At 41.9% G+C, this 45,989-nt stretch carries 42 protein-coding genes (1 of these 42 cut by a window edge); 14 read left to right on the forward strand and 28 right to left on the reverse strand.

Annotation, left to right across the window (positions count from 1 at the left end):
- The 9 genes from MHH68_RS18545 to MHH68_RS18585 all read left to right on the forward strand — a co-directional run.
- A protein-coding gene (locus MHH68_RS18545) for a (2,3-dihydroxybenzoyl)adenylate synthase (protein WP_339164635.1) crosses the window boundary here: on the forward strand, nt 1-1,247 show its 3' portion. Its footprint begins 373 nt before the window's first position; the window shows 1,247 of its 1,620 coding nt (coding positions 374-1,620); the start codon falls outside the window, past its left edge; it ends in the stop codon at nt 1,245-1,247.
- A 19-nt stretch (nt 1,248-1,266) separates the two neighbouring features.
- On the forward strand, nt 1,267-2,172 hold the full coding sequence (locus MHH68_RS18550; RefSeq protein WP_339164636.1) for an isochorismatase family protein: 906 nt from the start codon (nt 1,267-1,269) through the stop codon (nt 2,170-2,172).
- Between the two features lie 15 nt (nt 2,173-2,187).
- Complete coding sequence (locus MHH68_RS18555; protein ID WP_339164638.1) at nt 2,188-9,336, forward strand: amino acid adenylation domain-containing protein; 7,149 nt, start codon at nt 2,188-2,190, stop codon at nt 9,334-9,336.
- Between the two features lie 20 nt (nt 9,337-9,356).
- Entirely contained in the window at nt 9,357-9,584 is a 228-nt protein-coding gene (locus MHH68_RS18560) for an MbtH family protein (protein ID WP_061410170.1), read from the forward strand.
- 124 nt (nt 9,585-9,708) lie between these two features.
- On the forward strand, nt 9,709-11,331 hold the full coding sequence (locus MHH68_RS18565; RefSeq protein ID WP_339164640.1) for a helix-turn-helix domain-containing protein: 1,623 nt from the start codon (nt 9,709-9,711) through the stop codon (nt 11,329-11,331).
- Nucleotides 11,332-11,429: 98 nt separating this feature from the next.
- Nucleotides 11,430-12,395 (forward strand): ABC transporter substrate-binding protein, encoded by a 966-nt coding sequence (locus MHH68_RS18570; RefSeq protein ID WP_061410174.1) that lies wholly within the window; start codon nt 11,430-11,432, stop codon nt 12,393-12,395.
- 78 nt (nt 12,396-12,473) lie between these two features.
- Nucleotides 12,474-13,208: an alpha/beta hydrolase-fold protein gene (locus MHH68_RS18575; RefSeq protein ID WP_268497260.1), complete on the forward strand. Its 735-nt coding sequence runs from the start codon at nt 12,474-12,476 to the stop codon at nt 13,206-13,208.
- Nucleotides 13,209-13,280: 72 nt separating this feature from the next.
- Nucleotides 13,281-13,427 carry a YycC family protein gene (locus MHH68_RS18580; RefSeq protein ID WP_003214589.1) on the forward strand — a complete coding sequence of 49 codons (147 nt, stop codon included), beginning with the start codon at nt 13,281-13,283 and terminating at the stop codon, nt 13,425-13,427.
- Nucleotides 13,428-13,449: 22 nt separating this feature from the next.
- Nucleotides 13,450-14,664, forward strand: coding sequence for an MFS transporter (locus MHH68_RS18585; protein ID WP_058013201.1), 1,215 nt, complete (start codon nt 13,450-13,452; stop codon nt 14,662-14,664).
- 39 nt (nt 14,665-14,703) lie between these two features.
- On the opposite strand, the gene rplI is transcribed toward MHH68_RS18585, so the two are convergent.
- The 3 genes from rplI to MHH68_RS18600 are packed head-to-tail and all read right to left on the reverse strand — an operon-like array spanning nt 14,704 to nt 18,098.
- On the reverse strand, nt 14,704-15,153 hold the full coding sequence (gene rplI / locus MHH68_RS18590) for a 50S ribosomal protein L9 (RefSeq protein WP_044139055.1): 450 nt from the start codon (nt 15,151-15,153) through the stop codon (nt 14,704-14,706).
- The gene (locus MHH68_RS18595) at nt 15,150-17,129 is read right to left on the reverse strand and encodes a DHH family phosphoesterase (RefSeq protein WP_058013200.1); all 1,980 of its coding nucleotides are present in this window, start codon (nt 17,127-17,129) and stop codon (nt 15,150-15,152) included. Before MHH68_RS18595 ends, rplI begins: the two co-directional genes overlap by 4 nt.
- Before the next feature lie 30 nt (nt 17,130-17,159).
- Nucleotides 17,160-18,098, reverse strand: coding sequence for a YybS family protein (locus tag MHH68_RS18600; protein WP_339164643.1), 939 nt, complete (start codon nt 18,096-18,098; stop codon nt 17,160-17,162).
- 302 nt (nt 18,099-18,400) lie between these two features.
- Here MHH68_RS18600 and MHH68_RS18605 point away from each other — a divergent pair, with 302 nt between their 5' ends.
- On the forward strand, nt 18,401-19,330 hold the full coding sequence (locus tag MHH68_RS18605; protein ID WP_339164645.1) for a manganese-dependent inorganic pyrophosphatase: 930 nt from the start codon (nt 18,401-18,403) through the stop codon (nt 19,328-19,330).
- Nucleotides 19,331-19,374: 44 nt separating this feature from the next.
- Here the strand turns inward: MHH68_RS18605 and MHH68_RS18610 are convergent, their stop codons facing one another.
- The 3 genes from MHH68_RS18610 to MHH68_RS18620 form a co-directional block, all read right to left on the reverse strand.
- Nucleotides 19,375-20,232 (reverse strand): DUF3298 and DUF4163 domain-containing protein, encoded by an 858-nt coding sequence (locus tag MHH68_RS18610; RefSeq protein WP_169056112.1) that lies wholly within the window; start codon nt 20,230-20,232, stop codon nt 19,375-19,377.
- Nucleotides 20,233-20,727: an RNA polymerase sigma factor gene (locus MHH68_RS18615; protein ID WP_058013197.1), complete on the reverse strand. Its 495-nt coding sequence runs from the start codon at nt 20,725-20,727 to the stop codon at nt 20,233-20,235.
- A 149-nt stretch (nt 20,728-20,876) separates the two neighbouring features.
- Nucleotides 20,877-21,533, reverse strand: a complete 657-nt coding sequence (locus tag MHH68_RS18620) for a hypothetical protein (protein WP_339164648.1) — start codon at nt 21,531-21,533, stop codon at nt 20,877-20,879.
- Nucleotides 21,534-21,638: 105 nt separating this feature from the next.
- Here MHH68_RS18620 and katX point away from each other — a divergent pair, with 105 nt between their 5' ends.
- Nucleotides 21,639-23,228, forward strand: a complete 1,590-nt coding sequence (katX, locus tag MHH68_RS18625) for a catalase KatX (protein ID WP_339164650.1) — start codon at nt 21,639-21,641, stop codon at nt 23,226-23,228.
- Between the two features lie 48 nt (nt 23,229-23,276).
- Here the strand turns inward: katX and wrbA are convergent, their stop codons facing one another.
- From wrbA to MHH68_RS18675, 10 genes are all read right to left on the reverse strand, one after another.
- Nucleotides 23,277-23,945: an NAD(P)H:quinone oxidoreductase gene (gene wrbA, locus MHH68_RS18630; protein ID WP_058013194.1), complete on the reverse strand. Its 669-nt coding sequence runs from the start codon at nt 23,943-23,945 to the stop codon at nt 23,277-23,279.
- A gap of 18 nt (nt 23,946-23,963) precedes the next feature.
- Nucleotides 23,964-24,572 (reverse strand): alpha/beta hydrolase, encoded by a 609-nt coding sequence (locus MHH68_RS18635; protein WP_180309748.1) that lies wholly within the window; start codon nt 24,570-24,572, stop codon nt 23,964-23,966.
- Nucleotides 24,569-25,540 (reverse strand): ring-cleaving dioxygenase, encoded by a 972-nt coding sequence (locus tag MHH68_RS18640; protein WP_339164654.1) that lies wholly within the window; start codon nt 25,538-25,540, stop codon nt 24,569-24,571. Before MHH68_RS18640 ends, MHH68_RS18635 begins: the two co-directional genes overlap by 4 nt.
- Before the next feature lie 191 nt (nt 25,541-25,731).
- Entirely contained in the window at nt 25,732-27,249 is a 1,518-nt protein-coding gene (locus MHH68_RS18645) for an ABC transporter permease/substrate-binding protein (RefSeq protein ID WP_061410193.1), read from the reverse strand.
- Nucleotides 27,242-28,207, reverse strand: coding sequence for an ABC transporter ATP-binding protein (locus MHH68_RS18650; RefSeq protein WP_144461406.1), 966 nt, complete (start codon nt 28,205-28,207; stop codon nt 27,242-27,244). The genes MHH68_RS18645 and MHH68_RS18650 overlap by 8 nt, the downstream gene beginning before the upstream one ends.
- Before the next feature lie 209 nt (nt 28,208-28,416).
- Nucleotides 28,417-28,656, reverse strand: coding sequence for a 30S ribosomal protein S18 (gene rpsR / locus MHH68_RS18655; protein WP_008347556.1), 240 nt, complete (start codon nt 28,654-28,656; stop codon nt 28,417-28,419).
- Between the two features lie 44 nt (nt 28,657-28,700).
- Nucleotides 28,701-29,246: a single-stranded DNA-binding protein SsbA gene (ssbA, locus tag MHH68_RS18660; protein WP_003215157.1), complete on the reverse strand. Its 546-nt coding sequence runs from the start codon at nt 29,244-29,246 to the stop codon at nt 28,701-28,703.
- Between the two features lie 36 nt (nt 29,247-29,282).
- Nucleotides 29,283-29,570 carry a 30S ribosomal protein S6 gene (rpsF, locus tag MHH68_RS18665; protein WP_003215073.1) on the reverse strand — a complete coding sequence of 96 codons (288 nt, stop codon included), beginning with the start codon at nt 29,568-29,570 and terminating at the stop codon, nt 29,283-29,285.
- Nucleotides 29,571-29,678: 108 nt separating this feature from the next.
- Nucleotides 29,679-30,779: a redox-regulated ATPase YchF gene (gene ychF, locus MHH68_RS18670; RefSeq protein ID WP_061410195.1), complete on the reverse strand. Its 1,101-nt coding sequence runs from the start codon at nt 30,777-30,779 to the stop codon at nt 29,679-29,681.
- Between the two features lie 216 nt (nt 30,780-30,995).
- The gene (locus tag MHH68_RS18675) at nt 30,996-31,202 is read right to left on the reverse strand and encodes a DUF951 domain-containing protein (RefSeq protein ID WP_012011910.1); all 207 of its coding nucleotides are present in this window, start codon (nt 31,200-31,202) and stop codon (nt 30,996-30,998) included.
- A gap of 294 nt (nt 31,203-31,496) precedes the next feature.
- Between MHH68_RS18675 and MHH68_RS18680 the strand changes: the two genes are divergently transcribed.
- Together MHH68_RS18680 and MHH68_RS18685 are read left to right on the forward strand one after the other, a co-directional pair.
- Nucleotides 31,497-32,816, forward strand: coding sequence for a hydrolase (locus MHH68_RS18680; protein ID WP_339164657.1), 1,320 nt, complete (start codon nt 31,497-31,499; stop codon nt 32,814-32,816).
- A 15-nt stretch (nt 32,817-32,831) separates the two neighbouring features.
- Nucleotides 32,832-33,242, forward strand: coding sequence for a hypothetical protein (locus MHH68_RS18685; RefSeq protein WP_339164659.1), 411 nt, complete (start codon nt 32,832-32,834; stop codon nt 33,240-33,242).
- Nucleotides 33,243-33,267: 25 nt separating this feature from the next.
- On the opposite strand, the gene MHH68_RS18690 is transcribed toward MHH68_RS18685, so the two are convergent.
- Nucleotides 33,268-34,323, reverse strand: a complete 1,056-nt coding sequence (locus MHH68_RS18690) for a hypothetical protein (protein ID WP_081042246.1) — start codon at nt 34,321-34,323, stop codon at nt 33,268-33,270.
- 72 nt (nt 34,324-34,395) lie between these two features.
- Between MHH68_RS18690 and yyaC the strand changes: the two genes are divergently transcribed.
- Complete coding sequence (gene yyaC / locus MHH68_RS18695) at nt 34,396-35,022, forward strand: spore protease YyaC (protein WP_058013185.1); 627 nt, start codon at nt 34,396-34,398, stop codon at nt 35,020-35,022.
- Nucleotides 35,023-35,047: 25 nt separating this feature from the next.
- Here yyaC and MHH68_RS18700 read toward each other — a convergent pair whose 3' ends face one another.
- From MHH68_RS18700 to rpmH, 11 genes are all read right to left on the reverse strand, one after another.
- Complete coding sequence (locus tag MHH68_RS18700; protein ID WP_180309741.1) at nt 35,048-35,902, reverse strand: ParB/RepB/Spo0J family partition protein; 855 nt, start codon at nt 35,900-35,902, stop codon at nt 35,048-35,050.
- Complete coding sequence (soj, locus tag MHH68_RS18705) at nt 35,895-36,656, reverse strand: sporulation initiation inhibitor protein Soj (protein WP_034620351.1); 762 nt, start codon at nt 36,654-36,656, stop codon at nt 35,895-35,897. The genes MHH68_RS18700 and soj overlap by 8 nt, the downstream gene beginning before the upstream one ends.
- 235 nt (nt 36,657-36,891) lie before the next feature.
- Nucleotides 36,892-37,716 carry an orthopoxovirus pf05708 family protein gene (locus MHH68_RS18710; protein WP_339164662.1) on the reverse strand — a complete coding sequence of 275 codons (825 nt, stop codon included), beginning with the start codon at nt 37,714-37,716 and terminating at the stop codon, nt 36,892-36,894.
- Nucleotides 37,717-37,834: 118 nt separating this feature from the next.
- The gene (noc, locus tag MHH68_RS18715; protein WP_003214896.1) at nt 37,835-38,710 is read right to left on the reverse strand and encodes a nucleoid occlusion protein; all 876 of its coding nucleotides are present in this window, start codon (nt 38,708-38,710) and stop codon (nt 37,835-37,837) included.
- 105 nt (nt 38,711-38,815) lie between these two features.
- Nucleotides 38,816-39,535, reverse strand: a complete 720-nt coding sequence (gene rsmG, locus MHH68_RS18720) for a 16S rRNA (guanine(527)-N(7))-methyltransferase RsmG (RefSeq protein WP_003215161.1) — start codon at nt 39,533-39,535, stop codon at nt 38,816-38,818.
- A 13-nt stretch (nt 39,536-39,548) separates the two neighbouring features.
- Nucleotides 39,549-41,435 carry a tRNA uridine-5-carboxymethylaminomethyl(34) synthesis enzyme MnmG gene (mnmG, locus tag MHH68_RS18725; RefSeq protein WP_058013181.1) on the reverse strand — a complete coding sequence of 629 codons (1,887 nt, stop codon included), beginning with the start codon at nt 41,433-41,435 and terminating at the stop codon, nt 39,549-39,551.
- Nucleotides 41,436-41,452: 17 nt separating this feature from the next.
- Entirely contained in the window at nt 41,453-42,832 is a 1,380-nt protein-coding gene (gene mnmE, locus MHH68_RS18730) for a tRNA uridine-5-carboxymethylaminomethyl(34) synthesis GTPase MnmE (protein ID WP_044139031.1), read from the reverse strand.
- 403 nt (nt 42,833-43,235) lie between these two features.
- The gene (gene jag / locus MHH68_RS18735; RefSeq protein WP_339164664.1) at nt 43,236-43,859 is read right to left on the reverse strand and encodes an RNA-binding cell elongation regulator Jag/EloR; all 624 of its coding nucleotides are present in this window, start codon (nt 43,857-43,859) and stop codon (nt 43,236-43,238) included.
- Nucleotides 43,856-44,638: a YidC family membrane integrase SpoIIIJ gene (spoIIIJ, locus tag MHH68_RS18740; protein ID WP_095117972.1), complete on the reverse strand. Its 783-nt coding sequence runs from the start codon at nt 44,636-44,638 to the stop codon at nt 43,856-43,858. The genes jag and spoIIIJ overlap by 4 nt, the downstream gene beginning before the upstream one ends.
- A gap of 158 nt (nt 44,639-44,796) precedes the next feature.
- Complete coding sequence (gene rnpA, locus MHH68_RS18745) at nt 44,797-45,156, reverse strand: ribonuclease P protein component (RefSeq protein WP_003214983.1); 360 nt, start codon at nt 45,154-45,156, stop codon at nt 44,797-44,799.
- A gap of 78 nt (nt 45,157-45,234) precedes the next feature.
- On the reverse strand, nt 45,235-45,369 hold the full coding sequence (rpmH, locus tag MHH68_RS18750) for a 50S ribosomal protein L34 (RefSeq protein WP_008360908.1): 135 nt from the start codon (nt 45,367-45,369) through the stop codon (nt 45,235-45,237).
- Nucleotides 45,370-45,989 lie beyond the last annotated feature (620 nt).

The raw sequence follows: 45,989 nt of genomic DNA on the forward strand, positions 1-45,989 counted from the left end.
CATATGTCATACCAGATATCCATGATGGCTTTGATTATCGATCACTCGCACGTCAAGTGAAAGAAAAGCTTCCCTCATTCCCTCATGTCATTGTTGCAGGGAAGGCTGAGGAGTTCCTTGACTTGGATGATCTGCGCAAGGACCCAGCACTTGATCCTCAAATTCATGTAGAGGCAAGCGATATTGCATTTCTTCAGTTATCAGGAGGCAGCACAGGCCTTTCTAAGCTCATACCTCGTACACATGATGACTATATGTATAGTCTTTGGAAAAGCAATGAGGTGTGCGAGCTCACAAAAGATAGTGTGTATTTAGCTACACTTCCAGTTGCGCACAACTATCCATTAAGCTCGCCTGGAGTCCTTGGGACGTTATACGCAGGTGGAAGAGTCGTTCTTGCACCTGGATCAAGTCCTGATGTCGTCTTTCCACTCATTGAAAAAGAACGGGCAACAATTACCGCAGTCGTTCCGCCTATTGCATTGATCTGGCTAGAAGCCGCTCCACATCGATCAGATGACTTATCGAGTCTTGAGGTCTTACAAGTCGGTGGTGCTAAATTAAGCGCCGAGGCAGCAAAACGAGTGATGCCTGCCCTTGGGTGTAAGTTACAGCAAGTTTTTGGCATGGCAGAAGGTCTGGTCAACTATACCAGATTGAATGATCCTGAACATGTCATTATTCACACACAAGGACGCCCGATGTCTGAATATGATGAGGTACTAGTGGTAGATGATGAGGACAAGCCCGTCCCGAATGAAGTGGCTGGACACCTTTTAACAAGAGGACCTTATACGATTCGCGGCTACTATAAAGCCGATGAACAAAACAAGAAAGCATTTACACCCGATGGCTTTTACAGAACAGGTGACATCGTGCGATTAACAAAAGAAGGAAATGTGGTAGTAGAAGGCAGAGACAAGGATCAAATCAATCGTGGCGGCGAAAAGGTTGCCGCTGAAGAAGTTGAAAATCATTTACTTGCGCATCCTGACATTCATGATGCCGCCATGGTGTCCATGCCAGATCCGTTTCTTGGCGAACGCTCATGTGCCTTTGTTATTGCGAAAGGAAACAACAAGCCAGCACCACACGCCTTAAAGTCATTTCTAAGAGAACGCGGGCTCGCTGCCTATAAAATTCCCGACCGCATTGAATGGATCGATGCGTTCCCACAAACAGGTGTAGGCAAAGTCAGCAAAAAAGCATTAAGAGAATTAGCTTCAATCCATACTGCCAACGTATAAAAAAAGAGGAGTGAAAACCATGGCAATCCCTACTATTCCTGCGTATCCAATGCCAAGCATACAAGATTTACCCGAAAATAAAGTGAACTGGATCCCTGATCCGAAACGGGCTGTCCTGCTGATACATGACATGCAGCAATATTTTTTAAATGCATTTCAACAAGATACATCACCGATCACAGAGTTAGTGCAGCATATTGAACAATTACGTGATACATGCAAAGAACTCGGCATTCCAGTCGTCTATACAGCTCAACCTGGTGATCAAGACCCGAAGGATCGTGCCTTATTAACAGATTTTTGGGGGCCTGGACTTGGTGATGATGAAGCATTGACAAAAATCATTGATCAGCTTGCTCCATCTGAAGCAGATACAATGCTGACAAAATGGCGTTATAGCGCATTCAAAAAATCCAACTTTTTAGATATTCTTCACGAAGGCGGACGTGATCAACTGATCATTACTGGCGTGTATGCACATATTGGCTGTATGCTAACAGCCGCAGAAGCATTCATGCTCGATATTGAAACCTTTTTTGTCGCCGATGCCGTCGCTGACTTTTCACTTAAACATCACAAAATGGCAATGACCTATGCAGCTGAACGCTGTGCGGTGACCACAACGACAAGCCAAATCATTCGTCGTTTAACAGGACAGGAAGCAGAAGATGACCTATCCTTTGATGCCATCGTTCACCAAGTAGCTGAGTATCTCCAAATCAATCCAAATGAAATACCGCTTGATGAGAATCTCGTCTACCTTGGCCTTGATTCAATTAGAATGATGAGCCTAGCGGAAAAGTGGAGACAGCAAGGAGCGACAGTCAATTTCGTTGAGCTTGCAGCTAATCCAACGCTCACGTCTTGGCGAGCTCTTCTTTTCCCAGAAAAACAGCCATCTATCCCAAATATCGATTACTTGTAAAGGAGGTATAGACCCTTGTCGATCCAGTCAGTCGATTCATTCCCACTAACCGGTGCCCAATCAGGCATTTGGTATGCGCAGCAGCTTGATCCATCTAATCCTATTTTCAATACAGCTGAGTATATAGATATTAAAGGTCCAATTGATCCCGTACACTTTGAAGCAGCCATTAGAAAGACTGTCTTAGAAGCAGATTCCTTGTATATGCGCTTCGTTGAGGATACTGACGGTCCAAAGCAATGGTTGATATCTAAGAAAGAGATTCCATTTCAATATATCAATTTACAAAATGAAAAACAGCCGCTTGATGCGGCTAAAGCATGGATGAAGACAGACCTTGCAACACCAGCCTCTTTAGAGAAAGATGTATTATTCTGTGAAGTACTTTTTCAACTTGCTGACGACCGTTTTATCTGGTATCAGCGCATTCATCACATTGCCATTGATGGATTCGCCTTTTCGCTCATTGCACGTCGTGTTGCTGAGGTCTATTCAGCCATATCGAAAGGGACCTCTGTGCCTCCTCAAACATTTGGAGCCTTACTTGACGTAGTCCAAGAGGAGATCACCTATCAACAGTCCAATCGGTATGAAGATGATCGAGTTTTTTGGAAAAATCGCTTTGCTGATCAACCTGAAATTGTCAGTCTTGCTGAGCTTGCCCCAAGAACGTCGGATCATTTTATCCGCAAAACGGCTAGATGCGATGCCGAAAAGGTAAGCAAAATGAAAAAAAATGCTCAATTTTTCGGTGGTACGTGGCATGAAATGATTCTTGCGGCATCCGCTCTATATATGCATCGTATGACGGGTGCACATGATATTGTTTTAGGATTACCTGTTATGATGCGCCTTGGATCTTGCGCCTTGCAAACACCCGGAATGGTCATGAACCTGGTACCGCTTCGTTTAACATGCAAACCAGAAATGACGCTCTCAGCACTTGTTCACCAAGTATCTGATGAACTGAAAGCCATTCGTCCTCATCAAAGATATCGTCATGAAGACATGCGGAGAGACTTTAAACTCATCGGAAGAAATCAACGATTATTCGGCCCGCAGATCAATATCATGCCATTTGATTATGATCTCAAGTTCGATCAGAGCATTGGTCAAGCACATAATCTTTCAGCAGGACCCGTAGATGATATATCGATCAACATATACGACCGCGCAGATGGGAACGGATTTCAAATCGACTTTGATGCAAACCCTGCCGTTTACAAAGAGCAAACAATTGACGCTCATCAGCAGCGTTTTCTTCAATTGCTGGAGGAAATAACCGGACTAGAGCAAGATCAGACAATCAGTCAATTTAGCCTTCTTTTGTCTGAAGAAAAAGAGAACATTCTCAAGCACTGGAATGATACAAAACGAGAATTACCAAAAGAATCTTTACGGGAACTATTTGAAAAACAAGTCAGCAAAACACCACAAGCAAAAGCATTACAGTTTGAAGAAATCACTTTGACATACGAAGAGTTGAATCAGCGGGCAAATCAATTGGCTCATTATTTGAAAAAGCGCGGCATTGGACCAGAACAATTTGTCGCAATGGCTCTGCCTCGGTCCATCGATATGGTCGTAAGTCTATTAGCCGTTATCAAGACAGGAGCCGCATATCTGCCACTAGACCCTGATTACCCTAACGATCGTGTCACCTATATGCTAGAAGATGCCAAACCGGCGTGCTTGCTCACAGTCAAAGAGACAGCAGACGGTTTGGAGCATCCGCACATCGTTCAACTGGATGATTCAATTGTTCATCAGGAGATAGCAGACAGTCCGCATCTCAATCCGACCTGGAGCGAAGGCTCCCCGCATCACCCGGCTTACATCCTCTACACGTCAGGATCGACAGGGAAGCCTAAGGGTGTTGTTGTAACAAAACGAAATGTGATCAACTTTATATTGTCCATGCAAGATTCATTTTTATTAGATCAAGGGGACCAGCTTTTAGCGGTAACGACCATTGCCTTTGATATTTCCGGGCTAGAAATGTTCCTCCCGCTTTTACATGGTGCCGCTATATTATTGGCAAAAAAAGAAACGATACAAGAACCAGCAAAGCTTTCAGACATGATTCGTTCTCATCATGTCACAATCATGCAGGCAACACCAACGTTGTGGCATGCGTTAGCAGATGATTACCCTGACGTGATAACAGGTATGCGTGTTCTTGTTGGAGGAGAAGCACTCCCTGCCTCCCTTTTGCACACATTACAATCTCTTCAATGCGACATTACCAATTTGTACGGACCTACAGAAACGACGATCTGGTCTACCATGGAAAATGTCACAGCACATCGAGAGAATAGTGGACCGGCGATTGGCAAACCCATTTGGAATACGAGCATTTACATTTTAGATGAAGGACTAAACCCAGTCCCAGCAGGATCAATCGGTGAACTTTATATCGCAGGTGAAGGAGTATCCAGAGGATATCTTGGACGTTATGACTTAACGGCTGAACGATTTGTCGCTGATCCATTCGGCACAAAAGGCAAGAGAATGTATCGCACTGGTGATTTAGCCAGATGGCGTGAGAATGGCTCGATTGATTATATTAGCCGTGCTGATCATCAAATTAAAATTCGCGGCTTCCGTATTGAACTAGGTGAAATTGAGACAGTCATTATGCAGCACCCAGCCATAAAGCATACGTCCGTTATCGTTCGGGAGGATCAACCTGGACAACAGCTGCTTTGTGCGTATGTTGTGCTGACAGACGACTCTTCTCTTCACCCTTCAGAGCTTAGGCAGTTTGTGGCTGCGTTACTTCCAGACTACATGGTACCTTCTGCTGTTGTCTTTTTGCCGGAACTGCCACTTACACCAAACGGCAAAATCGATCGCAAAGCATTGCCAGTGCCAAATATGTCTTTAGTTAGTTCTGAGCGTACACCTAGAACACCCCAAGAAGACATGTTATGTAGTTTATTTGCAGAAACCCTTGGCGTATCTCAAATTGGCATAGATGATAGTTTCTTTGATTTAGGCGGACATTCTTTACTTGCCGCTCGTCTGCTTCGACGTATACGCGATACATTCGGTGCAGACCTAAGCATGAGCACCATTTTTGAATCACCTCGAGTCGCTGAGCTTGCACAGCACTTAGATAAAGCAAAGGACATTCGGCCGCCGCTTCAGGTAGAAAAAAGGCCAGATGAGATTCCGTTATCCTTTGCTCAGAAACGGCTCTGGTTCCTTCATTGCCTTGAAGGGCCAAGTCCAACTTACAATATTCCACTTGTCATTCAGCTGACAGGTACATTAGATCAAAAAGCTCTCATTGGTGCTTTAGCAGATATCACTGAAAAACATGAAACCCTTAGAACCATCTTTCCAAATAAGAACGGCATGCCAAGACAGGTTATTTTACACCCGAAAAGTGTTCAGCCTGAACTCCACGTCACAGGTTCAAGTGATCAACAAATTGATCATCAGTTAAACGAAGCCATTCGCTATAGCTTTAATATTGAAGAAGAACCTGCACTTCGAGCTGAATTATTCATACTTGATGCAAATCGATCCGTGCTGCTTCTATTGCTGCATCATATCGCTGGTGACGGCTGGTCACTTGCACCATTGACACGAGACTTAGCTGCTGCTTACGAAGCCCGTATACAAGGAAAATCAATCTCCTTGCCAGCCGAACCTGTTCAATATGCTGACTATGCTATTTGGCAGCAGAAGCTGTTGGGCAGTGAAGAAGAGACGGATAGTCTATTTGCCAAGCAGCTTACCTATTGGACAGGTGCCTTACATGACCTGCCTGAAGAACTGGAGCTTCCCTATGACTACCCGCGTCCACAGGAAGGAAGCTTCAACGGTGCTACGATCGACTTTACGATTGAGCCCGCTTTACACCAGCTGCTCCTTGAACTTGCAAAGCAGCATCAGGTGAGCTTGTTCATGGTGCTTCAAGCATCACTTGCAACATTACTGACACGTCTTGGGGCGGGAACAGATATCCCTATTGGCAGTCCAATTGCTGGGCGGAATGACGATGCACTTGACGACATTGTGGGATTGTTTGTGAATACACTAGTATTACGTACAAATACAGCTGGTAATCCAACCTTTAGTGAGCTATTGAAGCGAGTGCGAGACGTTGACTTAGCAGCCTATGAGCATCAGGATCTGCCATTTGAACGGTTAGTGGAAATTCTAAATCCAACCCGCTCCAGGTCACGCAATCCATTGTTCCAGGTCATGCTTGCCTTCCAAAATACACCGAAGGCGGAAATGAAGCTGACACAACTTGACTCAGACCTCTACGTGAAACCAGTAGGATCAGCTAAATTTGATCTGACCATCGAATTAACAGAACAAAGAACTGAAACTGGTTCAGCAGCAGGATTAACAGGATTGTTTGAATTCAGCACAGATGTATTTAAACAAAGTACCATTCAAGCAATCGCTGCCAGAATGAAGCGCTTTTTAACAGAGGTAGTTGAGCGCCCACATCTGCCGATTGGTCAAGTGAACATTTTAACAGATAAAGAGCGGCAAACATTTCTACCTGACAAAAAGACATTTGCTCAGTTAGACCAAGCACATCGTCTCCCGACCTTATTTGAAAAAACGGTGCAGCAATATCCTGATCAAGTGGCAGTAACGGATGGCAAGAGGCAGCTTACCTATGAAGAGTTAAACAACAAAGCCAATCGTCTTGCTCATTTATTAATAGAAAGAGGCGTTGGACCAGAACAGTTCGTTGCACTTGCCCTGCCTAGATCAATCGATATGCTCGTCAGCCTATTAGCCGTTCATAAAGCAGGCGCAGCCTATGTTCCGCTTGATCCTGATTATCCAGTAGACAGGCTGGCATACATGATACAAGATGCCAAACCAGTTTGCAGCATCACAACAAAAGCAGCTGCATTGCATCTCCCTGCTGATTGCGATTTGATTTTGTTAGACGAAAAAGAAACAAATGATCAATTACAGATGACGCCAAATCACAATCCGGCTGATATAGACAGACTTGAGCCGCTATCTCCTCTGCATCCGGCCTATATTATTTATACATCCGGATCTACAGGAAAACCAAAAGGAGTGGTCATCCCACACCAAAATGTCATCCGTCTTCTGACATCTACTGAACATTGGTTCCATTTCGATGAAGAGGATGTTTGGACAATGTTCCATTCGTATGCCTTTGACTTTTCAGTTTGGGAAATATGGGGACCCCTTTTATATGGCGGTCGGCTTGTCATTGTTCCTCATACCATCTCTCGTTCTCCAGAAGAGATGCTGCAGCTTCTAGTCGATGAAGGTGTGACTGTGCTTAATCAAACACCTTCTGCCTTCTATCAGCTCATGCAGATAGACAAGGAACAACAAACACTTGGTCAAGCATTATCACTCCGCTATGTCATCTTTGGCGGTGAAGCATTAGAGCTTAGCAGATTAGAAGATTGGTACAGCCGTCACTCAGACTGCAAGCCAAAGCTAATTAACATGTACGGCATTACAGAAACCACCGTACACGTTACGTACAATGTACTCAATCGAGACATGATCGCAAAGAAATCCAGCAGCTTAATAGGCGAACCGATTCCTGATTTACGCGTGTACGTACTAGATGAATACCTACAGCCTGTTCCACCTGGGACGACAGGTGAAATGTATGTAGCTGGAGCTGGTTTGGCAAGAGGTTATCTAGGCAGGCCTGACCTGACATCAGATCGATTCCCTGCCGATCCTTATGGAGCACCTGGCACAAGGATGTATCGAACTGGCGACCTCGCTCGCTGGACAGAAGAAGGGGCACTTGATTACATTGGCAGAGCTGATCATCAAATTAAAATACGCGGGTTTAGAATTGAACTTGGAGAAATCGAAGCCGTTCTATCACGCCACGATGCAGTTGCACAAGTTGCCGTGATTATGCGAGAGGATCAGCCTGGCGACAAACGATTAGTCGCATACATCGTCACAACTGAAGAAGACCGTTTCGATACAGAGAATCTTCGCCATTTTGCGTCAGCCAGTCTTCCTGATTACATGGTGCCTGCGGCTTATGTACAGATTGATACGATGCCACTTACAGCAAACGGGAAGCTTGATCAAAAATCACTTCCGGCACCTCAATTGCACATACAGCAGACGGATGGCCGCGGCCCAAGAAACCCGAAAGAGGAAGTTCTATGCCACCTCTTTGAAGAGGTGCTTGATTTGCCAAAAATCAGCATTGACGATCGCTTTTTTGATATTGGCGGGCACTCATTACTTGCGGTTCGTTTAATCAGCCGCATTCGTGATGCACTTGGTGTCAAACTAAGCATCGGAACGTTGTTTGAAGCACCAAACGTTGCAAGTTTGGCAGAGAAACTAGAAACCGGAAGTGATGAAAACGCACTAGAAATCCTGCTGCCGCTACGAACAAATGGAGAAAGATATCCTCTCTTCTGTGTTCACCCAGCTGGTGGCCTTAGCTGGTGCTATGCAGGTCTCTTGAATACATTAGAGAAAGACATCCCAATTTATGGATTACAAGCACGAGGCATTGCAAGAAAAGATGACTACCCGTACACATTAGATGATATGGCTGCGGATTATATCAAGCATATCCGAACGATTCAACCAAAAGGCCCTTATCATCTTCTTGGCTGGTCACTTGGTGGAAACGTTGTACAGGCAATGGCTACACAGCTCCAGCAGCAAGGTGAAGAAATCGCTCTCGTTGCGATGCTCGATGCCTATCCAAACCATTTCTTACCGATTAAAGAAGCACCCGATGAAGAAGAAGCACTAATCGCTCTTCTTGCACTCGGGGGTTATGATCCAGATACCTTAACAGGTGAACCACTCACGATGAAAAGTGCTGTCGACATCTTGAAGAAAGACGGCAGTGCACTAGCAAGCTTAAGTGAAGATGCCATTAGAAATCTAAAGGAAACCTATGTCAATTCAGTTCGATTGCTCGGAGAATATCAGCCAAAAACTTATCATGGGGACATATTATTCTTTAGATCTACCATTATCCCAGATTGGTTTACACCAATTGATCCCGAAGCATGGGCACCTTATATCAACGGAACCATTGAACAGCACGACATTCATTGCCGGCACAAAGACATGTGCCAGCCTAAACCCCTAGCAGAAATTGGTGTCATCTTAGACAACGCTCTGCATCGGGTCAAACAAAAGCACTAAGAATAAAGGAGAGATGACAAATGACAAATCCCTTTGATCGTGAAGACGGTGTATTTCTTGTGCTTGTCAATGAACAAGGACAGCATTCACTTTGGCCATCATTTGCACCAGTGCCAGATGGGTGGGAAAAGGTCTTTGGTGAAGACACTAGAAATGCCTGCATCGATTATATCCAGACACACTGGCAGGACTTACGGCCATTAAGCTTAACAAAAGAACCTGTGCTAGCACATGGAAAAACAGACTAAATCATCGCACCCTGATCTGACTCAGGGTGCTTTTTTGACAGAATAAACATCACCATCTTTCCAGCTCTTTCTGCTACAATTTAATTGAGAATGTTTATCAACAAATAAGAGATCAGGTGGTTTTATGGGAAACAATCAATTACGTTCAATGGCAAATGCCGAACAATTCATCTATCGATTGACATTTGCTGAAAAAATAAAGAATGCAGAGCTTCCGCATAAGGAGCAGCAGTTATCAGATACATATTGCCTCCTCGTTAGCATAAGCAGCAGCGGCTTACTCACGCTGAACGATCAAAAATGGCGATTGAAAAATCTAACACTCTATACAATTCTGTCTGATGAGACATTTATGTTAAAAACAAAGCCTTATCAAAAACACGAGCTCTATCTGCTTCGCTTTCAAATGTTCACGCCGCAAGGTCAACACCTAGAAGAAGTATCAACTGAACATGCCCGGTCTTTACTGAATGTATGGCAATTTATCGATATTAGCTCAATTGAACAAATTCATTCTTTACTGTCCGAAATGACAGAGGAATGGAAAAGACATGAATCCGTTAGCTTTTTTAGAAGCCAAACCCTTTTTCAACAGCTCATCCTGCAGCTTTTCACACTGCATAATGAAGATACTTGTGACACGACACATGCCCTTTTCAAAACAAAACAATATATTGATCAACATTCCGAAGAACCCCTCAGCCTTACAAGTCTATCTCAAATGGCTGGCATCAGCGCCAATCATTACAGTGAGCTATTTAAAAAGCATTTTAATGTGAGTGTCACTGATTATATCACCAAGAAAAGGATGGCTAGAGCCAAACAGTTAATGGCAAAAGGCAACGCAAAGCTCAAAGACATTGCACTGGAAATCGGCTATCAAGATCCCTATTACTTTAGCCGCATCTTTAAGAAAAAAACGGGCATGACCCCTTCTACTTATATGAAAAGCCGTCAGCGGAAAATTGCAGCCTATGGCCATTCCATACTCGGTCAGCTCACACCCATTCATATCATCCCGTATGCTGCCCCTCTTCATCCTAAATGGACAGCACATGATTTTGAGCATCATGCAGAAGAAATCCCGATTCACCTGAGTGCACATCGGATCAACGAGCACGCTGAATCCAATTTACAGCAATTAAAGGAAACAACACCTGAGCTGATCATTGCCAATGATCATGTGACAGAAGAAGAAAAACAAGTGTTGAAAACCATCTGTCCTGTTCACTTTGTTCCATTCACCCAATTGGATTGGCGCACTCAATTCAGACAAACAGCTATGTTCCTAAACGAAGCGAAGGAAGCAGAAGAATGGTTGATTCATTATGAGGAGCTCGTCATTCAGGCGAAAAAGACATGCCTTTTTGATCATCCACCAAAAACCGTCCTGCCTCTTCGCATCTTTCAAGATCAACTCTACTTGTCTGTAAATCGCACCATGTCAGAAGTGATTTTTCATGATATTGGTCTTCTGCCAGCTTTTCAGAATGATGGACAGCTAATAGAAAAGAAAATCACCATTCGCTCCATACAACAGCTAGATCCAGACGCCATCTTCCTCTACTTGCATAAGGAGCCAAAAACCCTTGCTTTTTATCAAAAGTTAAAGCAACAGGAAGATTGGCAAAATCTCAAAGCTGTGACGCAGCAAGCAGTCTATCCACTAGCATCTGACCCTTGGCGTGAATACACAGCAGCCAGTCATCAACGAGTCATTCAGGACCTTTTATCTTTTTTTCCGTAAAAAGTCCATCATTTGGCAGAGAATTGTCTATGGATAAAAGGACAAAAGCCTAATACAATCTTTAATTGAGAACAATTATCAGTTAAAGGAGAAAACAAATGAAAAAATGGTTAGCATTGCTTATCCTTTGTATCATGACGATCACCACAGCTGCCTGTGGTGCTGCAGAAAATAAACCTGCTTCAAACACAACCAAAAGCAAGTCAGCTGAAATAGCAGAAACAAGCATCAATTACTTAGATCAAACGTACAAACTCAAAACGCCAGTGAAACGAATTGTCATTGCTGGAAGCCTAGAATCAATGGAAGATGCCAAATTACTTGATATCGAGCCTATTGGTGCTTCTACAGTAGGCGGCGCATTCCCTGAATTATTTAAAGACATCACAGCGAAAACAGAAGGCATCGGTGAAAAAACAGAACCGAACCTAGAAAAAATCTTAAAATTAAAACCAGATGTGATACTCGGATCAACAAAGTTTCCACCTGCAACAATTAAAAAATTGGACAAAATCCAAACAACAATCCCAGTATCCCATGTCTCTTCTGACTGGGAAAGCAATCTTTTATTGCTCGGTACACTTACTGGAAAAAGTGAAGAAGCGAAAAACATCATTTCTGATTATCAGAAAGACCTCAAACAAGCGAAAGAAACCCTGAAAGACAAAAGCAGCAACAAAACAGCTGTCATTTTACGCATTAGACAAGGCGACCTGTACGTGTACCCTGAAGACGTATACTTCAACTCTACCTTATATGGGGACTTAGGATTTACAGCACCAAGTGATATCAAAAAAGCCAAAGCACAAGCATTGATTTCATTGGAGCGCCTGGGCGAACTCAATCCTGACTATATTTTCGTTCAGTTCTCTAAAGAGGAAAACTCATCGAAACCTAACGCATTAAAAGACTTAGAGAAAAATAAAATTTGGACAAGCCTAAAAGCTGTGAAAAATGGGCACATCAATGAAAATGTCGTTGATCCTATGCTTCAAGGAGGAACTGCACTAAGCAAAACAACCTTCCTTGATAAGGCCGTCAAATGGTTAGAGAAAAACAACTAAAAAAAGAAGACAAAGGGTTAATGTTTAGCCCTTTGTCTTCTTTTCAGCTTATTTGAGAATCTTGAGGAGTGAATACATATGAACGGAACGTTTCTATATGACGAGTTTAACGGGCGTCAGCTTGATATTTACGTTCCAAAGGACACCTCTATTAATGTTCCAGCTGTCTTTGTACAAGATGGCTCTTCTTTGTTTAGAACACACCTGCTAGAGATCGAAAGACTGATCGAAGCCAAAACCATCTCTCCAATCATCATTGTCGGCATACACCCCTTCAATCGACTTGACGAGTATACACCATGGAAGGCGTCATCACTGCACTCTGGGTTTCCTGACTTTAAAGGCGAGGCACAGACGTATGTGTCATTTTTAGCGAATGACTTGCTCCCATATATCAAAAGAAAATATCCAGTCAAACAGACCTGTCATGAACATAGTCACATTGGTGCTTCATTAGGTGGGCTATTTGCAATTTATACTTTATTGATGTACCCTGCTCTTTTTAAAAACATCGCATCTATCTCTGGGTCATTTTGGTATCAAGATTTTCTTCCGTTTGCTAAACAACAAAGCATTCAGTATGTGGATCACCTTATTTATTTGTCTGTGGGCAGTGAAGAAGGTAAAGGCAAAACATCTGCTCAACAGCACATGCCTTTATTCAATAAACAACTACATGACCTTTTATTACAGAAAGGGATGCAGGCATGGCAGCTGCACTATCACATCGAACAAGGAGAGGGCCATCATCTGAAACAATTTCAAAAAAATTTCTTATCCGCCCTAAAGTGGTTTTATCAAAGAGAACGCTAATTTTTTATCTGCATGGCACAAAGCCGATATGATATATTGGAACTTATAGATTAAAAGAGGAGGGATTTGCGTATGAGACCTTTACAAATCTCAGCCGATACAGCACAAAAACTTGCGGCATCACTTAATGTACCCATTGAACAAATCATGCATATGCCGCAACATATCTTAATCGCTAAACTAGCAGAACTTGAACAGAAGAAAGATCGTTCTTCTTAAAGAAATAAAGGAGTTTACATTCATGGAACAACAACTAGAACAATCAACATTACATCCCCGCAGCAAGGGACAAACCATCCTGCTAATTGCTGGGATTTTACTCATTGCATTTAACCTGCGGCCTGCCATTACGTCCGTGGGACCTCTCATCGGAGCCATTCGTTCCGATTTGCAGCTTTCAAATGGACTTGCGGGTTTTCTCACCACTTTACCACTGCTCTCATTCGCATTACTTTCTCCAATTGCACCTAAAATCGGAAAGCGTCTTGGCAATGAACGAACCCTTTGGCTGGGGCTTGCTGTCCTTCTATTTGGAATTGTGATTCGCTCGTTTGGCTCGATCACCTTCTTAATGGTGGGAACCGCGCTTGTCGGTGTCGGGATTGCTATATGTAATGTGCTTTTACCGGGGCTCGTGAAGCATAAATTTCCTGCACATGCTGGTTTGATGACGAGCGTGTATACGACTTCGATGTCCGTCTTTGCGGCACTTGCATCAGGTGTCAGTGTTCCGCTCAGCCATACGATGCCTGGCGGCTGGAATACTTCATTCCTCGTATGGGCTGGCCTTGCACTTCTCGCGATGATGGTCTGGGCGCCGCAGCTTCTTCATCAGAACACAGCGGCCGTCAAAAGCATTTCGCTCAAAGAGCAGCCGATATGGCGTTCGCGTGTCGCATGGCAGGTGACCTTTTTTATGGGCTTGCAGTCATTCCTTTTCTATAGCAGTATCGCCTGGTTTCCTGATATCTTAACATCACATGGAATGAACCTGTCGACAGCCGGCTGGATGCTGTCCATTATGCAGTTTGCTGGGCTGCCATCAACCTTTTTAGCGCCTGTTTTTGCAGAAAAGTTAAAAACACAAAGACCGCTTGTCTTCGGTCTTGTCCTTGTGTATTTACTTGGTATGATCGGACTTCTCCTCGGAGGATCGACGCCTATTCTTGTGATCTCTGTTTTATTGATCGGCATTGGACAAGGTGCCAGCATCAGTCTGGCGCTCACTTTTATCGGTTTACGGACGACCAATCTGGAGCAAGCCGCTGCCCTCTCCGGAATGGCGCAGTCTCTCGGTTATTTATTAGCCGCCGTTGGTCCTTTCATGATCGGTATCCTTTTTGATCTCACACATACATGGACGCCATCCATTATCATCTTTATCATCATCTTATTTTTCATGCTTTTATCCGGTATGCGTGCTGGACGAAACGTCTATATATCAGATCCATCATAAAAAAGAACCCGCCTCCTCATGAGACGGGTTCTTTACTGTTTATGCTTGTTCTGTCACGTGTACCTTTAATGTTGCTTGTACCTCAGGATGAAGCTTCACCGGTACATTTGTGTAACCTAATGCACGGATGGCGTCATTAAGCTCGATTTTGCGCTTATCGACTTTGATTTGATGATCTTTTTGCAATTTATCAGCGATTTGCTTGCTTGTAATTGATCCAAACAGACGGCCGCCTTCACCTGATTTTGCTGTTAGTTCCACTGTTAGCGCCTCAAGTGTTTCTTTTAGTTGTTTCGCTTGTTCAAGCTCTTGGATGGCATTCTTTTTCTCTTTGTTCTTCTGCCCTTCCAATGCGCTTAGGTTCGTTGGGTTTGCTTCAACTGCTAACCCTTGTTTGATGAGAAAGTTGTGAGCGTATCCGTCAGCGACATTCTTGACTTCGCCTTTTTTCCCTTTGCCTTTTACGTCTTTTAGAAAGATGACTTTCATCTTTGAACCCCTCCTTCAAAATATTCATCAATGGCAGCTTTTAACTGCTCTACCGCTTCTTCAATGGTTATACCATACATTTGGGTTGCAGCGTTAGTTAAATGACCGCCGCCATCTAACGCTTCCATGATAATTTGGACGTTAATGTCTCCTAATGATCTTGCACTAATGCACACCGTGTTGTCATCTCGTCTTGCGACAGCAAATGACGCTTCTACCTCACTCATTGACAACAGGGAATCAGCCGTCTGGGCAATCGTAATTTGATCATAATACTCCGAGCTGTCTGACGGTAATGAAGCAATCGCCACCTGATTTTGATACAGATCTGTATGCTGAATGAGTTTTGCCCGTTTGATGTAATGATCGACGGTCTCTTTTAGGAATTTTTGCACAAGGACAGGATCTGCCCCCTTCGCACGAAGATAGGAGGCTGCATCAAACGTTCTTGATCCCGTTCTCAGCGAGAAACTCTTCGTATCAACGATGATCCCTGCGAGAAGCGCAGTCGCTTCAATCATGTTAATGCGCAATTTCTTCGGCTGATACTCTAAAAGCTCTGTCACAAGCTCTGCTGTGGATGAAGCATACGGCTCCATATAGACAAGTAATGGATCACGGATAAACTCCTCGCCGCGTCTATGATGGTCAATGACCACGACATTTTCAATTTTATTGAGCAGTCGTTCTTCCATAACGAGAGACGGTTTATGTGTATCCACGACCACCAGCAGCGTGTCATCCTTTGCAAGCTCCATGGCTTCCTCTGGGGTGATAAAACGTGACCAAAGATCTTCATAATTCTTAATTTCACTAATCAAACGTTGAACACTGTCCCCAATCTGGTTGGCATCAATGACAATATAGCCTTCTTTCCCATTGGCCTGGGCGACCTTTAAAATCCCAATGGATGCACCAATCGAGTCCATGTCTGGGAACTTATGCCCCATGATCATGACATTGCTACTTTCAGATACAATTTCTTTTAAAGCATGAGAAATGACTCGTGCGCGTACACGTGTCCGTTTCTCCATTGGATTCGTTTTCCCGCCGTAGAATTTCACTTTTCCATTCGGCTGCTTAATGGCTACCTGATCCCCGCCTCGTCCGAGGGCAAGATCAAGACTCGACTGCGCAAGTGCCCCAAGCTCTTTTAAAGAAGGCACGGACGCACCGATCCCGATACTCAGGGTAAGCGTCGCACTATGCGCTCCTGTTTTCTCACGGACCTCGTCTAAAATAGAGAATTTCGACGCTTCCAGCTCTGCTAAAATGCTCTCATTTAGAACCGCCATAAATCGTTCGGACGAAATTCGCTTCAGGAAAATGCCATATTCCTGTGCCCAATTGTTTAACAGAGACGTCACTTCACTATTAATGGTGCTGCGTACCTGATCGTCAAGACCCTGCGTGACATCATCGTAATTGTCTAAAAAGATATAAGATAACACCGTTCGTTCATTTTCGTACTGTCTTTCAATCTGTACCTGTTCTGTGACATCAAAGAAATATAAAAGGCGCTCTGACCGTTTAATAATAACTTTGAATTTCCGGTCATTCAGTGTCACATTTTCTGTCTCGACCTCTTGTTTAATCAGAGGCACAATGGACTCGAATGTATCATACAAGGATCTGCCGACAAGCGTGCTTTCATGAAAACACGAGGCGAGAAATGGATTTGTCCATTCGATATAATACTGGTCATTAAACAGCATAATACCAATTGGCATTTCCATTAATGCTTCTTCTCCAACCTTTTTGACTCGATAGGATAATGTTGAAATATATGAATCAATCTCTTTTTGCACTTGCGTATCTGCCCACTTTAAGAAGTAGAGCACACCTGCAAGGACTAAAAGACCAACCGCTCCTATGATCCAATTATAATAAAGGTTGAGGAGGACTGTGACCACCGCTAGGACAATCAAAGCGATGATCGGATACTTGATGACAGGTTTTCTATAGAAGCTTGGCACTGATATCAACTCCTCAACATTCAGAGTGAATTATTTGTTTTTTACTTTTTCTCTTAAATCAAAGCCTATGTCAGCAATCCCTATAATACGCACAATCACACCGACTGGCGGATAGAGAACCCCTAACACGATAGCGAAAATGGGCACCGCTTTTGAGATGCTTTTTTCATGGCAATAATAGAAGATAAAAGAAAATCCCTGAATAAGCACCAGTATAAATAAAATTTGAAAAGCACTCGTTTGAACGAGCCATAAAAAGCTGCCTTTTTCCGTCTGAATCAGCATCAAAAGCAGTGTGAGTAAATAATACCATACCATGCTTTTTGGCAGCCGCATATCCTTAAATTTCTTCAAGGCTGGCATGTCTTTGACAAACCGTTTGATCAGAGGCTGCACGAACCAGTGATTCACGAACGCCGTCAGCGTAACTAACATCAACAGAGCGACAGGTAAAGCACTCAATACGGAATCCTGTATCTCTCTGAACTGCTTCAGCTGCTTCGCAATGTCCTGCTCAGAAGCACCGGATTGCTTTAAGGCACTCTCTAACATTGGAATCAATTGCTCAATCGACTCTTTCGCAACACTCATAATATCGACTTGAAAAAGCTGAACACTGACAACAAAGGAGATAAGGAAACTGAATAAATAGATCAGCGCACCTGCAATGATCGCATTCCCAGGCTGCCGTCTGCTGTAGAAAACACCCATGCCTAATCCGACAGCAATCAGAATTGGTGCAGTCATGAGTCCATTAATAGACCCAATTAAAAAGCTGATCACTATCCCAATAGCGCCAGCAGCAATTCCTTTTTTCAAACCGTGCCTGATTGTATAGAGGATGATCGGAATCGGAGCAGCCAGAAAGAAAATAATGGATAATAGCGGCACATACAAATAAAACAGCGTCATGACAGAGAAAATACTGATCATGATAGCGCCCTCTACTAACGCTTTTGTTTGTTTCACACCTTCACCTCTATCCAATCCTTTTACTATATCTTGCTCAATGTGTCCTTCTATGTATACGTACGATGTAAGCTACACCATGTCTTACCCCAACCTTTATTTTACCATAGCGGTAAATCGCAAGTAAAATGCAGTCTATCTTAGGAGCGTTTCACGTGGAACACTGATACCAATTCGTACATGCAACTTTTCAAACAGCATGTTACAATTTTTTAGATTATTCTTAGCTATAAACCCTGAATTCAAGGACAAAAGCTGTTAGAATAGAAACATCATCAATAAATGTAAGAAGGAGAATTCACATGGGAAAAACACTCGTATTCGGACACAAAAACCCTGACACAGACACGATTTGCTCTGCTATCGCTTACGCTGATCTAAAAAACAAAATCGGCGTCGAAGCAGAAGCGGTCAGACTTGGAGAAATCAATGGAGAAACACAATACGCATTAGATTTCTTTCAACAAGATGCACCTCGTTTCATTGAAACGGCTGCAAACGAAACAAAGCAAGTCATTCTTGTCGATCATAACGAATTCCAACAAAGTGTAAGTGATATTGATCAAGTACAAGTGACTGAGGTCATTGACCATCACCGTATTGCCAACTTTGAAACAAGTGAACCTCTATACTATCGCGCTGAACCTGTTGGCTGTACAGCAACAATCTTAAACAAAATGTACAAAGAGAACCAAGTGAAGATTGAAAAAGAAATCGCTGGTTTGCTTTTATCTGCAATCATTTCTGATTCCTTGTTATTCAAATCCCCAACATGCACACAACAAGACATTGATGCTGCGCATGAGCTAGCTAAAATTGCAGGGGTAGATCCAGAAGTTTACGGTCTAGACATGCTAAAAGCTGGCGCTGACCTAAGCCAAAAAACGGTTCAAGAATTAATTACAATTGATGCAAAAGAATTCGCACTAGGCAATAGCAAAGTGGAAATTGCGCAAGTCAATACAGTAGATATTGCAGAAGTTACAGCAAGACAGGCTGACATTGAAGCGAAAATCAATGAAGTCATCGCAGCGAAAGGTCTTGATCTATTCGTTCTAGTGATCACAGACATTCTAGAAAATGACTCTCTTGCACTTGCACTCGGTACCGAAGCGGCAAAAGTAGAAAAAGCATTTAACGTCACACTTGAGAACAACACCGCTTTACTAAAAGGTGTTGTCTCAAGAAAGAAACAAGTCGTACCTGCACTGACAGACGCACTTTCTTCATAAACACAAAAAGACTGCTGACCTGTTCAGCAGTCTTTTTTCTTCTTTTAATGAATGTACATATCGCTGACAAGAATATCCTTTAACACACTTGTTGGAATCGTGAATTCAACTACACCCATGTAACCAGGCGCCACATCATATTCATTAAAGGAAATCACCAGTTTGCCTTTTGAGTTGATATAGAAGCTTTGATCTGGCTGAATCTTCTTAAACGGATCAACCGTATCTTGCTTGGTAATCCAGTAAATCTTATTTGAATCCTCTTTCATCTGTTTCTTCATTTGTTCTTTAATATTTTCACTAATCACATCAATATACCGATCATCTTTAAACAAGCTTGGTAATGTAATGAGTACATGGTTTTTCTTATCCACCGTATCATACGTCATTTCCTCTGCCGCAGAAGCCTGAGTCGTCACCTTGTATCGACCTAGTGAAAGAATTTGATCATTGTTTGTTTTCACTTCATATCCGCTCTCTACACTCAAATGACCATTTTTATAACCCTTTGTTTCCTTTTCAAAATCTTGATACAGCTTTTTGTTTTCAGCTAAATATTTTTGATTCAGGCTGTCTTGTAATTTTCCGTCCCCAAGCCCTGAAACATGTGGTGTTTTGAGGTCAATATTCGTTCCTTGATCGCTCTTTTTAAATTCTGTGAATGTCACGACTTTCACTAGCTCGCCAATGACAGGAATCTCCGAAATCGCTCTTGCCGCCTGCGGGCTGACATTCACAGTCGTGACAAATAAAGCAGCCGCAGCAACAAGTCCGATCGTCCATTGCTGAAAATGAGGTTTTTTATTTTTTCGTTTTAATGTTCGTTCAACCATAGCATCAAATTCCGGCGGAATAGGGATTTCTAAATATTCCTCTTTTAACTGTTTCAAATGCTTATCCATTTATATTTCCTCCTGCGATAATTCTACTTTTAAAAGCCGCAACGCTTTATATAATCTTGTTTTGATGGTGTTTTCGTTTTCTTCGAGAATGTGGGCGATGTCCTCTAGTTTTAAATCTTCAAAGAATCTCAAAATAATGATGACCCGGTACATGTCGGGCAAATCCTCTATGGCTCTTCTGACATCTTGATCTTCATAGACATCTGATTCACCCTGTGATAAGAACTCAAGTGTATCATCGTCTGTCACCTGCACCCGCTTCTTCTTTCGTAAAAAATCTAGGGCAGCGTTCACCACGATTTTATAAAACCAGCTATGCATTTTGGCCGCATCCTCTAATCGGTGAACAGATTTGAGTGCTTTATGAATCGCCTCTTGAACGACATCCATCGCATCTTCCGGGTTTTTGACATAACTATAGGACAATCGATAAAAACTGTGTTTATGCTCCATTACGTAATCAGCAAATTGATCCTCAATTTTTCGTTTCTTCATTTTACAAAGAGCTCCTTTATCTTAAATGCGCATCGGTTATTTCTTACAATGGATAGACGCGCACCTTTTGAAAATAGTTTGCGCTCGATTATTTTTTTAACATGTCATTCCATTTCCGTTTCTATACAAAAAGAGCGAACCAGACAGGTTCACTCCTTCAAAGCGGATATTGTTTGATGGACAAATTGTTTAAGTGGGGAAAGCGGATGAACGATCGGAATGCCTGTCTCCTTTTCCATCTGCTGTGCCGCATGAACCATTGATAGCTGCATCACGCAAATGTCTCCACTTTTTTTCATACATCTTCTGAGCTGCTTTTTAATTTGCTCCTCATAAGCGGACATATCACCGTTTAGGCAAAGGTGAAAGACATCCTCCATTACCATAACCTCTGCATCAATTTGTTTGCCGTGCTCTTTTGCATATGACTTTAGCCGCTCCATAGTCCCATCCACTGTATCCGGGTTTGAAAACACAAGTTGAAGAGGCCCTTTTCTCTGACAAATCAGCTCAAATAACGGCTCATCGATCGGAACAATCGGTTGTTTAATGAGGTGCTGCTGATCGCCCAAAGCGGCAATATATTGTGTACACGTGAGCAAAATGATGTCGGCTTCATCTTCTTTCATCAATTTGTTGATGGCATAGGTTTGCTGCTTGTGAGGGTTAAAATCTGGATCTTGTGTGGCACGTTCTATAAATGATGAATCAACCGTGTGATGCAGCTCAATTTCAGTATCACGAAACACGTCTTCTATATAGGACTGATTAGACGGATGGGCATGAAGGCAGTGTAATCGAATCATCAGGTTCGCTCCTCGTGAAAGTTTTCAATCATTATATCAATCCTTGTATGAAATAGGGAGAAAGATGACCATATTGTTAGGGAGATATTGAAGGAGGGATTCGAAATGAAAGAAGATCAACACCCTAAGCCATCCTCAGAGTCAGAAGACACTTTAACAAATCGGCAAGGTCACCCCGTAACAGACAATCAAAATATGAGAACCGTTGGAAATAGAGGACCAACTACGCTTGAAAACTATGATTTCCTAGAAAAAATCAGTCATTTTGATCGCGAACGTATTCCCGAACGTGTCGTCCATGCGCGCGGGGCGGGAGCTCACGGTTACTTTGAAGCCTATGGCACATTCGGTGATGAACCTATTTCTACTTATACAAGAGCAAAATTATTTCAGGAAAAAGGGAAAAAGACACCTGTTTTCGTCCGTTTTTCTTCTGTCATTCACGGCGGTCATTCGCCAGAAACATTGCGCGATCCGAGAGGGTTTGCGATTAAATTTTATACAGAAGAAGGCAATTGGGACCTCGTTGGAAACAACCTGAAAATTTTCTTTATCCGAGATGCTTTGAAGTTTCCAGATTTGGTTCATGCTTTCAAGCCAGACCCTGTTACGAATCGGCAGGACGGCGAGCGTATTTTTGACTTCGTCTCGCAATCTCCTGAAGCGACACATATGGTGACATTTCTCTTTTCACCATGGGGCATCCCAGCAACCTATCGGCACATGCAAGGCTCAGGTGTCCATGCCTACAAATGGGTGAACCATGAAGGAAAAGCGGTGCTGGTCAAATATCACTTTGAACCGAAGCAAGGTATTCGCAATCTGACACAAGAACAGGCTCAAGCGATACAAGGTGAAAACTTTAATCATGCCACACAGGATTTATATGAGGCCATTGAGCAAGGAGACCATCCTGAATGGGAGGTCTATGCACAGATCATGGAAGATGATGCCCACCCTCACCTTGATTTTGACCCGCTTGATCCGACAAAGCTATGGTACAAGGATGACTATCCATGGAAACCGATCGGACGAATGGTGTTAAACAAAAATCCAGAAAATTATTTCGCTGAAGTTGAGCAGGTCGCCTTTGGGACTGGCGTTCTCGTAGACGGTTTGGATTTCTCAGATGATAAATTGCTTCAAGGGCGCACCTTCTCTTACTCTGACACGCAGCGATATCGTGTGGGACCGAACTATTTACAACTACCAATCAATGCACCGAAAAGGCATGTCGCCACGAATCAAAGAGATGGGCAAATGGAATACCATGTCGATCAAGGCAAAGGGCAAAATCCTCATGTGAATTATGAACCATCGATCCTCGGCGGATTAAAAGAAGCCAAACAGGATGGAAAGGATCATACGCCTTTTGTAGAGGGTGACGTCAAACGGGAAGCCATTGACCGCCCGAACGACTTCGGACAAGCTGGAGAAACGTATCGCCGCTTCAATGATTGGGAACGTGAGGAATTGATTAAGAACTTAGTCAACACCCTTGCGACCTGTCAAAAGGACATACAAGAGCAAATGATCGAAAACTTTACAAAGGCAGACCCTGATTACGGAAAGCGTGTTGCTGACGGCTTAAAAGCCTTCAAACAAGAACAGCCGAGCGGACCTATAGGCTCTACAGGCGCTGCCGAAGCCGTGGACGAAGCAATTAACAACAGCACACCATCAGATCCTTATTAAATAAAAAAGAATGCAGCGCCTAGGCTGCATTCTTTTTGTATCCATCGATTAAGCGTTTTGACCCTTTTTGATCCATTCTGCTACATTGACTGTACGTTTTGCTTGATGTTTTGCAGCAGCTTCTGCATCCTCTTGGATCTTTCCGTTTTGGTCAACAGTGACACTCACGCCGTAAGGGTTGCCCCCTGCACCGTACAATGAGTCATCTGTGTATCCAGGAGCAGCAATAATCGCTCCCCAGTGGAACATCGTTGTGTAAAGGCTAAGAATGGTCTGTTCCTGCCCGCCATTTGGGTTTTGTGCAGAGGTCATCGCACTTACTGCTTTGTTTGCCAATTTCCCTTGGAACCATAGGCCGCCAGTAGTGTCTAAGAATTGCTTCATTTGAGCCGGTAAGTTACCAAAACGTGTTGGCATGCTAAAGATGATGGCATCTGCCCACTCTAAATCACTTAATTGAACCTCAGGAACATCCTTTGTTTCGTCTAAGTGCGCTTTCCATGCTGGATTTGATGCTACAACTGATTCTGGTGCCAATTCAGCAACCTTTAATACTTTAACTTCGGCGCCTGCTTCTTTCGCTCCAGCCTCTGCCCATTTTGCCATCTGATAGTTTGTACCTGTTGAACTATAATAAATAACTGCTAATTTTACGTTTTCCATTTGTTCCATCTCCTTTTGTTTGGTTTGCCCAAAAAGCTTCTGTAAAAAACCCATCTATATTCCCTACCTTCATTAAAATTGACGACGATACCATAATGCCGCAGCATCGACTTCTTCTCTCGTTAGCTGATGTCCGCGATTTTCCCAATGTAGTGTGACTGAAGCGCCTGCGCCTTTAAGCAATTGCTCGAGCTCTTGTGATTCCTCCGGGCGGCACATTGGATCATTTTCACCAGCTGCGATAAAGACTTGTTTCCCCGCCAATGAAGGCAATGAAACTCCGCGTCTTGGAACCATTGGATGATGCAGGATCGCTCCTTTTAACGCATCCTCGTAATGGAATAAAAGACTTCCTGCAATGTTTGCCCCATTGGAATATCCGAGAGCGACGACATTGTGACGATCGAACCCATATTCATCTGCTGCTTCTCCGATAAATGTATACAGTTCCTCTGTCCGCTCAATTAAATCCTGCTCATCGAATATACCTTCTGCTAAACGTCTGAAAAAACGCGGCATACCGTTTTCCAACACATTTCCTCTCACACTAAGAACAGAAGCGTCAGCATCAACTAAATCGGCAAGCGGCAATAAATCTTCTTCCGTTCCGCCAGTACCATGCAGTAATAACAAAACAGGTCTTTGTTCATTCTTTCCTTTTCGAAAAAGATGTTTCATCATGCATCTCCTTTCCCTTTCAACTCTCTCACTTCTATTGGAAGCACAATTTGTTCAATCTGACTGCGCTGCGCTTCATATTGCGGTGGCAGTTTCAATGCTTCCCCCATAGTTTCCACTGATTCATCGTGTGCAAACCCTGGAGGATCAGTTGCAATTTCAAATAATATGCCGCCAAGCTCTCTAAAATAAATGGCATTGAAGTAATTTCGATCTTGCACAGGTGTCACTTGATACCCGCTTTGTGCAATATGTCTTTGCCAATCTAACTGGTCCTGATCATCTGTCGCTCTCCATGCAATATGATGCACCACCCCAACACCCATACGTCCGCGTGCAACTGGTGTCTTGTTCACATCAATGACATTGCCGATCTCACCAAACGAACGGAATCTCACATAGTCCTCTTCTTCTCCAACGCGTTCAAAACCCATTGTTTGTTCTAGCAGCTGCATCGTTTGCTCTGGCTGTGATGTTAATAAAACAGCTCCCCCAAACCCTTTTATCGCAACATCTGGCGTAACGCCGTTAAATGTCCAATCATTTTGTTTTCCCTCCGCGCGTTCTACTAGCTCAATCAACAAGCCGTGTGGATCTTCAAATGAGAGAAAGGCTTCATCAAAGCGTTCGACCATTTCATAAGAAACATCAAACTGCTCAAGACGTTCCTTCCAGAAAGAGAAAGCGCCTGGTGGTACAACATATGTCGTCACGCCCACTTGGCCTGCGCCAATTTGTCCCTTTTGAGCACCTGGCCAAGGGAAAAACGTGATAATCGTTCCCGGAGATCCTCCTTCATTTCCAAAATATAAATGGTAAGTGCCTGGATCATCAAAATTCACGGTCTTCTTCACGAGACGAAGTCCTAAAACACCTGCATAAAAATCAACGTTCTCTTGAGGATGCCCTACAATTGCTGTGATATGGTGAATTCCTTCTGTTTTCTTCACTTCTAATGACCTCCTAATCATGAAGTAACAAGCCTCTATTCATTATGTCTTTACTGACGTCTTTATATTATCTCGAATTCGAGATATTAAACCAAAAAAATATATTTATCTCGAATTAAGGATATGCTGTTTTTAAATAAAAGTCAACGATTTTTGTTTTTCCTTTTAAAAAAGCAGCTCTGCTTTTACATAACAGACCTGCTCTTCCATGATTATCGCAGTAATTTTTTCTTTTTTAAATAGGCTTTCGCTACCTGAAATGCATCCTTACCTTTCACATTCACTTCATAATTCATTTCTCTCATCTCATCGTCTGTGATTTGACCACCAAGCTTATTGAGAGAAGCCTCAATCTCAGGGTACTCCGTTAATGTCTCCTGCCTTAACAGCGGTGCTCCTTGATATGGCGGGAAAACATGCTGATCATCATCAAGCACCTTTAATTTGTATTGCCTCAATTCACTGTCTGTCGAATACGCATCGACTAAATTGATATCTCCTTTTTGAATCGCTCGATACCGAAGCTTCGGTTCCATCGTCACTACATCATCAAAGGAAAATTGATAGGTCTTTTGAATACCTCGATACCCGTCCTGTCGATCAGAAAATTCTAAGGTGAATCCAGCCTTTATGCGATTCTTGATTTTAGCTAGATCAGAAATATTGGATACATCATATTGATCAGCCAGCGACTGAGGCACGGCTAAAGCATACGTATTGTTGTAAGCCATCGGCTCAAGAAGGCGGAGCTGAAAGGATGATTCCAAACCGCGCTGCGCTTGCTCATATACTTTTTCTTTATCTGTGCTTTTCGCTGTTTGTTTGAGGAACTCAGAAATTGCAGTACCCGTAAACTCAGGATAAATGTCAATATCACCAGAACGTAAAGCTTGAAAAACAAAAGATGTCTTGCCAAGACCAGGCTTAAGATTGACTTGAATATCCGTATCCTGTTCAATCAAAAGCTTATACATCGAGATCAGAATTTCAGGCTCTGATCCTAGCTTTCCACCGATGGTGATTTCTTTTTTTTCTTGTTGAAACAGTGCTGGGCCCGCGACAATAGCTCCTGCAATCACAGCAAAAACCGTCACAGAAATCACAGTCTTTTTAAAAGAAATTTTCTCAAACGTACGCAGCACCACATCAAATAAGAGTGCGAGTAAGGCTGCTGGTATAGCGCCAATGACAATGAGTGACATATCATTTCGGTCAATTCCCAGCAAAATCAGACTTCCTAATCCCCCAGCTCCGATCAGTGCGGCAAGAGTGGCAGTTCCCACAATGAGAACCATCCCGGTTCGGATACCTGCCATGATAACTGGCATGGCCAGAGGCAGTTCCACCTTTAATAACCGTTTACGATGATTCATTCCCATGGCAAGCGCCGCTTCTCTCAGGGAAGGATCGACCTCCTGAATACCTGTATATGTATTTCTTAAAATAGGGAGTAGGGCATAAACGACAAGCGCAATAATCGCAGGCACTTGCCCAATCCCAACGAGAGGAATCAGCAGGCCAAGCAGCGCAAGTGACGGGATTGTTTGCAAGACCGCTGTCACCCCAATCACCCACTCTGCAAGCTTTGGCACCCTCGTTAAATAGATACCTAAGGGAATGGCAATCAAAATGGCTAAAAATAAAGCAATAAACGAAATTTGAATATGCTCAAGTAAGGCGTGACCCAATTGTTCTTTTCGGTCCAATAACACATTGATCCAATCATTCATGTGACTCGCCCCTCTCACTAGGTGAATCAGCTAAAAACTGAATCACAGCTTGACGATTCACTAGTCCAATTCGCTCCCCATCCTTTTCCACAGCCAATTCCTCATGCTTTGCCAATTGGGATAAGACCTCATCCAGCGTGGCATGTGCTGTGATCACTTCATAGCCTAAAAGAGCCTCGTGAGCCATTGGTCTAGCCAAGACTTCTAGCTCAAACGCATGATGCCCCGCATGGCGAGCAGCCCCGGAGACAAACTCCCGAACAAAAGCATTGACTGGGTGTTGAACCAATTCCTCTGGACGACCAATCTGCACCACTTTCCCTTCCTTCATGATACAAATTCGATCACCAAGCCTCATCGCCTCCTGCATATCATGTGTCACGAAGACAATGGTCTTTTGAATACGGCGCTGCAAATCAAGCAGATCATCCTGCAATTTCTCCCTTGTTAATGGATCTAACGCACTAAAGGGTTCATCCATCAGGACAATCTCAGGATCAGCTGCAAGTGCACGTGCCACACCGACACGCTGCTGCTGTCCACCAGATAGCTCTGACGGCTTTCGATGTCGATACATAGCAGGGTCAAGCCCAACCATCTGCATCAATTCATCCACTCGCTTATTGATCTCATACCGGCTCCATTGTTTGAGCTCTGGTACTACAGCGATATTCTCTTCAATGGTCATATGAGGAAAAAGAGCAATTTGCTGCAGAACATACCCAATATCCCAGCGCAGCTCATACAGGTCATAATCATTTATTTTTTGACCCTTTATGTAAATCTCACCTTCTGTAGAAGAAATGAGACGATTGATCATTTTCAATGTCGTCGTTTTTCCGCTTCCACTAGGTCCAATGAATACAAAAAACTCACCCTTTTGAATCTCTAAATCAACGGATTCAACGGCATAACGCTCATCTGAAAATTGCATCGATACCTTCCTAAATTCAATCATCTTCCCACGCCCTGACTGCAATTATTTTCTAGACTACCAATATGACAGATCGACCCCATATTTGTATAGAACAAACTGTCACTTTTACTCTCTTTTACATACTTCCCCTAAGGTGCCCGCCAAAAACAGCTCTAGTCAGTTCGGATGAGATCTTCTTGAGACAATAAAAAAGCGGAGAGCTCGAGGCTCTCCGCTTTTAAGTCAACGACTTACTCACCAGTAACGTATGGAAGTAATGCCATTTGACGTGATTTTTTAATCGCTAATGTCAATTTACGTTGATACTTAGCGCTAGTTCCTGTTACACGACGAGGTAAAATTTTACCACGCTCAGAAACAAACTTTCTAAGAAGATCAACATCTTTGTAATCGATGTGCGTGATACCGTTAGAAGTAAAGAAACATACCTTACGACGTTTCGCACGACCGCCTCTGCGTCCACCTGCCATTTGTTTTCACACCTTTCCTTTAGTCATTAGTTTTTTCAGATCAATTAGAATGGCAAATCATCATCGGAGATGTCAATCGGTTTACCGTCATTCGCAAATGGGTCATCATTGAAGCTATTTCCCTGATTACGATTTTGTTGGTTGCTTTGATTGCCATATGGATTTTGACTTGGTTCATTTCCAAATGGATTCTGATCGTTTTGGCTACCGCCATAATACTGGCCTCCGCTATTACCACCGCCGCTGTATCCACCTGAACCAGCACCGCCGCTCTTAGGCTCAAGAAATTGAACACTTTCAGCTTGAACCTCTGTCACGAAGACACGCTGTCCTTGCTGATTTTCATAGTTTCTTGTCTGCAAACGACCGTCTACACCGGCAAGACTTCCTTTTTTCAAGAAATTAGCCACGTTCTCGGCTTGTCTTCTCCAAGTAACACAGTTAATGAAATCGGCTTCACGCTCTCCAGATTGATTCGTAAACGTACGATTCACAGCTAGAGTAAACGTGGCTACAGCCGCACCATTAGGCGTGTAGCGAAGCTCAGGGTCTTTTGTTAGTCTTCCGACCAATACAACACGGTTTAGCATATTGAAAGACCACCTTTAAATATATATTTCAATGATTTATACTTCTTCTTTAACAACAATGTGGCGAATGATATCGTCACTGATCTTAGCTAAGCGGTCAAATTCTTGAACTGCTGCAGCGTCAGATTGAACGTTTACGATTTGGTAGAAGCCTTCACGGAAATCGTTGATTTCGTATGCAAGACGACGTTTACCCCAATCCTTTGTTCCAGTGATCTCCGCACCGTTAGAAGTTAACACGTTATTGAAACGCTCGATAACTGCTTTTTTAGCCTCATCGTCAACTGTTGGGCGGATGATGTACATAACTTCGTACTTTCTCATCTGATTGCACCTCCTTTTGGTCTAAGCGGCCCTATACGGGCAAGGAGCAATAAATTATATTACTCACAATTGTATATTATAACAAATTACTTGGCCTATGACAAGAACCTATACATTAAAACGGAAATGAATGACGTCTCCATCTTTCACTATATATTCTTTACCTTCTAGACGGACTTTTCCAGCCTCTTTTGCAGCAGACATACTTCCACCAGCAAGTAAATCTTCATATGCAACCGTTTCAGCACGAATAAACCCACGTTCAAAGTCCGTATGAATGATTCCAGCACATTCCGGTGCCTTCATTCCCTTTTTAAACGTCCAAGCGCGTACTTCCTGCTCACCTGCTGTGAAATAAGTAGCTAAACCAAGAAGTGAATAAGATGCTTGAATCAGCTGATCTAGACCTGACTCTTTGATACCAAGCTCTTCAAGGAACATCTGCTTCTCTTCTCCTTCAAGCTCTGCAATTTCAGACTCGATCTTCGCACAAACAACGATGACTTCAGCATTTTCACCAGAAGCAAACTCACGGATTTGCTGCACATATTCGTTGCCGTCATGATCTGCTACTTCATCCTCACTCACATTTGCTACATAAAGAACTGGTTTAGATGTGAGTAAATGAAGCTGTTTCACAAGCTTCTGCTGCTCATCTGTAAATTCTACAGATCTTGCCGATTTCCCAGCTTCAAATGCGTGCATTAGCTTCGACAAAATATCAAATTCAGCTACCGCTTCCTTATCCTTTTGTTTTGCAAGCTTACTGACACGAGCCAAACGTTTTTCAACTGTTTCTAAATCAGCCAAAATCAACTCTAAATTAATGGTTTCGATATCTGACACAGGGTCAACCTTACCTGATACGTGTGTGATGTTATCATCTGCAAAAGCTCTCACCACGTGACAGATCGCATCTACTTGACGAATGTGAGAAAGGAATTTATTCCCTAAACCTTCACCTTTTGAAGCCCCTTTGACAATACCGGCAATATCAGTGAATTCAAAAGCAGTCGGAACTGTCTTTTTCGGCTGCACCAATTCTGTTAGTTTTTGCAAACGTTCGTCTGGAACTTCTACAATTCCAACGTTTGGATCAATGGTACAAAACGGATAGTTAGCAGACTCCGCTCCAGCCTGTGTAATTGCATTAAATAGCGTTGACTTCCCGACGTTAGGTAAGCCAACAATACCAGCTGTTAAAGCCATTCTTTCATCTCCTCTATATCAAACGTGCTCGTTATACTGCGTAATATGAACCTAGAGCAATTATAAGTAGGTTTACATGAAAAGACAAGCTAACCATTATGCATTATCAATAGAAGAAACATTGCCAAAAAGAATAAATCAATGCTTTAAAACGGGAATTTGCATCTAATTCTTCTATACAAAAGACGAATTTCATTAAAAAAGCATGAGGCCTACTTAAGCAGTTGGCTCCTCATGCTTGACGAGAATTTTCTTCATTTTTCGTTCAAAGTCTCTTCTTGGGATCATGACGCTATGCCCGCAGCCTTCACATTTAATGCGAATATCCATGCCCAACCGAATCACTTTCCACCGATTGACACCACATGGATGGGGTTTTTTCATTTCAACGACGTCATGCAACCCAAACGCTTTGTCTGCCATCAGCTTTCACCTCTCTTGCTCACTTCATTGAATCTATTGTACAAAAAAACGGCGATGAAGAGCAATGCACAAAACAAAGGCCCTCTTTCAATCGTTCCTCCTTTTCTTTTTTATAGAAAAAACCCTTCTTTTAGATCATTTCATTTGTGACCAATAGTTACTTAAACTCCGCTTTTTTTCAATATTGTCACAAACACTGTAGGTCAAAAGGTTTTTATTGGTAGAACGCTGTGGTTTTTCCATATTTTTTGATTTATGATATCTGCATAAATGTTATGTGAGGGAGCAGGTACGATGGTCAATCGAAAGGATAGATTAACTGATAAAGAATATAAAATCATATCCGATCATGCTGGAAACATAGATAATTACCAGCAGCACCATACGATAGAAATAGGTCAGCAAATGCTCACTGTCCATGATTTTCTCAAGGTCGATCATCAATTATATGGTTTAACGATGCAGCCGGAACAATCAGATGAGTTCATCGTCGCTTTTCACTGTCCGATGCCAAAGCAAATGCCGGTGACCTCGCCACAAGATGTACACACCGCGGCACAGTCATTGCTTAAAACGGATTATGCCTATCCCATTGAAAGGAAGTCCCTTGATGTCAATCGAGATCATGTCTTTTTTAAAGGGATGGAATACATAGAGCAAGTCAGTCAGAAGCATCCCAATGCAGGTATCTATCTCACTGGACAAGCCCTTGCCGGTGCTGTTTGTGCTTATGTTGCAACAGAACAGCCAGCTGTCAAAAAAGCCGTCACCTTTGATAGCCCCAATATATGGAGCAGTCTGGCGCCTTCGATTCAGCAGAAAGCGCAGCAAGGTCAATATACACGGATCTTGACTGAATATATTCAACCTAGTCATTATGTAGGTTTACTCAATCGTCATGATCATGGAGTTGGTCAAGTGAAGTACACCGTGCCGCCACAGCAGCAAGGCGATGTCCAAGAACCTGTTAAATATAAACAAAGAGAAATTGACACCTTTTTAAAATCAGCTTTTGCGTCTATGAATATAGAATGGAACGAATCCTTTGATACAAATGCTTTTTTAGCGCTTATTTCTGGGAGATTAAAAGGAAATGGGTATTCATTCCACAAAGATGGATCTGCCCGAATTTTAGATGAACAGCTTGATCATAATACAAGTTTTACAGCTATGCTGTTGCAAGAAATCCATTCTGGACGTGCATATGCACAAAGTGGTCTAGAAATTATCATAAAATCCCATTTACTGAAAAATTCATCCTACGATCTCCAAAGTGTGATTGAACATGAAGTACACACTATATTTGATAAAATCGATGGGATCGATGAAAGTGTAAAAGACGCCGTCCAGCATGTAAAACAAGAGCTCAAAGGACTCGTAGGCTTTGGCCACTATGATTTATTAAGTCCAAGTGATGTGGAAGCACTGATAGAAGAAGTCAGGATGGAACAACATCATTCCTCCTTTTATTCACATGAAAAACAACTGAATGCCCTATACACCTTGAGAGATTACGAACAAGAACTTTCTACCCTTTCAAGACATATGTACACAATGGGTGATGATTACGCCAAGGCAGATAGGCGCCTTGCGATGCAAATGGGTATTCATTAAGAAAGGAGTCGCCGCATGATCAATCAAAATAAACCTCCTAGTGACGCCCAGCGTTTCTTGCAAAATGTGAGTGCCCGCCGATCTATGTCTGTATTTGAAAATCAATCGGCACCACAAACACAAACGCAGTCCCCAGAAGAAATAGCCGCAATTCAGGCCATACGAAGAGAAGGACAGCGAAAGGATCTAAAACGGCTGCTCAAAATGCGGCTGCATGACGAATTAGCAAACACTCGTGTGCACTTGGAGTATCAATTGTCTAAAACCGAAGACATGATCAATCAGACGACCATTGTCAAACAACACATCTCCCAGCATTTAAAAGGACAAGCCATTTCAGAATTAGAGGAACGCCTTCAGCGTCTCCAGCAAATGCCAGTCTATGATGATATCAAAGACGCCATTGACTCTATTCGGATAAAATAAGCACAGCTCTGACAAAGAGAGGTGCTTATTTTATTTTATCAATATAATTTTTAGGGCGAGAAAATATCTTTTTACTTAAAATCGGATATAGCATTAAACACACAAGCAAATAAAGATTCAGCAAGCTATATATCGGATATAAGAAAGCAATTAAATCGGCAAACCCAAGAGATGTCAAAGGTGCCATCAACAGAAGCATCACGAGCACAACCAGCCAGCGGGGCAATGGTACAAAAGAGAGCATTCGGCTCGATAAACCAAATAAACCTGCCGCTGTCGTCGTATAAATGGCTAGACAAAGGACAACAGTCATAAACACAAACAATGATGTCGGCGCTCCTTCTAATACTGTAAACAAAGGAATGCCTTCTGCTGATAGGCTCCCAGAAATATCAACCAGTATTTCGTTATACACGTACGAGATGACCCCAAAAATCAGGCCACTTAATATACTCGCCACTTTGGCCTCGCCAAGGCCCTTCATTTCTTTTCCAACCGAAGACAGCACTGCGACCACAGATAAGATATTCAAAGAAGCAAAGACAATGCTGGCAGGCCAATTATACTGCTGCCCAAAATCGATCCGCCACATATGATCATGGTTCATATAATAAAAAACAAACGCATAGATGAGCCCCGCCACCAAAATTGGTATAATGAAAGCATTCACAGATAAGAGCCCTTTCACATCCCAGAAAAAAATCATAAATGAAAATAAACAAAATGCACCGATACCCACCCAAAATGGCACATGATACATCTCGAGCGTCACTCCGCCACCGGCAATCATGACTGTCGTTGTCGTGAATAAATAAAGGACAATTAAAACGTCATACACTTTAGCCAGCCATGGACCGACAAGTCGCTCTAACACTGGCACAAAGTGATCGGCACGTACCTCATAACTGATTTTTAACACCACATAGGTAGACAGCATGAACATCAATGTAAACAGTAGAATGGCTAGTCCACTATCAATGCCAAAAAACTGCCAAATTTCTTGGCCGGAAGCATACCCCGCTCCTATTAAGCTTCCTAAAATTAAAAGCGTCCACCTTGAACCAGCCTTCCACACAATCATCACCTCATAGGTATAGAATTAAGCTTGTTTCCGTATACTGTTACTAACTACTATGACAAGGAAGTGAGACCTATGAATAGCAAGAACGGTCTTTTTTTTAGAAATAGGGTGAAAGAATACGTGTCCCATACGGATACAAACGCCATTCAACAGCTTAAAAGTATTTTATTCTCGCATCTTCAGAAAGCAGGAAAAAGACCCGTTGCCATCGTTTGTATTGGAACAGACCGCTCAACTGGCGACTCTCTAGGTCCACTTGTTGGTACAAAGCTTTCAAGTCTTGATTTGAAAAAGCTTCATGTATATGGAACGCTCTCTGATCCAGTTCATGCGGTCAATTTAAAAGAAAAGCTCGCTGAAATTGAACAAGCTCATAAACATCCGTTTATTGTAGCGATTGATGCCTGTTTAGGAAGAGTGAAAAGTGTAGGCTCCTTCCAAATTGGAGATGGACCGTTAAAGCCTGGAGCGGGTGTACAAAAGGAGCTGCCAGAGGTAGGAGATATTCATATTAATGGGATCGTCAATGTGAGCGGCTTTATGGAATACTTCGTTCTTCAAAACACACGCCTTCATCTTGTCATGTCTATGGCCAATACACTTTCTGAAAGTCTATCTCATATTGATCAAATGGATTGGACGAGAGAAAAAAACCGTTCTCTTTTCGCACCTATTCAAAATATCACTGGGAGAATATAAAAAAGACCATCTCGTATCTAGATGGTCACTCTGATGCTTCTCTCGTAGAAAGCAATTCAAGGATTCTTTCTAAATCTTCGTTGGAGAGAAATTCAATCTCTATTTTTCCTTTTTTCTTCTGTTTCTTGATCGTCACTGAAGTGCCAAAGTAGTTTTGTAAGAAAGACTCTCTTTCTTTCAACACTCGATCCTTTGGTGCTTCTTTTTTCTTTGTTTCACGTGGAACATTTTCGTTTAACTGCTGAACAAGTTTCTCAACCTGACGTACGTTTAACCCCTCGTCCACGATTTTCTTTACCAATGGCGCCAGCTTATTTTTATTTTTCAAGCTAAGCAATGTTCTTCCATGCCCCATCGATAACGTTCCATCTGCAATCAGCTTTTGTACTTCATCCGGTAAAGTCAAAAGACGGAGATGGTTCGCAATATGCGGTCTGCTCTTCCCTAATCGCTTCGCTAATTCCTCTTGCGTCACACTTAGGTGATCTAGCAAAGAAGCATAGGCTTCCGCTTCTTCCAATGGAGATAAATCCTCGCGTTGCAGGTTTTCTAAAAGGGCAATCTCTCTCATGAGCGTTTCTGAAAATTCTCTGACGATCGCAGGAATCGTTGTCAGACCAGCTTGCTGTGCTGCACGGAAACGACGTTCACCTGCTACAATGTCATATCCTTTAATCGATTTACGAACAATGATGGGCTGTAAAACACCGTGCTGCTGAATGGATTCTTTGAGATCAGACAATGCATCTTCATCAAACGTTTTCCTTGGCTGATATGGGTTTGGACGCAATTCCTTTATTTTGATTTCTTCAACCGTTTCTTCATTTGAGTCTACAGTGTTAAATAATGCATTAATACCCTTTCCAAGACCTTTAGCCATTCGCATCCACTTCCTTTGCTAAGTCTAAATAGACATCTGCACCTCTTGAACGTGGATCATACAAGATAATCGGTTTCCCATGACTAGGCGCTTCACTCAGTCTCACATTTCGCGGAATCACGGTCTGATAGACTTTATCTCTAAAGTATTTCTTCACTTCTTCGATGACTTGAATTCCAAGATTTGTTCGTGCATCAAGCATTGTCAGCAAGACACCTTCAATGGCAAGATCCGTATTTAAATGCTTCTGCACGAGACGAACGGTGTTTAACAATTGGCTCAATCCTTCAAGCGCATAATATTCGCACTGTACCGGGATTAAAACGGAATCGGATGCTGTTAACGCATTAATCGTCAGTAATCCGAGTGATGGCGGGCAGTCAATAATCATATAATCATAATTTTGCTTAACAGATTCAAGTGCTCTCTTCAATCTCACTTCACGTGAAATCGTAGGCACAAGCTCTATTTCAGCCCCTGCAAGCTGTATCGTCGCAGGAATGACATCAAGATTTTCGACCTCTGTCGTCTTAATTACATCAAGAACATCTGCATCATCAACTAAAATATCGTACACGCACTTCTCTACGTCGGCCTTCTCAATCCCAATACCACTCGTGGCATTGCCCTGCGGATCAATATCAACTAACAACACTCGTTTACCTATGTATGCTAAACACGCACTCAAATTAACAGAAGTTGTCGTCTTCCCAACGCCGCCCTTCTGGTTGGTAATCGCTATGATTTTTCCCACGATGTCACCCACTTTCAACTTAACAAGTTTCTCATTCATTCATACTTCCTATTCTATCAAAAAAAGTATGAAACGTTTGCTTTTTTTGTTTCTCCATTATATATTCGTCAGCAAATGTCTATTTTCGTACATGAAAAGACGAACCTAAACGCATTGAAAAATATATCAATATATCTTTTTTCAAAAAAGATGTGCATAAAAAACCCTCACTTCCATCAAAAGTGAGGGGCACTTGTCAAAAATGTAATCCGCCAATTGTACGGCCTTCGTTCACAATAATCTTAGGGGTCACCGTTTTATAGCTTCTCTTTTTTAAGAATCCATAGGGGGTCTTAATGGTAAATGTCGCATGTCCTACAGCATCGCCTGTTTTAGCATAGGCCTGCCACACAATCTTTGAACAATAAGTCGGGTCCAGCGATTGAATTGACATGGTGATGGAGTAACGAGCCTTTGGATGAGCTTTCACATAATCGCGTGCCCATTCTCCTGCCAGGTCTGCTGTGTCTTCTTGATTAATACGAATGACCTTTGTATTGGCATTATAGCGAAACCAGTTAAGAATGGAATCAATCTGAGGATGCTGTCGAAACCCGGGAATAGAAGCAAAGCTTTTCTCATTAATGACGATACCTGCATGTCCAACGATTCCCTTCAAAGCATCAGTATTTGTCACCAATATATCCCCTTTTTTAGGCAAAATATCGGTACCTGGATACGGCTTTCCTAAAAGGCGCTTGATGGTGTGCGGCTTTTCATCCGTCACAAACTCATCCTGCTTGTTTTGTTGTAAGCCATAATCCTTCAAATGATCGCCAGCTGAAATCAAGTCAATTGTGTCATCCTGAGACTCATGATCATGATTTAATTGATCTAAAGTGATCTCTTTCGAAACAACACCTTGTTTCTTCAGGACGTTCAGTTCTTTTTTGGTCAGTGGACTTTCTTCTGCAGGAACGGTTGGCGAATTCACAGCAAATGTGGTTGTTTCATTTGTAAAAAGAAAAAAAGAAAATAGTAAATAACAAATAATAACAAAATTCATCTTTTTCATTTTCATCTAGTTGTGTCACCTCCTTTCTTCTATGAAAATCACATTTTACCAATTTATGATTAATAAGTAAATATAATGTAGAGTCAACAAAAAAAGCTGACGAGTGGCTCTCATCAGCTTTTTTCTATTTAGGAATGCGAATTGTTAATTGGATATATTCCTCAAATTCCTCTTCCTCGGTATTTATTTTAAGCCCGCTGTCTTCTACCATATGGAGAGACTGACGAATGGTATTCATCGCAATTCGTGTATCACGACTAAACGCCTTACGTTTTGGCTTCGGTTTGCGATCTGTTTTTTGTTCAAGCATTTTCACTACACGCTCTTCAGTCTGTTTTACATTCAGCTGCTTTTCGATGATTTCCTGCAATAGCGCGATTTGTAATTCTGGAAGCTTTAGGGGTACAAGTGAACGTGCATGCCTTTCAGAGATTTTTTTCTCTAAAATGGCCTGTTGTACCTCTTCAGGCAACTTTAAAAGTCTTAATTTGTTTGCAACAGTTGATTGTCCCTTACCTAAACGCTGAGCAAGCGCTTCCTGTGTTAAATCATGAAGCTCTAAAAGACGTGCATAGGCATGAGCCTCTTCAATAGCAGACAGCTCTTCTCTTTGCAAATTTTCAATCAATGCCACAGATGCCGTTTCCGTATCAGTAAAATCTTTTATAATAGCGGGGATTTTCTCCCAATGAAGAGTCTGTACCGCTCTCCAACGTCTTTCGCCGGCGATCAGTTCATATTTTCCTTCTTCTTCTGTCGGTCTGACAACAATAGGTTGAATAATGCCATGGGTATGAATCGTCGTGGCCAGCTCATGTATCTTTTCTTCTGAAAAAATGGTGCGTGGCTGAAAACGGTTTGGCATAATTGTGTCGACCGGGAGCTCCTGTATCTCTTCCTTTAATGTATCATGCTCAGCAATCTCTGCCTCTATTTCGGTTTCACGCTCAGGATGTTCTTTGTCACCAAGCCCGAAGAAGCGTGAGAGTGAATGCTTCATGAACCTACACCACCTTTAAAAACTACCTTTTTATAATTCTATTTTCTCATGTTTTTTCCTTCTGTAAAATCTTAAATATTGAAGAAAAACCGACCTTTTACATGATCAACCTTCTATTGGTGATTTATTAGGTGTTCCTGGTTTTCTAGGATATTTTTTTGGTGTTTGCTTTTTCTTTTCAATGACAATGATGTTCCGTTCGCTTTCTTCTAAAGGAAGAACAAAGGAATGCTTTTCAACAACCTCTCCTCCGAGGACAGTAACGGCTTTCTTTCCTGCTTGCATTTCTTCATCAGCAGCAGATGCTTTTAATGCCACAAACAACCCTTCCTTTTTTACAAGGGGCAGACATAGTTCGCTCAAGACGGATAAACGCGCAACTGCTCTAGCAGTGACAAGATCATAGCTTTCACGCTTTTCCTTACGTTGTCCAAACGTCTCCGCACGATCATGATAAAAAGTAGTATCTTGTAAGTTTAACCCTTTTGCTAACTCATTAAGAAACGTAATTCGTTTCTGAAGAGAATCAACAATGGTCACATGTAGATGAGGGAAGCAAATTTTAAGAGGAATGCTTGGGAAACCAGCACCAGCTCCAATATCGCAAATCGTCGTCACTTTGTGAAAATCAATGAAAAATGATGCGGAAATGGAATCATAAAAATGCTTTAAATACACTTCTTCCTTTTCAGTAATGGACGTCAAATTCATTTTCTCGTTCCATTCTACAAGCATGCGGAAGTAAGTTTCAAATTGTTCAAGCTGCACAGGAGAAAGAGTCATCCCTTTCTCCTCTAGTGCTGCTGTAAATTGTTCAATGTTCATGCCGACATCCTTTCTATTCTGCTATCTTCGCAATACGTCCCTGCTCTAAATATACTAAAAGGATAGAAATATCAGCAGGGTTAACGCCTGAAATACGAGAAGCCTGTGCAACAGAAAGCGGTCGGACTTCTTTCAGTTTTTGTTTCGCTTCAGTTGCAATTCCTTTGATGGCATCATAATCAATACGATCAGGAATCTTTTTGTTCTCCATCTTTTTCAGCTTTTCAACTTGTTGGAGTGACTTTTCGATATAACCTTCGTATTTAATTTGAATCTCTACCTGCTCACACACATCAGAAGGAAGCGGTGTTTCAGCAGGAGCTAACTTCACAACTGATTCATAGTTCATTTCTGGACGCTTCATTAAATCACTTGCACGAATACCGTCCTTCAGCTCACTTCCACCAAGTGAACGAATAAATTCTTGTGTCTCAGCTGTAGGTTTGATGATGACTGAATATAGACGTTTTTTCTCTGCTTCAATGGCTTCTTTTTTCTGCTGGAATGCTTGGAATCTTTCTTGAGATATTAATCCAATATGATAGCCAAGTTCAGTTAATCTTAAATCCGCATTGTCATGACGAAGAAGCAAACGATATTCTGCACGGGATGTTAAAAGACGGTAAGGTTCATTTGTTCCCTTTGTGACAAGATCATCAATGAGAACACCGATATATGCATCAGATCGGCTTAAAATGACTTCTTCTTTACCCAATGCTTTTCTTCCTGCATTAATACCTGCCATAATGCCTTGACCTGCTGCTTCCTCGTAGCCAGACGTACCATTAATTTGGCCAGCTGTATATAATCCAGAAATTTTCTTCGTCTCGAGTGTAGGCCACAACTGAGTAGGCACAATTGCATCATACTCAATGGCATAACCCGCTCTCATCATTTGTACATTTTCGAGCCCTGGGATGGTAGAAAGCATGCGCTGCTGTACATCCTCTGGAAGACTTGTAGATAATCCTTGAACATACACTTCCTGCGTATTACGACCTTCTGGCTCTAAGAAAATTTGATGTCTCGGTTTGTCATTGAAACGAACCACTTTATCTTCAATGGAAGGACAGTATCTAGGACCAGTTCCTTTAATCATACCTGAATACATTGGAGAACGGTGAAGATTCTCATCAATAATTTGATGTGTTTCTAAACTCGTATATGTTAACCAGCATGGCAGTTGGTCTGTTATATATTCAACCGTTTCATAGGAGAACGCCCGCGGAACGTCATCACCTGGTTGAATTTCTGTTTTACTATAGTCAATCGAGTGACTATTCACTCGAGGAGGTGTTCCTGTTTTAAAGCGAACCAAATCGAATCCTAACTCTGCTAGGTGATCCGATAATTTGATCGATGGCTGCTGGTTATTAGGACCACTTGAATACGATAGATCCCCTAAAATAATGCGGCCTTTTAAGAAAGTCCCAGTCGTTAATACAACAGACTTCGCACGATAGTTAGCCCCTGTTTGTGTAACGACACCTTTACATTCATCATCTTCTACAATTAAATGATCCACCATACCTTGAAGCATTGTCAGGTTCGGTTCATTTTCCATTGTTTTTTTCATTTCATGCTGATATTGGAACTTGTCTGCTTGCGCTCTTAAAGCACGAACAGCAGGTCCTTTCCCCGTATTCAGCATGCGCATTTGAATATGCGTTTTATCTATATTTCGTGCCATTTCTCCGCCCAATGCATCAATTTCTCTAACGACAATCCCTTTTGCAGGACCGCCTACGGACGGATTACATGGCATAAAAGCAACCATATCGAGGTTGATAGTCAATACAAGTGTTTTAGCGCCCTGTCTTGCAGAAGCAAGAGCAGCCTCAACCCCAGCATGACCGGCACCCACGACGATGACGTCATAATTGCCAGCTTCATAACCCATTTCTTATGTTCCTCCCTTTACTTTCCTAAACAGAATTGAGAGAATAACTGATCAATCAAGCTTTCATGAACAGCATCTCCTATAATTTCACCGAGCTGTTCCCAGCAACGTGTTAAATCTATTTGAACAATGTCGATTGGTACGTCCATTTCAATTCCTTCAAGAGCATCCTCAATTGATTGTTTTGCTGCCTGAAGTAAGGCAATATGCCTTGTATTACTTACATACGTTAAATCTCCACTTTCAATTGATCCAGTGAAGAACAAAGATTGAATCGCCATTTCAAGCTCATCAATGCCCTTTTCTTGTAATAATGATGTAGTGACCACCGGACGATCCTTTGCTAACTGCTTGACCTTTTCTACATCAAGCTTAGGCTCAAGGTCTGTCTTATTCACAATCACGATGATATCCATACCTGAGACAGCCTCAAAAAGCTTAATATCTTCTTCTGATAATTCTTCGCTATAATTGAGCACAAGTAAAATCAGGTCAGCTTCTTTTAAGACCTGTCTAGATCGTTCAACCCCTATACGCTCAACAATGTCCTCTGTCTCACGTATACCCGCAGTATCGACTAGACGGAGAGGTACACCTCTTACATTCACATATTCCTCAATAACATCTCTCGTAGTTCCAGGAATATCTGTGACAATGGCCTTTGTTTCCTGTACAAGGCTATTCAGCAAGGAAGACTTGCCAACATTCGGCCTTCCTATAATGACAGTGGATAAGCCCTCTCGAAGGATTTTCCCTTGCTGGGAAGTCGAGAGAAGCGACTCAATTTCTTTTTTGACCGATGTCGCTTTTTCCACTAAGACGCGGTGTGTCATTTCTTCCACATCGTCATACTCAGGGTAGTCAATATTGACTTCAATATGCGCCAGTGTTTCTAGGATCTCGCCGCGCAGTCGCTGAACCAAACCGGAGAGACGTCCCTCCATTTGAGTAATTGCTACATTCATCGCTCGATCCGTCTTTGCCCGAATCAAGTCCATGACAGCCTCTGCTTGCGATAGATCTATTCTTCCATTTAAGAAAGCACGCTTTGTGAACTCACCTGGCTCCGCTAATCTTGCTCCTTCTCTTAAAGCAAGCTGCAATACTTTATTGACCGTTACAATTCCGCCATGGCAGTTAATCTCAATAACGTCTTCTCTCGTAAATGTTTTTGGCGCTCGAAGTACTGACACCATGACCTCTTCTATTACTTGATCAGTCCTTGCATCCACGATATGACCATAATGAATGGTATGAGAATCCACTGATACAAGTTTTTTCTCCTTAGGCCCTTTATACATCCGATCAGCGATCTGTACCGCCTCAGGCCCACTTAAACGAATAATCGCAATTGCTCCTTCACCCATCGGTGTCGAAATGGCTGCAATTGTATCCATCGCTCAATCACCTCTTTCTCTACTTTAATAGACAGTCTTTTATCTATTAAATGGACGTTGTCCATCTCTATATCAAAAACGCTTAATCCAAAATTTAAAGATACCATAAATGAAAGCGAAGTGAAAGTATCCTCTATCTAATTATCCACAGCTTTGCATCCTATCTATTTTAACACTTAACTTATCCACATGTGAATAACGACGTTCTAAACTTATCTTCACATCTTACACCGAAACACAATAAATTTAAACGCCCCGATGCCTATGTTTACTTGTAAAAATGGCATTTTCCACTCAAATTACACCCTAACTTTTTAGAAATAAAGGATGAATCTTCTATAGAAACACAATTTTTCAATAAAAAAAGACTAAAATCCAGCTTTGCTGAATTCTAGTCTTTCTGTTATTTTTTATACAGCACCACTACATGACGCTTACTGCCTGTATCTTCCGATGCCGTTGCTAGTTCTTTAGAAAAAGTAGCAATCGTATCATGAATTACTTTTCGTTCGTTCGAAGGCATTGGTTCAAAATGAACCTTTCTCTTCGTTTTTAAAACTTTGTTTGCCATCTTGACGGCATATTGTTCAAGTGCTTCTTGTCGCTTCTTCCTATAATCTCCAATATCGATGGTAATATGATGATACTGATCAGAATAGCGATTAAACACTAGCTGTACCAAGGTTTCTAAAGAGTACAAAGTTTGTCCTCTTTTTCCAATCATTAATGACGTTTTATCTCCATCAATGTGGAAAGAAATCTTTTTCGGTTCCTGTTTGGAAATAATTTTCGCTTTAGGATCAATTGATTTAACAATATTATCTAAATACTGTGTAGCTAATTTAAGAGCATTTCTCTTTTCTATCAACTTGACTACAGCTTGTCTTTTGCCAAATAATCCTAAGAACCCTTTATTTCCTTCATCCACAATTGTGATATCTACTTCTTCTTTTAGAAGCTGAATTTGCTTAAGTCCGGAATCTACTGCTTCTTCGATTGTGCGACCGACAGCAGTTACTTCCTTCATTTTTTATTCCCGCCAGCTTTTTCTTTTGTATCTAATTTTACTTGAGGAGTTTTAATCACTAATGTTTGGATGATCATGAAAATGTTACCTACAACCCAGTACAATGAAAGTGCTGCTGGGAAACTAATAGCAAATACAATGATCATAATCGGCATAACCCATAACATGATCGCCATCTGAGGGTTGTCCGAAGGATTTCCAGCCATCATCAGTTTTTGCTGAATGAAAGTAGCTACCCCCGCAATGATCGGTAATAGGAACAATGGATCTGGACTGCCTAAGTCAAACCATAAGAATGTATGCTTTTTAATTTCTGCTGTTCTCATAATCGCATGATAAAAACCGATTAGGATTGGCATCTGAATTAAAATCGGGAAACAGCCAGCTAATGGATTGACGCCATTTTTTTGGAAAAGGGCCATTGTTTCCTGCTGTAGCTGCTGCTGAGTTTTTTGATCTTTAGAGCTATATTTTTCACGAAGCTTTTTCAATTCAGGCTGCAATGCTTGCATTGCTTTTGTACTTCTTAACTGCTTAATCATTAATGGTAAAATGAGCAAGCGGATTAACAGTGTCACAATAATGATCGCAACCCCGTAGTTTTCACCAGTCAAATTTGCCATGTACGTGATTAATTGAGATAGCGGATAAACAATATAAGAGTTCCAGAATCCCTTACTATCTGATGTGATTGGTTCATTAATTTGTGTACATCCTGCCAATAGAACCAATGCGCCAATCAAGCTAAATATTAGTAATAATCGCCTTTTCAACAAGATTCCTCCCATTACTTCAAACTTTATTTAAGTTGGAATTGATTACGAAAGTGACTCACCTAATCAGTATGGTAACATTTTTTCATTACAAAGTGGTGGTTTCATTTTAATTCACTAGATGAAGGAAGCGCTTTTAAAAATTGATTCAACGAAAGTTTCTATTACGAAGACTTTTTCGGTTGTTGTTGATAAACAGCGGATTTTCTAAATAAATGTTGGAGAGATTTCTTTGTTTCTTCAAAGGTCAATTCACTTGCTGGTTTTCTTGCAATGACAATGTAGTCTTTTTCTTGCTTTAACTTATGACCTTCCTCTAAAAACACCTGGCGGATCAGTCGTTTAATTCGATTTCTCATCACTGCATTACCTATCTTCTTACTGACAGACAATCCTAAACGCAGTTCATCTTGATTTGGTTGATCCAGCTGGTAAATAACGAATTGACGATTCGCCATTGATTGACCTTTTTTAAACACTTTTTGAAACTCTTCATTTTTTTTTAGCCTGTTTCGCTTCTTCATGTTTTCTTCCACTCCGATAAAAACTGACAGTTCATTTACGATTTTATGTAAAAAAGACCACTGACATTATTCAGTGGCCTAAGCTGATAATTTTTTTCTACCTTTGCTGCGGCGTCGCTTTAAAACTAGACGTCCGTTCTTAGAACTCATACGGCTGCGGAAGCCATGAACTTTACTACGCTTACGGTTATTTGGTTGAAACGTTCTTTTCATTTATGACACCTCCCTGAGGAATAGCTGTTTAAGACAGTCTAACTCATTATATTTGTGTAACCCATCGATTGTCAATATCAACGATAAAACTCTTATTATCAACCTTATAAGCATAACATAATTTATCAAACGAAGAAACCTTCTTTTTTTGTTTCTAACATTTTATTCTCTTTTTCCTCCTAAAAGGCCTCCAAAACAAGGGTGTGGATATTTTTCCGGCATATTTAGACTATCCACATTCATTATCGACATTTTTTTCACACAAATAACCGATGTGGATAATTAATTTTCAACAGGATGTAAAGTGTGTGGATAAGTTTGTGACACCCATTGCGCCATCGTGTTTATTTTGATATTATATTTGTGTTTTAACTCTTAATTAATTATCTGACCTATTTATGTTATCCACAAACTGTGGACAACCTGTGGAAAGATATTACACAGCTTGTTGAATTGTTTATCCACAGACTGTGTAATTTGTCGAAAAGACGTTTTTCTACTATATTATTTGTTTTCAACAATGTATGTGCACGAATGGTAATGACCATTTGCTCTTTTTCGTGTTCTATAACAGTTTGATACTGGTCATTTTAAAAAGAAAAGGAGGGGGGAGAAGCCTT

It is taken from the genome of Bacillus sp. FSL K6-2841 (genome assembly GCF_037976435.1).
Taxonomy (GTDB): Bacteria; Bacillota; Bacilli; order Bacillales; family Bacillaceae; genus Bacillus; species Bacillus pumilus.

Bases quoted from the DNA above. Each gene is read 5' to 3' on its own strand.
- MHH68_RS18690 (WP_081042246.1), bottom strand. From the start codon at position 34,323: ATGATTGTGTGGAAGGCTGGTTCAAGGTGGACGCTTTTAATTTTAGGA.
- noc (WP_003214896.1), bottom strand. From the start codon at position 38,710: ATGAAGCATTCACTCTCACGCTTCTTCGGGCTTGGTGACAAAGAACAT.
- MHH68_RS18710 (WP_339164662.1), bottom strand. From the start codon at position 37,716: ATGAAAATGAAAAAGATGAATTTTGTTATTATTTGTTATTTACTATTT.
- rplI (WP_044139055.1), bottom strand. From the start codon at position 15,153: ATGAAAGTCATCTTTCTAAAAGACGTAAAAGGCAAAGGGAAAAAAGGC.
- MHH68_RS18645 (WP_061410193.1), bottom strand. From the start codon at position 27,249: ATGAATGATTGGATCAATGTGTTATTGGACCGAAAAGAACAATTGGGT.
- wrbA (WP_058013194.1), bottom strand. From the start codon at position 23,945: ATGGGTTTTTTACAGAAGCTTTTTGGGCAAACCAAACAAAAGGAGATG.
- MHH68_RS18620 (WP_339164648.1), bottom strand. From the start codon at position 21,533: ATGATTCGATTACACTGCCTTCATGCCCATCCGTCTAATCAGTCCTAT.
- MHH68_RS18560 (WP_061410170.1), top strand. From the start codon at position 9,357: ATGACAAATCCCTTTGATCGTGAAGACGGTGTATTTCTTGTGCTTGTC.
- MHH68_RS18605 (WP_339164645.1), top strand. From the start codon at position 18,401: ATGGGAAAAACACTCGTATTCGGACACAAAAACCCTGACACAGACACG.
- rpsF (WP_003215073.1), bottom strand. From the start codon at position 29,570: ATGAGAAAGTACGAAGTTATGTACATCATCCGCCCAACAGTTGACGAT.
- MHH68_RS18580 (WP_003214589.1), top strand. From the start codon at position 13,281: ATGAGACCTTTACAAATCTCAGCCGATACAGCACAAAAACTTGCGGCA.
- MHH68_RS18610 (WP_169056112.1), bottom strand. From the start codon at position 20,232: ATGGATAAGCATTTGAAACAGTTAAAAGAGGAATATTTAGAAATCCCT.
- MHH68_RS18680 (WP_339164657.1), top strand. From the start codon at position 31,497: ATGGTCAATCGAAAGGATAGATTAACTGATAAAGAATATAAAATCATA.
- MHH68_RS18650 (WP_144461406.1), bottom strand. From the start codon at position 28,207: ATGATTGAATTTAGGAAGGTATCGATGCAATTTTCAGATGAGCGTTAT.
- MHH68_RS18700 (WP_180309741.1), bottom strand. From the start codon at position 35,902: ATGGCTAAAGGTCTTGGAAAGGGTATTAATGCATTATTTAACACTGTA.
- mnmG (WP_058013181.1), bottom strand. From the start codon at position 41,435: ATGGGTTATGAAGCTGGCAATTATGACGTCATCGTCGTGGGTGCCGGT.
- ssbA (WP_003215157.1), bottom strand. From the start codon at position 29,246: ATGCTAAACCGTGTTGTATTGGTCGGAAGACTAACAAAAGACCCTGAG.
- MHH68_RS18615 (WP_058013197.1), bottom strand. From the start codon at position 20,727: ATGAAGAAACGAAAAATTGAGGATCAATTTGCTGATTACGTAATGGAG.
- rpsR (WP_008347556.1), bottom strand. From the start codon at position 28,656: ATGGCAGGTGGACGCAGAGGCGGTCGTGCGAAACGTCGTAAGGTATGT.
- rpmH (WP_008360908.1), bottom strand. From the start codon at position 45,369: ATGAAAAGAACGTTTCAACCAAATAACCGTAAGCGTAGTAAAGTTCAT.
- mnmE (WP_044139031.1), bottom strand. From the start codon at position 42,832: ATGGATACAATTGCAGCCATTTCGACACCGATGGGTGAAGGAGCAATT.
- MHH68_RS18685 (WP_339164659.1), top strand. From the start codon at position 32,832: ATGATCAATCAAAATAAACCTCCTAGTGACGCCCAGCGTTTCTTGCAA.
- MHH68_RS18640 (WP_339164654.1), bottom strand. From the start codon at position 25,540: ATGATTAGGAGGTCATTAGAAGTGAAGAAAACAGAAGGAATTCACCAT.
- MHH68_RS18585 (WP_058013201.1), top strand. From the start codon at position 13,450: ATGGAACAACAACTAGAACAATCAACATTACATCCCCGCAGCAAGGGA.
- katX (WP_339164650.1), top strand. From the start codon at position 21,639: ATGAAAGAAGATCAACACCCTAAGCCATCCTCAGAGTCAGAAGACACT.
- MHH68_RS18575 (WP_268497260.1), top strand. From the start codon at position 12,474: ATGAACGGAACGTTTCTATATGACGAGTTTAACGGGCGTCAGCTTGAT.
- MHH68_RS18565 (WP_339164640.1), top strand. From the start codon at position 9,709: ATGGGAAACAATCAATTACGTTCAATGGCAAATGCCGAACAATTCATC.
- yyaC (WP_058013185.1), top strand. From the start codon at position 34,396: ATGAATAGCAAGAACGGTCTTTTTTTTAGAAATAGGGTGAAAGAATAC.
- MHH68_RS18570 (WP_061410174.1), top strand. From the start codon at position 11,430: ATGAAAAAATGGTTAGCATTGCTTATCCTTTGTATCATGACGATCACC.
- jag (WP_339164664.1), bottom strand. From the start codon at position 43,859: ATGAAGGAAGTAACTGCTGTCGGTCGCACAATCGAAGAAGCAGTAGAT.
- MHH68_RS18635 (WP_180309748.1), bottom strand. From the start codon at position 24,572: ATGATGAAACATCTTTTTCGAAAAGGAAAGAATGAACAAAGACCTGTT.
- ychF (WP_061410195.1), bottom strand. From the start codon at position 30,779: ATGGCTTTAACAGCTGGTATTGTTGGCTTACCTAACGTCGGGAAGTCA.
- MHH68_RS18550 (WP_339164636.1), top strand. From the start codon at position 1,267: ATGGCAATCCCTACTATTCCTGCGTATCCAATGCCAAGCATACAAGAT.
- rnpA (WP_003214983.1), bottom strand. From the start codon at position 45,156: ATGAAGAAGCGAAACAGGCTAAAAAAAAATGAAGAGTTTCAAAAAGTG.
- rsmG (WP_003215161.1), bottom strand. From the start codon at position 39,535: ATGAACATTGAACAATTTACAGCAGCACTAGAGGAGAAAGGGATGACT.
- MHH68_RS18675 (WP_012011910.1), bottom strand. From the start codon at position 31,202: ATGGCAGACAAAGCGTTTGGGTTGCATGACGTCGTTGAAATGAAAAAA.